General features: G+C 43.5%; 58 protein-coding genes and 1 pseudogene (2 of these 59 cut by a window edge). 28 read left to right on the plus strand and 31 right to left on the minus strand.

What is annotated here, in order from left to right:
• From phnD to ACYVGZ_RS10530, 4 genes are all read right to left on the minus strand, one after another.
• Positions 1–325 carry the start of a phosphate/phosphite/phosphonate ABC transporter substrate-binding protein gene (phnD, locus tag ACYVGZ_RS10515; protein ID WP_460755035.1) on the minus strand. Its footprint begins 713 nt before the window's first position, so only the first 325 of its 1,038 coding nucleotides appear in the window; the start codon lies at positions 323–325; the stop codon falls past the left edge of the window.
• 223 nt (positions 326–548) lie between these two features.
• A complete protein-coding gene (locus ACYVGZ_RS10520) occupies positions 549–1,904 on the minus strand; it encodes a sigma-54-dependent transcriptional regulator (protein WP_460755038.1) in 1,356 nt (451 codons plus the stop codon).
• Between the two features lie 15 nt (positions 1,905–1,919).
• Positions 1,920–3,809 (minus strand): ATP-binding protein, encoded by a 1,890-nt coding sequence (locus ACYVGZ_RS10525; RefSeq protein WP_460755041.1) that lies wholly within the window; start codon positions 3,807–3,809, stop codon positions 1,920–1,922.
• Positions 3,810–4,065: 256 nt separating this feature from the next.
• Positions 4,066–5,703, minus strand: coding sequence for an NAD+ synthase (locus ACYVGZ_RS10530; RefSeq protein ID WP_460755044.1), 1,638 nt, complete (start codon positions 5,701–5,703; stop codon positions 4,066–4,068).
• Positions 5,704–5,777: 74 nt separating this feature from the next.
• Between ACYVGZ_RS10530 and ACYVGZ_RS10535 the strand changes: the two genes are divergently transcribed.
• Complete coding sequence (locus ACYVGZ_RS10535; protein WP_460755047.1) at positions 5,778–6,023, plus strand: PP0621 family protein; 246 nt, start codon at positions 5,778–5,780, stop codon at positions 6,021–6,023.
• Between the two features lie 4 nt (positions 6,024–6,027).
• Here the strand turns inward: ACYVGZ_RS10535 and ACYVGZ_RS10540 are convergent, their stop codons facing one another.
• The 5 genes from ACYVGZ_RS10540 to ACYVGZ_RS10560 all read right to left on the minus strand — a co-directional run bounded on the left by ACYVGZ_RS10540 (position 6,028) and on the right by ACYVGZ_RS10560 (position 9,208).
• Positions 6,028–6,462, minus strand: coding sequence for a hypothetical protein (locus ACYVGZ_RS10540; RefSeq protein ID WP_460755050.1), 435 nt, complete (start codon positions 6,460–6,462; stop codon positions 6,028–6,030).
• Entirely contained in the window at positions 6,452–7,375 is a 924-nt protein-coding gene (locus tag ACYVGZ_RS10545) for a type II secretion system protein (RefSeq protein ID WP_460755053.1), read from the minus strand. Before ACYVGZ_RS10545 ends, ACYVGZ_RS10540 begins: the two co-directional genes overlap by 11 nt.
• Positions 7,372–7,728: a hypothetical protein gene (locus ACYVGZ_RS10550; protein WP_460755056.1), complete on the minus strand. Its 357-nt coding sequence runs from the start codon at positions 7,726–7,728 to the stop codon at positions 7,372–7,374. The genes ACYVGZ_RS10545 and ACYVGZ_RS10550 overlap by 4 nt, the downstream gene beginning before the upstream one ends.
• Positions 7,725–8,255: a GspH/FimT family pseudopilin gene (locus ACYVGZ_RS10555; protein WP_460755058.1), complete on the minus strand. Its 531-nt coding sequence runs from the start codon at positions 8,253–8,255 to the stop codon at positions 7,725–7,727. Before ACYVGZ_RS10555 ends, ACYVGZ_RS10550 begins: the two co-directional genes overlap by 4 nt.
• Positions 8,256–8,344: 89 nt before the next feature.
• Complete coding sequence (locus tag ACYVGZ_RS10560) at positions 8,345–9,208, minus strand: alpha/beta fold hydrolase (RefSeq protein ID WP_460755061.1); 864 nt, start codon at positions 9,206–9,208, stop codon at positions 8,345–8,347.
• An 87-nt stretch (positions 9,209–9,295) separates the two neighbouring features.
• On the opposite strand from ACYVGZ_RS10560, the gene pabB reads away from it, so the two are divergent.
• From pabB to ACYVGZ_RS10575, 3 genes are all read left to right on the plus strand, one after another.
• Positions 9,296–10,708, plus strand: a complete 1,413-nt coding sequence (pabB, locus tag ACYVGZ_RS10565) for an aminodeoxychorismate synthase component I (protein WP_460755064.1) — start codon at positions 9,296–9,298, stop codon at positions 10,706–10,708.
• Between the two features lie 8 nt (positions 10,709–10,716).
• Entirely contained in the window at positions 10,717–11,370 is a 654-nt protein-coding gene (locus tag ACYVGZ_RS10570) for an NUDIX hydrolase (RefSeq protein WP_460755066.1), read from the plus strand.
• Positions 11,371–11,536: 166 nt separating this feature from the next.
• Positions 11,537–12,274: a phosphoadenylyl-sulfate reductase gene (locus tag ACYVGZ_RS10575; RefSeq protein WP_460755069.1), complete on the plus strand. Its 738-nt coding sequence runs from the start codon at positions 11,537–11,539 to the stop codon at positions 12,272–12,274.
• Between the two features lie 43 nt (positions 12,275–12,317).
• On the opposite strand, the gene ACYVGZ_RS10580 is transcribed toward ACYVGZ_RS10575, so the two are convergent.
• Positions 12,318–12,596 (minus strand): LysR family transcriptional regulator, encoded by a 279-nt coding sequence (locus ACYVGZ_RS10580; RefSeq protein ID WP_460755071.1) that lies wholly within the window; start codon positions 12,594–12,596, stop codon positions 12,318–12,320.
• A 114-nt stretch (positions 12,597–12,710) separates the two neighbouring features.
• Between ACYVGZ_RS10580 and ACYVGZ_RS10585 the strand changes: the two genes are divergently transcribed.
• Together ACYVGZ_RS10585 and ACYVGZ_RS10590 are read left to right on the plus strand one after the other, a co-directional pair.
• Positions 12,711–14,060 carry an anti-phage deoxyguanosine triphosphatase gene (locus ACYVGZ_RS10585; RefSeq protein ID WP_460755073.1) on the plus strand — a complete coding sequence of 450 codons (1,350 nt, stop codon included), beginning with the start codon at positions 12,711–12,713 and terminating at the stop codon, positions 14,058–14,060.
• A gap of 1 nt (position 14,061) precedes the next feature.
• Positions 14,062–14,382: pseudogene (locus ACYVGZ_RS10590) on the plus strand (IS110 family transposase); the annotation flags it as partial.
• 397 nt (positions 14,383–14,779) lie between these two features.
• On the opposite strand, the gene ACYVGZ_RS10595 reads toward ACYVGZ_RS10590, so the two are convergent.
• From ACYVGZ_RS10595 to ACYVGZ_RS10620, 6 genes are all read right to left on the minus strand, one after another.
• Positions 14,780–15,301, minus strand: coding sequence for a hypothetical protein (locus ACYVGZ_RS10595; protein WP_460755076.1), 522 nt, complete (start codon positions 15,299–15,301; stop codon positions 14,780–14,782).
• Positions 15,294–16,583 carry an AAA family ATPase gene (locus ACYVGZ_RS10600; protein ID WP_460755079.1) on the minus strand — a complete coding sequence of 430 codons (1,290 nt, stop codon included), beginning with the start codon at positions 16,581–16,583 and terminating at the stop codon, positions 15,294–15,296. The genes ACYVGZ_RS10595 and ACYVGZ_RS10600 overlap by 8 nt, the downstream gene beginning before the upstream one ends.
• 264 nt (positions 16,584–16,847) lie before the next feature.
• Positions 16,848–17,150: a helix-turn-helix domain-containing protein gene (locus ACYVGZ_RS10605; RefSeq protein WP_460755081.1), complete on the minus strand. Its 303-nt coding sequence runs from the start codon at positions 17,148–17,150 to the stop codon at positions 16,848–16,850.
• Positions 17,147–17,515 carry a type II toxin-antitoxin system RelE/ParE family toxin gene (locus tag ACYVGZ_RS10610; protein ID WP_460755084.1) on the minus strand — a complete coding sequence of 123 codons (369 nt, stop codon included), beginning with the start codon at positions 17,513–17,515 and terminating at the stop codon, positions 17,147–17,149. Before ACYVGZ_RS10610 ends, ACYVGZ_RS10605 begins: the two co-directional genes overlap by 4 nt.
• A gap of 112 nt (positions 17,516–17,627) precedes the next feature.
• The gene (locus ACYVGZ_RS10615) at positions 17,628–18,629 is read right to left on the minus strand and encodes a hypothetical protein (protein WP_460755086.1); all 1,002 of its coding nucleotides are present in this window, start codon (positions 18,627–18,629) and stop codon (positions 17,628–17,630) included.
• Positions 18,630–18,852: 223 nt separating this feature from the next.
• The gene (locus ACYVGZ_RS10620; protein ID WP_460755089.1) at positions 18,853–19,524 is read right to left on the minus strand and encodes a hypothetical protein; all 672 of its coding nucleotides are present in this window, start codon (positions 19,522–19,524) and stop codon (positions 18,853–18,855) included.
• Positions 19,525–20,194: 670 nt separating this feature from the next.
• Between ACYVGZ_RS10620 and ACYVGZ_RS10625 the strand changes: the two genes are divergently transcribed.
• Positions 20,195–20,479 (plus strand): type II toxin-antitoxin system TacA family antitoxin, encoded by a 285-nt coding sequence (locus ACYVGZ_RS10625; protein ID WP_460755092.1) that lies wholly within the window; start codon positions 20,195–20,197, stop codon positions 20,477–20,479.
• Positions 20,476–20,757: a type II toxin-antitoxin system RelE/ParE family toxin gene (locus tag ACYVGZ_RS10630; RefSeq protein WP_460755094.1), complete on the plus strand. Its 282-nt coding sequence runs from the start codon at positions 20,476–20,478 to the stop codon at positions 20,755–20,757. The genes ACYVGZ_RS10625 and ACYVGZ_RS10630 overlap by 4 nt, the downstream gene beginning before the upstream one ends.
• Positions 20,758–21,115: 358 nt before the next feature.
• Here the strand turns inward: ACYVGZ_RS10630 and ACYVGZ_RS10635 are convergent, their stop codons facing one another.
• The 7 genes from ACYVGZ_RS10635 to ACYVGZ_RS10665 all read right to left on the minus strand — a co-directional run bounded on the left by ACYVGZ_RS10635 (position 21,116) and on the right by ACYVGZ_RS10665 (position 26,654).
• Complete coding sequence (locus ACYVGZ_RS10635) at positions 21,116–21,325, minus strand: hypothetical protein (RefSeq protein ID WP_460755097.1); 210 nt, start codon at positions 21,323–21,325, stop codon at positions 21,116–21,118.
• A 116-nt stretch (positions 21,326–21,441) separates the two neighbouring features.
• Positions 21,442–22,368 (minus strand): SDR family NAD(P)-dependent oxidoreductase, encoded by a 927-nt coding sequence (locus ACYVGZ_RS10640; RefSeq protein WP_460755100.1) that lies wholly within the window; start codon positions 22,366–22,368, stop codon positions 21,442–21,444.
• A gap of 298 nt (positions 22,369–22,666) precedes the next feature.
• Entirely contained in the window at positions 22,667–22,936 is a 270-nt protein-coding gene (locus tag ACYVGZ_RS10645; protein WP_460755103.1) for a TfoX/Sxy family DNA transformation protein, read from the minus strand.
• A gap of 4 nt (positions 22,937–22,940) precedes the next feature.
• A complete protein-coding gene (locus tag ACYVGZ_RS10650) occupies positions 22,941–23,336 on the minus strand; it encodes a hypothetical protein (protein ID WP_460755106.1) in 396 nt (131 codons plus the stop codon).
• 917 nt (positions 23,337–24,253) lie between these two features.
• The gene (locus ACYVGZ_RS10655) at positions 24,254–24,763 is read right to left on the minus strand and encodes a GNAT family N-acetyltransferase (RefSeq protein ID WP_460755109.1); all 510 of its coding nucleotides are present in this window, start codon (positions 24,761–24,763) and stop codon (positions 24,254–24,256) included.
• Between the two features lie 30 nt (positions 24,764–24,793).
• The gene (locus ACYVGZ_RS10660) at positions 24,794–25,843 is read right to left on the minus strand and encodes a DUF2333 family protein (protein ID WP_460755111.1); all 1,050 of its coding nucleotides are present in this window, start codon (positions 25,841–25,843) and stop codon (positions 24,794–24,796) included.
• 10 nt (positions 25,844–25,853) lie between these two features.
• Positions 25,854–26,654, minus strand: coding sequence for a hypothetical protein (locus tag ACYVGZ_RS10665; RefSeq protein ID WP_460755113.1), 801 nt, complete (start codon positions 26,652–26,654; stop codon positions 25,854–25,856).
• Between the two features lie 121 nt (positions 26,655–26,775).
• Between ACYVGZ_RS10665 and dsbD the strand changes: the two genes are divergently transcribed.
• The 10 genes from dsbD to ACYVGZ_RS10715 all read left to right on the plus strand — a co-directional run bounded on the left by dsbD (position 26,776) and on the right by ACYVGZ_RS10715 (position 39,154).
• Positions 26,776–28,605 carry a protein-disulfide reductase DsbD gene (gene dsbD, locus ACYVGZ_RS10670; RefSeq protein WP_460755116.1) on the plus strand — a complete coding sequence of 610 codons (1,830 nt, stop codon included), beginning with the start codon at positions 26,776–26,778 and terminating at the stop codon, positions 28,603–28,605.
• Between the two features lie 280 nt (positions 28,606–28,885).
• Positions 28,886–29,335 carry an acetyl-CoA carboxylase biotin carboxyl carrier protein gene (accB, locus tag ACYVGZ_RS10675; RefSeq protein ID WP_460755118.1) on the plus strand — a complete coding sequence of 150 codons (450 nt, stop codon included), beginning with the start codon at positions 28,886–28,888 and terminating at the stop codon, positions 29,333–29,335.
• A gap of 20 nt (positions 29,336–29,355) precedes the next feature.
• Positions 29,356–30,696 (plus strand): acetyl-CoA carboxylase biotin carboxylase subunit, encoded by a 1,341-nt coding sequence (gene accC / locus ACYVGZ_RS10680; RefSeq protein ID WP_460755121.1) that lies wholly within the window; start codon positions 29,356–29,358, stop codon positions 30,694–30,696.
• A 114-nt stretch (positions 30,697–30,810) separates the two neighbouring features.
• Positions 30,811–31,701 (plus strand): 50S ribosomal protein L11 methyltransferase, encoded by an 891-nt coding sequence (gene prmA, locus ACYVGZ_RS10685; protein ID WP_460755124.1) that lies wholly within the window; start codon positions 30,811–30,813, stop codon positions 31,699–31,701.
• A 32-nt stretch (positions 31,702–31,733) separates the two neighbouring features.
• Positions 31,734–32,975, plus strand: coding sequence for a zinc-ribbon and DUF3426 domain-containing protein (locus tag ACYVGZ_RS10690; RefSeq protein ID WP_460755127.1), 1,242 nt, complete (start codon positions 31,734–31,736; stop codon positions 32,973–32,975).
• Between the two features lie 151 nt (positions 32,976–33,126).
• A complete protein-coding gene (gene dusB, locus ACYVGZ_RS10695; RefSeq protein ID WP_460755129.1) occupies positions 33,127–34,116 on the plus strand; it encodes a tRNA dihydrouridine synthase DusB in 990 nt (329 codons plus the stop codon).
• Between the two features lie 24 nt (positions 34,117–34,140).
• A complete protein-coding gene (gene fis, locus ACYVGZ_RS10700; RefSeq protein ID WP_460755132.1) occupies positions 34,141–34,449 on the plus strand; it encodes a DNA-binding transcriptional regulator Fis in 309 nt (102 codons plus the stop codon).
• A 76-nt stretch (positions 34,450–34,525) separates the two neighbouring features.
• Positions 34,526–36,103: a bifunctional phosphoribosylaminoimidazolecarboxamide formyltransferase/IMP cyclohydrolase gene (gene purH / locus ACYVGZ_RS10705; RefSeq protein ID WP_460755135.1), complete on the plus strand. Its 1,578-nt coding sequence runs from the start codon at positions 34,526–34,528 to the stop codon at positions 36,101–36,103.
• A 33-nt stretch (positions 36,104–36,136) separates the two neighbouring features.
• Positions 36,137–37,426: a phosphoribosylamine--glycine ligase gene (gene purD, locus ACYVGZ_RS10710; protein ID WP_460755138.1), complete on the plus strand. Its 1,290-nt coding sequence runs from the start codon at positions 36,137–36,139 to the stop codon at positions 37,424–37,426.
• Positions 37,427–37,660: 234 nt separating this feature from the next.
• On the plus strand, positions 37,661–39,154 hold the full coding sequence (locus tag ACYVGZ_RS10715; protein ID WP_460755140.1) for a methyl-accepting chemotaxis protein: 1,494 nt from the start codon (positions 37,661–37,663) through the stop codon (positions 39,152–39,154).
• A gap of 47 nt (positions 39,155–39,201) precedes the next feature.
• Here ACYVGZ_RS10715 and ACYVGZ_RS10720 read toward each other — a convergent pair whose 3' ends face one another.
• Entirely contained in the window at positions 39,202–39,453 is a 252-nt protein-coding gene (locus ACYVGZ_RS10720) for a hypothetical protein (protein ID WP_460755143.1), read from the minus strand.
• Positions 39,454–39,475: 22 nt separating this feature from the next.
• On the opposite strand from ACYVGZ_RS10720, the gene ACYVGZ_RS10725 reads away from it, so the two are divergent.
• The 4 genes from ACYVGZ_RS10725 to pdxH are packed head-to-tail and all read left to right on the plus strand — an operon-like array spanning position 39,476 to position 43,485.
• Positions 39,476–41,812 (plus strand): 7TMR-DISM family protein, encoded by a 2,337-nt coding sequence (locus ACYVGZ_RS10725; RefSeq protein WP_460755146.1) that lies wholly within the window; start codon positions 39,476–39,478, stop codon positions 41,810–41,812.
• 44 nt (positions 41,813–41,856) lie between these two features.
• Positions 41,857–42,198 (plus strand): histidine triad nucleotide-binding protein, encoded by a 342-nt coding sequence (locus tag ACYVGZ_RS10730; protein WP_460755149.1) that lies wholly within the window; start codon positions 41,857–41,859, stop codon positions 42,196–42,198.
• Between the two features lie 10 nt (positions 42,199–42,208).
• Positions 42,209–42,841, plus strand: coding sequence for a 2-polyprenyl-3-methyl-6-methoxy-1,4-benzoquinone monooxygenase (gene coq7 / locus ACYVGZ_RS10735; RefSeq protein WP_460755152.1), 633 nt, complete (start codon positions 42,209–42,211; stop codon positions 42,839–42,841).
• Between the two features lie 2 nt (positions 42,842–42,843).
• Positions 42,844–43,485 carry a pyridoxamine 5'-phosphate oxidase gene (gene pdxH / locus ACYVGZ_RS10740; RefSeq protein ID WP_460755155.1) on the plus strand — a complete coding sequence of 214 codons (642 nt, stop codon included), beginning with the start codon at positions 42,844–42,846 and terminating at the stop codon, positions 43,483–43,485.
• A 3-nt stretch (positions 43,486–43,488) separates the two neighbouring features.
• Here the strand turns inward: pdxH and ACYVGZ_RS10745 are convergent, their stop codons facing one another.
• Positions 43,489–44,052 carry an alpha-ketoglutarate-dependent dioxygenase AlkB family protein gene (locus ACYVGZ_RS10745; protein ID WP_460755158.1) on the minus strand — a complete coding sequence of 188 codons (564 nt, stop codon included), beginning with the start codon at positions 44,050–44,052 and terminating at the stop codon, positions 43,489–43,491.
• Between the two features lie 15 nt (positions 44,053–44,067).
• Here ACYVGZ_RS10745 and ACYVGZ_RS10750 point away from each other — a divergent pair, with 15 nt between their 5' ends.
• The 4 genes from ACYVGZ_RS10750 to yfaE all read left to right on the plus strand — a co-directional run bounded on the left by ACYVGZ_RS10750 (position 44,068) and on the right by yfaE (position 48,885).
• Positions 44,068–44,793: a heparan-alpha-glucosaminide N-acetyltransferase gene (locus tag ACYVGZ_RS10750; protein WP_460755161.1), complete on the plus strand. Its 726-nt coding sequence runs from the start codon at positions 44,068–44,070 to the stop codon at positions 44,791–44,793.
• Between the two features lie 299 nt (positions 44,794–45,092).
• Positions 45,093–47,357: a class 1a ribonucleoside-diphosphate reductase subunit alpha gene (gene nrdA / locus ACYVGZ_RS10755; protein ID WP_460755163.1), complete on the plus strand. Its 2,265-nt coding sequence runs from the start codon at positions 45,093–45,095 to the stop codon at positions 47,355–47,357.
• A gap of 116 nt (positions 47,358–47,473) precedes the next feature.
• Complete coding sequence (nrdB, locus tag ACYVGZ_RS10760) at positions 47,474–48,607, plus strand: class Ia ribonucleoside-diphosphate reductase subunit beta (protein ID WP_460755166.1); 1,134 nt, start codon at positions 47,474–47,476, stop codon at positions 48,605–48,607.
• A 2-nt stretch (positions 48,608–48,609) separates the two neighbouring features.
• Positions 48,610–48,885, plus strand: coding sequence for a class I ribonucleotide reductase maintenance protein YfaE (gene yfaE / locus ACYVGZ_RS10765; protein WP_460755168.1), 276 nt, complete (start codon positions 48,610–48,612; stop codon positions 48,883–48,885).
• A gap of 30 nt (positions 48,886–48,915) precedes the next feature.
• Here yfaE and ACYVGZ_RS10770 read toward each other — a convergent pair whose 3' ends face one another.
• A complete protein-coding gene (locus ACYVGZ_RS10770; protein ID WP_460755171.1) occupies positions 48,916–49,521 on the minus strand; it encodes a CDP-alcohol phosphatidyltransferase family protein in 606 nt (201 codons plus the stop codon).
• An 83-nt stretch (positions 49,522–49,604) separates the two neighbouring features.
• Here ACYVGZ_RS10770 and ACYVGZ_RS10775 point away from each other — a divergent pair, with 83 nt between their 5' ends.
• Positions 49,605–50,366 (plus strand): alpha/beta fold hydrolase, encoded by a 762-nt coding sequence (locus ACYVGZ_RS10775; protein WP_460755173.1) that lies wholly within the window; start codon positions 49,605–49,607, stop codon positions 50,364–50,366.
• A 23-nt stretch (positions 50,367–50,389) separates the two neighbouring features.
• Here ACYVGZ_RS10775 and ACYVGZ_RS10780 read toward each other — a convergent pair whose 3' ends face one another.
• The 3 genes from ACYVGZ_RS10780 to ACYVGZ_RS10790 are packed head-to-tail and all read right to left on the minus strand — an operon-like array spanning position 50,390 to position 54,196.
• Positions 50,390–51,262: a hypothetical protein gene (locus ACYVGZ_RS10780; RefSeq protein ID WP_460755175.1), complete on the minus strand. Its 873-nt coding sequence runs from the start codon at positions 51,260–51,262 to the stop codon at positions 50,390–50,392.
• Positions 51,263–51,312: 50 nt separating this feature from the next.
• Positions 51,313–53,325 carry a TonB-dependent receptor plug domain-containing protein gene (locus ACYVGZ_RS10785; protein ID WP_460755178.1) on the minus strand — a complete coding sequence of 671 codons (2,013 nt, stop codon included), beginning with the start codon at positions 53,323–53,325 and terminating at the stop codon, positions 51,313–51,315.
• A gap of 4 nt (positions 53,326–53,329) precedes the next feature.
• A complete protein-coding gene (locus tag ACYVGZ_RS10790; protein WP_460755181.1) occupies positions 53,330–54,196 on the minus strand; it encodes a prephenate dehydratase in 867 nt (288 codons plus the stop codon).
• Positions 54,197–54,302: 106 nt separating this feature from the next.
• Between ACYVGZ_RS10790 and yidD the strand changes: the two genes are divergently transcribed.
• Complete coding sequence (gene yidD / locus ACYVGZ_RS10795; protein WP_460755184.1) at positions 54,303–54,554, plus strand: membrane protein insertion efficiency factor YidD; 252 nt, start codon at positions 54,303–54,305, stop codon at positions 54,552–54,554.
• A 33-nt stretch (positions 54,555–54,587) separates the two neighbouring features.
• Here the strand turns inward: yidD and ACYVGZ_RS10800 are convergent, their stop codons facing one another.
• Positions 54,588–55,235 carry a LuxR C-terminal-related transcriptional regulator gene (locus ACYVGZ_RS10800; protein WP_460755187.1) on the minus strand — a complete coding sequence of 216 codons (648 nt, stop codon included), beginning with the start codon at positions 55,233–55,235 and terminating at the stop codon, positions 54,588–54,590.
• A gap of 26 nt (positions 55,236–55,261) precedes the next feature.
• Positions 55,262–56,774, minus strand: the 3' portion of a protein-coding gene (gene acs / locus ACYVGZ_RS10805; protein ID WP_460755190.1) for an acetate--CoA ligase. Its footprint extends 446 nt past the window's final position; only the last 1,513 of its 1,959 coding nucleotides appear in the window; the start codon falls outside the window, past its right edge; its stop codon occupies positions 55,262–55,264.

Here is a 56,774-nt window from a genome sequence, read left to right on the forward strand (position 1 = left end):
ATCGGATAGCTTCAACTTCAGCTGCATTAGAATGGACTGTGTAGTAGATAACCTTCTTACCTGTTTTTTCGGTGAGGTATTCTTGGAATTCATGGAAAGCATCTTTATAAACGGCAGGGTCTTCCACTGGCGTGTACGTAAACACAAGAGTGCTTGGGTCACGCCACTGGCCTGGGTCTTTCGGTGTATCTGCAACGAGATCCATGTTTTCATCACAGAACTTTTCATCAAGCACACCGCGATGATTACAATCTGCAGCTTGCGCCATACTAGTTAGCAACAAAGATCCTGAAACTAATAGTCCTGTTAGTATTTTTTTAGACATTATTCTTTCCTCAACACATTTTTTTATTTTTATCACCGGTCGGGAGGTTCCGTAGACGGAGATGCGTTAGCCCAACTATTGTGGGTAAATAGGCTAGAGCAAAGCAGATGCCAGAAATATAAAATATATATTTATCAATACCTTATGGTTTTTAGATGTTAACGGGGCTTTTCTTTGGGTCATCTTTGTCTTCATGAAATTGGCAAATGGGTCAAAGTTGTCCTTAGTCGTCGGAGAATTTAAAATTTTGCTTATCCAGCTGGTGTTTTCTCATTTTTCGATAGAGGGTTTTTCGGGATAAATTCAGAAGCTCTGCCGCATCATTAAGCTGACCTTGGGTAGCTCTTAAGCCATCAATAAGTAATTGCTTTTCAAATTGCTCCATGCGCTCTTCATAGCAGCCAACACTTTCATCTTGAGCCTTGATCGAGTCGATAGAAGCCTCACTAATACCTAGCACAAAACGATCAGCGGCATTTTTAAGCTCCCGGACGTTTCCAGGCCAATCATGCTGTAATAGTCGATTGAGAATGTTTGCATCCGCTTCTGGAACTGGCTTTTGATAGCGTTTGGCCCCTTGTGAGACATAAAAGTGGAACAAGGGTAATACGTCTTCAGGGCGTTCTTTTAAGGGCGGAATCGTCAAACTGGCGACATTTAAACGGTAAAATAGATCTTTTCTAAATAGGCCTGCATCTCCCAATTGTGCGAGATTTTCTTTGCTGGCAGCAATAACTGTTAAGGTCAAAGGAATAGTTTTTGTGCTACCAACGCGCTCAATTGCTCGTTCTTGTAGCACTCTTAGTAGTTTTATTTGTACTGAAATAGGCATGGTTTCTATTTCATCAAGAAATAAGGTTCCGCCATTGGCCGCTTCAATTTTACCTATATGGCGTTTGCTAGCGCCGGTAAAAGAGCCTGCTTCATGGCCGAATAATTCGCTTTCGATGAGGCTTTCACTCATTCCACCACAGTTGATGGCAATAAAACGCTGCTCTTTTCTTTCACTGTATTCGTGTAAAGCCCTTGCTACCACGTCTTTACCACAACCTGTGTCACCATAAATGATGGTATCTACATTTGCTTGAGCTAAAGAAAGTATTTGTTGGCGAATGGCTTGTATAGCGCTTGAGTCGCCAATGATTGTGCTTTCTATACCTTGATGCTGTTGTAATCCCTGGCGAAGTTTGCGATTTTCTAATATTAATTGACGCTTTTCGATTGCTCTATGTAACTGTTGAATTAACACATCTGGTATTAAGGGCTTTTCCAAGAAGTCATAAGCCCCTTCTCTCATGGCCTCAATCGCCATAGGAATATCCCCATGACCACTCATCAGAATGACAGGGATGTCTTTATCAAGAGAGTGTATTTGAGCTAATAGGCTTAAACCGCCCATTTTGGGCATTTTAACGTCGCTTAGTACAACCACAGGGCTATTTTCTCTTAGTGATTGCAACGCTCTGTCAGGTTGTTTGAAAACTTCAACATGGAAATCTTCAAGTTCTAACATTTCTGTTAATGCCTCAAGAATGGATTGTTCATCATCAACTATCATGATGCAGATATCACTTAGCATATAAACCTCAAGCTTTTAATTATTGTATTTTTTTAACTCTAGGGAAAAACAACTACCTTCACCTTCTTTAGAGGTAACTAACATTCGGCCACCAAAATCTTGGATGATGTTGTAGCTAATGGACAGGCCTAAACCTAAGCCTTCACCAACCTCTTTTTGGGTATAAAAGGGGTCGAAAATCTCGTTCAAATGCTCTTTTTGGATTCCACAACCTGTGTCTATGACATGGATGAGCACTTTAGTCTCTAAAACTTCTTCTTTAATTGTGATTGTTTTACTCGTGCTGTCTGTTAGAGAATCCACAGCGTTGCTGAGTAGATTAACCAAAACCTGCTCTAATCGTATTGGCTCTGCAAGCACCCATAAATCATCGTGCTGCTGATACTTCAATTCACAGTTATTCTCATTGATTGGCGGGCGCATTAACTCGATCGCTTCTTCAATTACCTTGTTTAAATCAACCGCATAACATTCTGTTCCTGCTTCACGAGCAAAGGCTTTTAAATGACGAGTAATCCCAGCGGTTTTACTCAGTAGATGATTGATCTTATCTAAGCTTGCTGTCACTTTATCGAATTGATGCCTTTCTAAATAGCGTTTAGCGGTATGGATATGACTTGATATGGCAGTAAGAGGCTGATTAATTTCATGGGTAATACCCACACTTAACTGCCCTAAAGCGGCGAGCTTACCGGCCTGAACCAGTTCTGATTGAGTGGTCTTTAGTTGTTTTTCTGCCGCAATACGTTCTTCAACCTCTGCCGCCAATTGTTGGTTGGTACGCTCTACTTTAATAGCGGTATCTTGGAAGAACTTTAAGTCTCTGGCCATTGAAGATATTTCATCCAGACCAATAATTTGTACCTCTGTTTCCAGTTGCGAGCTGGCAATTGCCCGCATATTTTTCTGTAGAGCTAAGATGCGTTGTAAGACATTTTTGCGAACGTAAAACCATGAAATAGCGCAAGCGGCGGTTAAACTTATTAAGGAAAGCAGTAACACATTACGTACACTAATATTCATTAATTGTAGGGCGCTATCAAGGGAGCTACGGATACTTGCATTGGTTTGATTCGTGTATTGGTTAACTTGCGCTGCTAATTGCTGTATATGATTTTGGCTATTACTGAGAAAATAGCTTTGCTGGTAGCGTAGTTCCAGCTCTTCATTTTTTAATTTAAACAGCTCACCTTGGCGTGAACCAAGAGCGACAAACTGAGTGATTTTTGTCTCTAATGAGATAGGAATGCTTGTTTGTTCTTGTAGAGCTTGTTGTATTTCACCACCCAACTTTTCTAATCGCAAGAATGTGTAATCAAGCTCATTAAAGGTGGCGTCATTACTGACTTTTTCAATTAATCCAGAGAGGTAATACAAGCGTTCAGTGATAGATGACAACTGCTCTGCATTTGTAAGAGACATGATCTGCGCCCTTAGAACTTCAAAAGATGGGTAGATATGTAAACTTTGCTGATACATCTGCGCTCGTACCTGCTCACCTTGTTCAACGCTTCGATTCAGCAGAGTAAGGCTGTTGTGAATTTGCGTAATTAATTCAACAAAATAGCGATTATAGTCAGGTAAATTACGCATCAGAGTGTCCATTTCTAGGATGGCAACTTGCAGTTCTTGCATGGCATTTTTACGAATGGCATTGGCTTCTGCTGTTACCAATAATGGAGCTGTCGCTACAATTAAGCGGCTTTTGTCATTAAGGCGTGCGGCCGCATCGAGGCCAGGAATATCTTGTTGTTTAAGAGAGGTAAGTCGATTACTTAAATCTAAATAGGTGTGGGTAACCAGCACACTGGCCAGTAATGTGATTGAAGATATCAACACAAAAGCGAGGAATAAGCGCCCACCAATACCAATTTGCTTGATCCATAAAGGGATAAAAGCCTTCATATGAGTTGTACCTGATTGTTATTATTGTTTATGGGCTAATGAAAAATTAATGCCAACTTTAGGCCTTGAATTTCCTCAGCCGAAAATCGAATTTTGGACAAAAATGTCCCATCCTTCTGTTATAACAGCTGACCTACAAAAAGGTAAGTGGAGGCAAGCGCCAAAGGTAAAAATTACTTTTGGCGCTTAGTTCTAATAAATACTTAGAACTAGGAGGGTAGCTAGACTTTAGCAAAAACTCGGCATTCTGAGGCTATTATTCGCCGATATGCCAACCATTGGTAATAGGATAACGGCGGTCTCGGCCAAAACCACGCGCCGTAATACGCACACCGGTTGGCGCTTGGCGGCGTTTGTATTCGTTCACATCAACCAGTCTTAATACTCGATAAACTGTCTCTCGGTCGAACTTTTGAGTTGCTAAAATGGCTTCCGCACTCATGTCTTGTTCAATGTACTTATGCAGTATGTCGTCCAATACATCGTAGCTTGGTAAAGAATCTTCATCGACTTGATCGGGTGCTAATTCGGCAGATGGTGGTCGTACAATCACTCGTTCTGGGATCACATAGCCCAAGGTATTACGATAACGGCAGAGTTTGAAAACCAAGGTTTTAAACACGTCTTTTAGGACAGAATAGCCCCCTACCATATCCCCATAAAGTGTGGCATAACCCACCGCCATTTCACTCTTATTGCCTGTGGTTAACACCATGTAGCCTTTCTTGTTTGAAATCGCCATTAATGTCACACCACGAGTTCGAGCTTGCAAGTTCTCTTCCGTCGTATCTTTGCCGTAACCTTCAAACTCTGGGGCCAATACGTTACTAAAAGCACTCACCATAGACTCAATGGGCAATACGCTGTAGTTAACCCCTAATAAATTCGCCTCTTCTTCTGCATCTTCTAAACTCATGGTCGATGTATAGGTATAAGGCATCATCACGGCTTGAACCCGCTCAGCACCAATAGCGTCTACCGCAACGGCCAAAGACAAAGCCGAATCAATACCACCACTTAAACCAAGCACAATGCCTTTAAAGCGGTTTTTCTCTATGTAGTCTCTAAGCCCTAGAACCATGGCTTGATAAACACTGGCTTCGACTCCCAAGCTAGGCGCAATGCTTGCCGCGACAGGTTCAACTTTGGCAGTTTGAGACTCGTCTACAATCATATCAACACAATACAAGCCAGCTTCAAACCATGGGGCTTGTTGCACTTTTTGCCCCTTGCTGTTCACCACAAAAGAGCCACCTTCATACACGAGCTCATCTTGCGCGCCCATATAGTTCACATACACAATGGGCAGGGAAACTTCTGTTGCTCTTTGGTGTAATAAGGCTTCGCGTTCGCCCATTTTCTCAATGTGAAATGGCGAGGCATTCAAGTTCAGAATTAGCTCAGCGCCCGCTGCTTTAGCTTGTGCGCTGGGCTGCGGGTGCCAAATGTCTTCACAGATACTCAGCCCCACTTGCACACCTTTAATGTTCACAACACAAGCTTGCTCACCTGCACTGAAATAACGCTTATCATCAAACACTAAAAAATTAGGCAATTTTTGCTTCGAATATTCACCTAAAAGCTTGCCTTGATAAAACACACCCGCACAATTAAACAACTCACCATCGATACGGCGTGGATACCCCACGACCACATAAATGTCTTGAATGTCTTTTTGGATGGTTTCTAGGGCCGTTTCAATTCGCTGATCCAAACTCGGACGCAACAATAGATCTTCTGGCGGATATCCTGTTAAGGTCAATTCAGGAAACAAGATGACATCTGCGCCCTCTTCGTCTCGTGCTTTGTGAGCGGCCGCTATAACCGCTTGTGTGTTCTTAGAAATGTCGCCCACCAGCATATCTAGCTGAGCCATTGCTATTCTGAGTGTCATAGGATTGCTATCTCATAAACTTTGTTAGACTATACCCTTTATTGTCGTGGAATTACCCAACCTAGGTAAAGAGTATGATCGTCCGTTTGATCGTTTTTATTGCAATTTTCTTCATTGGCTGGTGGTTATATCGCCAATTTACGCTTTTCAAACAAGCGAAGATCGACAAACAAGCCAAACAAACTCAAAATACACAAGAAAACATGGTGCGTTGTTATGTTTGCCAGGCCTATACACCAAGCTCACATGCCATAAAAGACGACGAAGGGCGCACTTTTTGCAGCCAAGCCCATCTCGACCAACACCAATCTAATTCATAAACTCTTAACGGGGCAACCAGCCATGACTCTGTAAATGACTGTTCTGCCACCACCAGCAATAATATTGGCTTTGATTTTTGCTCACGCACAGTCGGTAGAAAACCGTCGAGCTCATCTCTTCCTGATACGAGTGCCACTGATAAAAATAGGTCTGGGTATTTGTTTGCCACTGTCGTTGGCTTGATAGACCTTTGGCTAAAGTGCAAAACCCTTCACATTGGCTTGGGGAGGCCTGAGCAAAGTTTGGTGTGTTAACAAACTCCTGCCAAAAGGCTTGTGCAAAGCGCCCTGTTTGTTGGCTTTGCTGAAACAACAAGCGCCACTCATAAGATGCCAGAAACTGACGTTGAAAATAAGCACTGGCACTCGCCATAGCTAACAACAGCAAAACAATGGGCAATGAAACCCAACCGGCTTGGCGACCTAATTTAGCCAGCATATTGACCGCCACTTAGATCAATCAAATGTTGCCCCAATTGAGTACATGGCGGTTGAAACTGCCATTGCTCGCCACGCAACGTTTGATAAGAATATGTCGTCGCCTTATTTGTTTGCGTATCGTCGTCCGAGCAAGAAGGCAAGCGATATACATATTCTACCCATAACGCCTTCACCTGAGTTAAAGGGTATTGGCCATAAGCGGTTGCAATGCCATCAACCTTGCCGTTAGCACTGGTATCTAAGAAAGGGTAAATGGCCAGCTTTTCCAAGCCATTCCAAATTTCCAACGCATTGCCCTTTATTTGTGGTCTGCGCCACAAAGCGGGTGTGCCTTCTTTACCTTTACCCACGTACCAATAATAGGCCAAATCTCTCTCAAAAATCCCTGCTTGATTTAGGGCATCAGATTGCACTACCTGTAAGGTTACCTTTTGACTGGTCGCAGTGTTTAATGTTGCAGAATAGCTCCCTATGCAACTTCTAAAAACGATGGTTTGACGGCTTTTCCAACCACATTTGTTCGTTAAGCTCACCTCATGTGTTAGCAAGCTATTAAGGGATAACCGGCAAAAGCCAAAATCACTGGCTGCAAGCCAATCAGAGCCTGACACCAAATTTCGCCCTTTTAGACGATCAGGCACATCCCTATTATTGGCAATGTGTATTCCCAAATGGCTTGGATAAGAACAGGCGGCTGGCTTCAAACGCCCCCATTGTGCGCTGAACTGATCATTCAAAGCCGCTTTTAGTTGTTCAGTCTGTAGGTAATATTTTGCCTTAGTTTGCTGCTGCAAAAGGCTCTGGGTGAGCTGAATAAGTGTGGGTAAAATAATGCTAATTAAGGCACAAACCACCAGCATTTCAATGAGTAACATGCCTGACTGTCGGTAAGCTAATTTGCGCGGGCTCATTGGCTAGGCCCTTTATCGCTCTGTAACTGGGAGGTGCGAAGGGTTTTGCTACGCTGATACCAAAGGGTAAAATCTTGGCCTTGGCAGAAATGACATTTAGGATACTCACTAACAGGGCTTTGAGCGCCTCTCAGTAGTGCTGAACCACCTAGCAGCCTTGCTAGAGTGGCGTCTACCTTCGCTTGTTCTTGCTGATTGCGGCTGTCTTTATCTCTTTTTAAGCTCTGCCACTGTTGACTGTGCATGCTAGCCATTTGTGTTAGCACCAAGGCTAATAAGGCTAGGCAAAACAACATTTCTAACAACAAAAAACCTGCAATGTTAGAGCGAGTGCTTGGTCTGAACCGGCTCATGCACAACCAACCTTAGCTTTAATAATATCACTAAGGTAAAAACGGCCACTTTGGTTTAAGACGATTTCCCCCTGCCATTCGCCCACACACAGAATAAAGCGGCCATTTTGATAGGCCGATAAACCATTTGCTAAAAATTCAATATAACGCCGCTGACTAGGAAAACCTTGCCAGCGCAGGCGCAATGTCGGGGAGAAATACCCTACTTGTAAAGACGAGCCTTCAGATTGGGAATCATCGGCCAAAGTGTCGGCAGCCACTGTATGCTGAATACGATAGCCAGAAGACCAATCACCCGTGCACAATACACCACCACATAGGTAGGTCGTTTGCCCAGAGCGAATGGCATATTGGCGGGCGGCCATCAAAGCAACAGACAGCGCTTGTAAATCCTCTAACAAAGATTGCTTATCTTGCTCAGATTGGCGAAAGCCGAATACAACATGGCTTGTTCCATAAGCCAATGCACTGAGCATGGCAATCACCACCATGCATTCTAACAAGGTAAAACCATTTTGCTTTGCCATAAAAACCTCCCTGTTTTTAAGCACAAAGTCTGGTAAACAATCCCGTCTAATTTGTTAGTAGATCGTACCTTTCTTAAGCATAGAAGCTATCAGGCAGAAAACCAGCCGTTAATGTGTTTGGCGATTTGCCTTGGCTTTTGGAAAGGTAACGAGTGATCGCAAGCACTTAAACTCACATGCTGCCAAGCAGTATTGGCTTTACTGAGCACTTCGTAATGATCTTTTAATCCGGTATGGCTTAGAGCCCCCGATAACAGCAGCACCTTGGGCGCTTGTGCAACCAAGTAAGCTCTTTGATCTCCTTCATTTAGCATCTGCTCAACAAAATCCGTTACGGCATCTAAAGCATAAGCAAAGCCAAACGCACGATGTGCCAAGCGGGACTGGGTGGTACTTTCTGCTACAGGGTGCTTACGCCGGTTTGGTGATACCCCATCCATAAACTGGGCAACCCCTAACTCTACATCGCCTGTTTCACGTATGAGCCGTGAAGCTTCTCGGTACTTTAAACGCACCGACATCAGCTCTGTTATGTCTTCGCGCTCCAAAGAGGCAGGCTCCATCAACGCCATGTTTATGGCTCCAAGCCCCTGGGCAACTCGTTTGGCATTAAGATCTAAGGCCACTAGCCCGCCGAGCGAATAGGCAATCATATCGAAATCTTGCCATTCTAAATGGGCTAACAGTTCGGCCACTTCATCGCTCAGCTCGGAAATGGATACAGGGGCTTCTTGAGCATCGGGGAAAAAAGATTCCCCCATGCCTTTTAAGTCCGGTACTAATAGCCAACGCCATGTTTCTAAATAAGGCAACATAGGGGAATAGGTAATTTCCCCAGCGACGCCAGCACCATGTAATAAGAGTGCACAACGGTCTGTGGTGGCCTTGGGGTTTTCATAGAGGCGGTAAGCCATGCGAACTTGCGGTAAAGAAAGAAAAAAAACGTCAGACACTTGTAAATACCCTGTGACAATCCCCATTAAGGGAATACAATCAATGATTTATACTACTCGTATTATGTTACTAGGTATTTACTAACAATGTCAGAAATCAAACTGATAAATTTGCCTTATCAGACTTCTTTAGTGCCTTTTTTCCAATCCATGCGAGATTTAGCGTACCCCGCTTTATTCGATAGCAACCATGAGCACTTTGCTGACACACGCTATGACATATTGGTGGCTTCCCCTATCGCCCGTATTCGTGCTCATTACAAAATGGCAAAAGCCGTGAGCCAGATAGAATGGCGTGATCAACCTTTATATTCCCTTAACACCGACCAAAGCCCTTTCGCCTTATTAGATGACTTAATGAAACTGGTGTGCCGCGAAGAGTGGGCCCAAAACGCCCCTAAAAGCTTGCCTTTTTGTGGCGGATTAATGGGATACTATGGTTACGAAAGCGGCCATTTTTTAGAAAAATTGCCCGATACCGTAGAACACGACATTCGCTTAGACACTCTAAACCTAGGACTATACGGCTGGGCCGTGATCAGTGACCATCAAGAAGCCACTACGCAACTCATGGTTACCCCTTGGTGCCCAGAACACGAAGAGCAAGATATTTTACAGCGCCTACAAACACCCAGCACAGAGCCTGCGCCCTCTTTTCAATTACGAACGGCCTTTCAATCCAACATGACCGCCGATCAGTACCTAGAAAAGTTCAATAAGGTACAAGACTACATTCGCGCGGGCGACTGCTACCAAGTGAATCTTGCTCAACGTTTTAGCAGCCAATATGTTGGCGACCCTTTAGAAGCTTACCTCAGTCTACGAACGGTTTGCCCTACACCTTTTGCAGCCTACATGGAGCTAGAAAAAGGCCAGAGCATACTAAGCCACTCCCCTGAGCGTTTTTTATTGTGCGATAAAGGCACAGTGCAATCCAAGCCAATTAAAGGAACCATTGCCAGAGGCGAGACCCCAGAGCAAGACCAAGCCAATGCCGACTGGCTTTGCAACTCAAGTAAAGACAAAGCAGAAAACCTGATGATAGTGGACCTATTGCGCAATGACCTGGGCCGCACCTGTTTAACCGGCAGTATTAAGGTACCCAAATTATTCGACCTTGAAAGTTACGCCAATGTTCACCATTTGGTATCTACTGTTGAAGGCAAGCTTGAGCGCCCAGAACAAGGCATTCACTGCTTCCACCAAAGCTTTCCCGGTGGCTCTATAACGGGGGCTCCGAAAATACGAGCCATGGAAATTATTGACGAATTAGAGCCACACCAAAGGTCTGCTTATTGTGGCTCTATCGCCTACTTTAGTGCCAATGGCCAAATGGACTCTAGCATTACCATTCGTACCCTAGTGGCAGACCAAGGTCAGTTACATTGCTGGGCTGGTGGCGGCTTAGTTGCCGACTCTTCAGGAGAAAGTGAATACCAAGAAACCTTTACCAAAGTGGGCAAATTAACCCATACTTTAGAACAACGTTTTCTGCAATAGGTGTTTGTATGTCAGAAATAGAGCATTTTTTAAAGGCTTCGCCCATTCAACCAAACTTGGATGATATTCGCTCGGCTCTGGATAATGCTCCGCAACAAATACCGATTCATAACCCTGACCAAGCAATGTTCCCTAAGGGCTACGATCATGATTTTACCTCTGCGGCGGTATTGATCCCTATTTGGCAGGACCCAAAAGACGACCAGCTCTACGTATTACTCACTCAACGAGCGCTGCACATGCGCAACCACCCAGGGCAAATCGCCTTTCCCGGTGGCAAATACGACGACACAGACACCAGCATTCAATACACCGCCCTAAGAGAAACCTTAGAAGAAGTTGGCCTGGCACCCGATTGCTTTGATCTGTTAGGAGAGTTAGGAGAATACTGCACAACCTCTGGCTACTGTATCAAACCCATAGTGGCAGAAATGACCCGCCGTAGTGAATTAAGCCTCTGCGAAGAAGAAGTAAAATGCGTGCACTGGGTACCACTTGACCACTTGTTAGACCCTAGTAACTACCAATTTAAAACCAAACAGGTTGACACTCGCTCCAGAGGTTTCTTTGAAGTGCATTATCAAGGCATTCGTATTTGGGGGGTAACAGCGGGTATTTTATACGGCCTGTATGAGCAAATCGCCAACCATAAAAAAACGTAAATAACAATCACTTTCAAATAGCTAAGCTTTCCAAGACAATCGCCACTTACTTGAGCGTTTTCGCTACCACTTTTCAATTATAAGGTTAGCGTAGTTTCGTATTTTCCTTCCCTGTCACAACTTGATAAGGTACAGCTAAAGCAACTTCAACAGGATACATTTTATTATGTCCTCATTTGATTTAGATGCCTTTATTGCTGGCCAAAGTGCCGATGAAGCGCAAAAGATCATTCATAACGCCTTAAAGCACTTCGACAATATTGCCATTTCCTTCAGTGGCGCAGAAGACGTAGTGCTGATTGACATGGCAATCAAAGCCAAAAAAGACATTCAGGTATTTTCTCTTGATACCGGTAGGCTGCACCCTGAAACCTACCAGTTTATCGACAAGGTTCGTAAACACTATGGCATTCAGATCGATATTTTATCGCCTGACAAAGAAGCCCTAGAAGCCTTCACCAAAGAAAAAGGCCTATTTAGCTTTTTTGAAGATGGCCACAAAGAATGCTGTGGCATACGCAAAGTTCAGCCATTAAAACGCAAGCTTGCCACCCTAGACGCTTGGATAACAGGCCAGCGCAAAGACCAAAGCCCAGGCACTCGTAATGTACTGGCTTTCGCGGAACAAGACAGTGCATTTAGCTCTGATGAGAACCCCTTGTATAAGTTTAACCCTTTAGCGGACTGGTCATCAGAAGACGTTTGGAATTACATTAAAATGTTTGATGTGCCCTACAACGCATTGCATGCTAAAGGTTTTACCAGCATAGGCTGTGAACCTTGCACTCGCGCCGTGCTACCAAACCAGCATGAACGTGAAGGCCGTTGGTGGTGGGAAGAGTCTGAGCATAAAGAATGTGGTTTACACGTTGGCAATTTAATTCCAACCGTACAACAAAGCTAAACCATCGCCGTATTAAGCCTGCCTCTTCCCCTTTGAGGTAGGCTTAAGCGGACTCTTTACTCTCCATTGTTTGCCAGCGCCCGATAAATTCCGAATGACAACTCTCTAGCGTTAACACATGTTCCAGTAACAACTGACCATGTTGTGTTAACGACACCTTACGACCATGGCGCATAAACAGAGTTTGCCCTAATGCGTCTTCCAACTTTTTAATATGCTGGCTTACGGCGGGTTGAGTAATGCTTAATTGCTTAGCCGTTTCGGTAAAACTGGCTGTTTCCACTAATTTTTTAAAGGTATTTAAATATTGAACGTTTAGCATAAATCCATCACTTACTCATCGACACTTCAGTATAGACAAACTTTATGAGGAAACATTGACCTAGGTCTATTTTTCGTGAAAACTAGAAATTCATTTCTAGCAGAGCAGATGCGAATGAGCAGTACAAACGAAGCGATGCAACCTTGGTATGACAGGCAATCCGCGCAAGACGCCCCTCGGGACAACGATTACCGCACCCCTTTTCAAAGAGACAGAGCCCGCATTATTCATAGTGCAGCTTTTCGGCGTTTGCAGTCTAAAACCCAAATTTTAGCCATTCGACAAAATGACTACAGCCGAACACGCCTTACTCACTCTCTAGAAGTGGCCCAAATTGGCAGTGGTATTGTGCACCAGCTCAAGCACAGCCACCCACAAGAAGCCGAGTTTCAAGCTTGGTTAGCCAGCGACACCCTCATTGAAACCATTTGCTTAAGCCACGACATTGGCCACCCTCCGTTTGGTCATGGGGGAGAAATTGCCCTAAACTACATGATGCACAAACATGGCGGTTTTGAGGGCAATGCCCAGTCATTACGTATTCTAGGTAAGCGCGGTTCCTATTCCCCAACATTTGGTATGGATGTCACCCGCCGGACGCTATTGGGCATTCTGAAATACCCTGTACAACACGATGACGTGGTCGGCCAGTACCCTGCCCCTCATGACAATTTTCGCCAGTTTAAAGCTTTCCAATGGGAACCACCCAAATGCGTCTATCAAGAAGAAAGCGAACTTTTAGACTGGATTACCGACCCTCTTAGCGAGTCAGATAAAACACTACTTAAGGCAACCAAGCAACGGCCAGAAGGAAAACACGCCAAAGCCGTACATTGTGGTTTTGATACCAGCATTATGGATTTAGCAGACGACATTGCCTACGGCGTGCATGATTTAGAAGATGCCATTGTACTTGGCATGGTCACTCAAGACATGTGGCAAGAGCACCTAGCCCCAAAGCTTGCCCAAGTTGACTGCGATTATCTTTCACAAAATCTAACCAGCCTTGGCACTCAGCTGTTCAGTAAACAGAGCCACCTTCGCAAAGAAGCCATAGGCAGCCTAGTAAGCTGGTTTATTACCGCTTGCAGCGTAACCGAAAAAACACAGTTTGAGCACCCTCTGCTACGCTTTCAAGTGTGCTTACCAGAGCCGCAAAAACAAGCCTTAGAGTGTTTAAAGCAGTTTGAAATGGAACACATAATCAAGCGCCCAGAAGTACAAATGCTGGTGTACAAAGGCCAGCAAATGCTACTAGAAATGTTTGAGGCTTACGCCAGCGACCCTAGCCGTTTATTACCCAGTGAGATTGCGAAAGAATGGCACCAGGCTTCTCAACACAGCGAACAAGCAGGCCTGCGAATTATTTGTGATTACATGGCATCCATGACCGACGACTACGCCAGCCGCATGTACAACCAACTCTTCGTACCCAGCTCTGGCTCTGTGTTTGAGCCTATGTAGTGGTGCATTTACAAAATGCGGAAACAGCCGAGCAAGACGTTTACTCATTGAAGGGGCACATACCTATCGCTACCTAGCCAATACTTCAACCGATTTACAGACCCGGCAAAAGGGGTTACCCAAAAAAATTGTTGATATTGCATGGCAGGCTCAGTTACGCCTATGTAAGCGATATCAGAGGTTAATTAAAAAAGGAAAGCATTATAATTTAGTCGTGACCGCAATTGCTCGCGAAATGATTGCGTATATCTGGGCTATCTCAAGAGAGGTGATCATACCTAGAGTGAATCCGGCCTTACGCTTAGCGAGAGTGCCAGCGTGACAATCCAGTTTGAGTGGGAACGTTGGAACAAGCAACGGGGGTGGTACAAGCTCCGACGGCGTTAGGATGGCAATAGGTAAAACGACCTATTGAACCACGAACATAGACTGAAGAACCGGTGCCACGATGTATCAAGTAAGGTCAGCTCTGAATAGCCATAACCATTTAACCTACGAATACCAGCATGATAACCGACGACATTACTGGCTTCTTCCGACGTGCTCACTCATCTATTTTACGAAGTGACATTAGTCTATTTATTTAGACCTGACACCGTACGCCCTACTTGACATGGGGAGTCATATCAACGCCTCATTCAGAGGCAATAAAATAGTTGGTTAAAATTAGCGAGGCACGAGCGAAAACCAGCTGTTTTTTGTCCAGCTGAAATGACTTGTTAGGCCGTAGCCTCAACTACATAGTATTTTTCAGGAACAAAGCAATCTGATAATAAAAAGTGTGAGACAAACTCTCTATCTGTTATTGCGTTGAACCATTTTATAGTTCTTATGTTGCCACAGTTTGCTGATAGTTCACAAAAGACCCCCCTCGCAATATCATCATTCGAGACAATAATTTTATCAGCCTCTATTGCTGCATCAATTAAATGCGCATCCTTTTCTGCGATAGCAATACTTTTATCTTTCTCTAAATGATCATTTATAAGGCCTGTAATTGAACTTTCTGGCTTTATGAAGTGTACTTTTTTCTTTGCAATCATAGACGCAAACCATTTTCGAGCAAACAATGAACGATGCTTGTTCCACTCAGCCATTAAGGTTGGGCACATTGCCGCTTTATGTCCATTTTTAGATACTGAATCTAATAATGCTCTTGAGCCGCTGGATACGGGGTGCTCAGCTGTACCTGAAGACCTTGCAATATCGGCATCTATAATTACTGAATATTTATTAGCCACAGGCAACCTCTTCAACCGCATCAAGGTATAACTGCTCAACATTTAGACTTGTGTCATCAAAATCCTCTGGCCACTCACCAAATGCTCCGAATTCATCGAGAGTTGCTTGCGAAACCTCAGTTTCACCAGAATCATAGTTTTGAGTAAACCAATTTAAAGCCACCTTTTCTTTATCAAGTTGCTTCTTCACTACGGCGATTTGTATACCACGGATTAAGATAGAACTATGTGTTTCAATAATAACTTTTACTCCACGATTAATCGCTTTTGCTATTATTGATGCTAGTTTAAACTGGGCTTTAGGATGAAGGTGGAGCTCTGGCTGTTCGATGTAAACGAACTGCCCTTTTTTTGCTCCAATAAGAGCTACTAATACAGGTAGTGTTTGAGAAACACCAAATCCTACATCAGCAATATTTACACAGTCTTGTTCACCTGCGCTATTAGAACGGGATATCTGTATTTCAACACTGGTGTCATCAATTTTGACTGTTTTAATATTACTCGCTAAACCTAACTCAAGTAGCTGCTCTTTTAATTGAGAATATTTAGATTCAAACTTTTTCAATTTACTCCAATTACTTAATATACTAGCTACATATTTTTCAAAAGAACCAGGGTAAACGTCATCAGACGATGCTATTTTGTATGTACGTTCAGGATTTCCACGCAAACCTGGAACATGTATTAAACGTGTAACAAACTTTTGAAGCCTATTAGTTGGTTCTATGCCTGCTTTTAAACGAGAAAATTTTTCTCCTTCGAAAGATAACTCTGCACTTATAAAGCATTTTTCTCTGATTGCCTTCCATTTTGGTGTAAGATTTTCATTTTCATAGAATTTTCTTATAAAACCAAAGTCTTCTTCAGGCACAGAAGCTTCAATTTCGTCTGACTTCATTCCTAATTTTAGCGTTAATCCTTGAGGGATTTTTTCATTTAACAGCCTTACAGAATCGACTTGTAAGCCATAACCTCTCTTGTACTTATATACTACAACACATGAATTTGAATCAGTGTTCATCTCTACACTAAAAGATTTTTTTAAATACTTGGGTACTTTAGAAATGACTTGAGAAGAATCCGTAAGTTTTGCATTCTCTCCATAAAGCTCCAACGATCCAGAATCGTAATGGTTCTCAATTGTTTGCTTCAATATAAGGAAAGGTTGCATAAAACTAGACTTTCCAGAACTATTTGCACCAGATAATACTGTCAATCCGTCAAATTTTAGTGTTTGTTTAGAGGCTATTGATTTATATCCCTCTACTGATAACTCCATGTTTATTCCTTTTAATGTTCAATTCATACTACTTGGCAAGTGAATTTAGCGATAACGGCCTAACATCTATGGACACTCCGATTTTTGCAAGCAAAATCCAAGATAATAGATAATTGGGGTCAGAGTAAATTTAAGCTTACGCCAACCCATTTTAACTCTCGTTTAACTTAATTTTACTCTGACCCCATTTATTCCATTTATTCTGCTGAAGAATGAGGCGAGCCAAGCTTTTTAAATCCTGATGATTTACTTGTTAGCTTTTGATTACGCAATTACCTCAAGCCCTTTTTTTTCAGCTAGAGATAGCATTTTCAATGCTGCACCTCTAGGTTTACTCTCACCTTGTTCCCACTTTTTGACTAATTTATCACTAACATTAAAATAGCGAGCGAATACTGGCTGAGACAGATTATTTTTTTGTCGAAGAGTACGCACTTGCTCTGGTGTAAACTCATGAACGGTTGTTAAACACAGAGCATCAAACTTTCGCATCGTGGTTTTGTTAATGGCACCTGACTTTTGCAAACCTTTTGCTGTTTTGTGTACTGCTTTTAAAATGTCACTCATAATTCACCTACCTTAATGAGCTCGCCATCTTCAATTAATTGGTTAAGCTCATCCTGACTAAATTCTAAAAACTCTTTTGCTAACTCTTTTAGGGCTAGTTTCTCTTTTGAGTTGATATTAGCCCTATCACTTTTAGCAAATGCATATAGGAAAAAATACTTATCCCCTATAACTGCACCGACAATAGTACGGAATCCTCCACTTTTTCCTTTATTACCTGATGCAATACGCTTTTTGTAAACATTGCCACCTAAATCAGCATCAAAAAGCCCGTTACTCATTTCCTTACAAGCATTAACAAGATCATTGTCTGATAAAGCTTCTTTTTTCGTTAAAGAAGCAAAAACTTTGGTCTTATAGATCAAAGTATACTCCATTAGGGTATATTTTCAATATGAGGGAAGATTGACATAAAAGACAATAAAAAGAAAGCTAACGCCTACTATAAGCGGATTGTTATGTATGTGCCGAAAGGAATCACGTCCCAATCTCAGGAAAGGAAACCTTTTCTAAGCCAGGAAGTTCTAGTTGAGTACTAAACGTTTGAGCTATGTCCTCGTAAACTGAAACGGAGATAATTAATGGTGAGGCACGTCGAGTAACTTTCAACCACCGTCGAATAGTTTCATCGACATTTCGAGAATAATCTAAGTCCCTTCCAGAAAGAATCCTTTCTACAAAATGAGAACCAAAACATTCACCCACATTAGATAGAGCAGAGTTAACGTCCCGGTATTGCTTGAGAAAGTTAGCATCAACTGTAATAGCATTCGCTTGCGGACCAGTATAAATGTTTCTTTCTCTATCTTCAGGTGCTCCGGGCCAACGGGTACTATTGTATTGTCTACTCTGTTTGTTGTAGAACAGGTAGGTTAACTTTGGCGTATTTGAAACTAAGCGCCGTAGTTGTTGTACGCAAAAAGCAGGAAATGACCATCTCTCATAATAATCCGATCCTGACGCCTTAGCTTCATAAAATGCAACACCAGAAATTGGCTTAGTCTTGCCTGGAAACAGACGCGTTATAATAACTGCAATGTCTCCATGTGTTTGCTCTGCTTTTCCAGTTAATTTGTAAGCTTCAAAGTCAAACTTTGCACCTTCGAAGGGACTTTCAACATTAGGCAATTTATACTCTGCCATAACATTTCGGAGTGCTTCAATTACCTTGAACGTAAGTAAGTCTTCTTGCCAATCACAATCGGCGCACTGCGACAAAATTTGATCAACCACTTTTTGTATGTTCAACGATAGTTCTGAAGGGGTTTGAATAGGATCAAACTTCTTCCTAAAATCAGCCACTTCATATTCTTCTCGTTCAAAACCAAACTTAGAATAATCAAACTTCGTCACTTTAACTAAAACTCCATAAGTACCAACGCCGCAATAAGCGGCATAAAAGGCTTGGCTAAAATTTTTCGAGGAACGAGCACAAGCCAAGCTTTTTATGTCCGCCTTGATTGCTTTGTTATACCCCAACTAACTCGAAGCGTGGGCTACTTTATCTGGGTTTAAAACAAAGCCTGACTCCTTTAACCTAGCAGCAAGCCTGGGCACTGTTTCTTTAACGGATAATTGGGGTCAGGATAATTGGGGTCAGAGTAAATTTAAGCTTACGCCAACCCATTTTAACTCTCGTTTAACTTAATTTTACTCTGACCCCATTTATTTTAAACACTTCATTTAAATTAGACCGAAAATGCTAAGCGTTGAGAATCCCTCTTGAACGCTTTGTTAACTGTAATTTTAAAAACGCTTTAGCTTCCCTTATCTTTCCCTGCTGTTTTAAAAAATACACACCAAGCATCAATAGGATTATGGCAAACAAGCAAAGAACAAATACTTTCAGCGCCAAGATTGACTGTTGTTCTATACCTTCTGGTGAATTTAGCAACAGTTTTATCGAGTAGCCAAATATGAGTACTGATGTAGAACTACTCATAACATAATAAAAGAACTCTCTGATGGAAACCCAATAACCTAAACGGAAACCGAGCAAGTTGACAGTCGCGTATTTCTTTTTCATATGAAACGGAAGCTTTCTGTCAGTTAATACCACATAAGGTGCAACATGACGATACAGTTCAAAGCTTCGTTTAGGTGATGTGCTTTTAAACAAAGCATCTATAGTTGGGTAGGTAAACGAACGCTTATAAAAACCTGATATTAAGTTCTCTACTACGAACTTTTCACATGGATTAACCTTTCCATTATTGTAAGCGGAAAGGAGCAGTTCGAGATTCTTTTGACTAATAGTATGTTTGCTTGTCAAATGACTGACAAATATCCTTAGCAATGGAGCTAATGCAATGATTAGAAAAAACCATTTGAACAATGGGCTAAGCTCCGCTATTTGTTCGAATAAATTTGTCACCGAACCTCCTATTACAGTTAACGCCCAATTAATGGGCAAATAACGTTGGCTATAATTGGAGCGCAGCGAACAAAGCCAACGAATATTTGTCCCTGTTTAATTGCTTGTTATATGAAAAATCGATAAAACACCAAACCCTAAAAACAAACAATACCTGAAAGTTTAACTCGCCACCACAGCGAGCCTTTACATTTTGGAGCCACATGCCATTAGTAAGATAATTGGGGTCAGAGTAAATTTAAGCTTACGCCAACCCATTTTAACTCTCGTTTAGACAGCCATGCTTACAAGAGCCTATTGGCGGGAGCTGGCGTGTTCGTACACTTTATGGGAACTGCGTTCCCAGCGGTGCATTACGGCCTTCGGCCTAACGGCCCCCTACGGTTTGTATATTTGAAACAACAGGCGTGTTTAGGTATTTGAAATATGGCATTTCAACGAGGTAGGCGGGAGTTTCGAGGAGGAATGCCATTTTTAAATAGTGGCAATTCTAACAAGACAGCCATGTTTAGGAAGGACAATCGGCGGGAGCTGACGTGTTCGTATACGTTATGGGAACTGCGTTCCCAACGGTGCATTACGGCCCCCTACGAGGGTTAACCAGTTTGTTAGTTGTCGTAAATTCAATATGCGTGCTAACATTTGTGAGCACACATATAAGGAGCTTCCCATGGATACACGCATTCAATTTAGAGTGGATGAAGAAACTAAACGCTTGGCTCAGTTAATGGCTGAAAGCCAAGGTCGCACTTTAAGTGACGCTTGTAGAGAGCTCACTGAAGAGCTTGCTGAACAGCAACGTAAAATATTTACGCATGATCAATGGCTTTCCGAAGAGGTTAACGCCGCGTTTAGCAAATTAGAAAATGATCAGGGAGAGTTTGTCAGCCATGAGGATGCCAAATTGGATATGGAAGCTCGAAAAATGAAAATCAGAAATAAAGCACAAAGATGATCGTTTGGGAAAAAAGTTCGCTGGACGACCGTGAGGCGATATTCGAGTTTTTATACGAGTTTAATCCATTAGCGGCAGAAAAAACGGACAAAATAATTGAGAAAAAAGTCGAAAACTTAACTCAGCAACCTCTAATGGGGGTCGAGAGAGAAGGCATTCCGGGCAGGTTGTTAATAATCCCAGAGATTTCAATGGTCGTTTCATATGCCATAAGTCACGAAATAATTTACATTCTTCGAGTTTTACACCAAAAGCAAAAATTTCCTGAAGGCAATTAACAAGCATTCAACTTAACAAGCATTCAAAAAGACAGCCATGCTTATAAAGGCCAATTGGCGGGAGCTGGCACGTTCGTACACTTTATGGGAACTGCGTTCCCAACGGTGCATTACGGCCTTCGGCCTAACGCCCCCTACGGTTTGTATATTTGAAACTACAGGAGTGTTTAGGTATTTGAAATATGGCAGTTTTAACAAGACAGCCATGTTTACAAAGGCCTATTGGCGGGAGCTGGCGTGTTCGTATACTTTATGGGAACTGCGTTCCCAGCGGTGCATTACGGCCTTCGGCCTAACGCCGCCTACAGAAGTGAGGCATTTAAAATACCTCACGGAGGATGCTATGAGGTTCTAATCGCTATAGGTTGATTTGGTTAATCGTGAGAGCTTGCTTCTCTACCTTCACCATGTTGGCTAGTACTTCTTGCAATTCGTCCATACTGCTGAACTGTGTTGTTGGGTCGTATTCACCTTGAAAGTAGTTACCGGTTTCATCAAACACTTGGCCAAGCTGGAATTTGTCGCCCTTTTCACCGCGCCCGCAAATTAAATAGACATTAAGCTCCATGTACCCTCCAACAAGCATCATAATTAATAAGAATGATTATTATACATGGTATGAAGCTTTGATAAACCTATTCATTTCACCACAGTATTGGCTTAAGAAGTCACTTAGCCAATCCCCTAAAGAAAGTGATGAATGGCAAGGTTGGCGTTATCTTGAACTTTTTTGTCGCCAATAATTTCAGGCCAATGTGTAGCCTGATCTGCCAACTCTCCTGTAAGCCCTTTTTTGCTGCCCCACCAAATACCTGTTTTGAATGTTTTAGCATCCAGCAAAACATCGACATACCGCTTAGCCCCCACATCCACAGAATGCGCTTTTCCTAGGGTTTGCATAATCCACATCACGGTTTCCACAAGCAGCCTCTGACCAAAAGGCAAAGAAGATGAACCAGAGGTACCTCGTGCCATACCAGGGTCAATGGTGATGAACCGCATCGCTGGGTGCTTCCTCGCCATGCTCATGGTCCAAAGCGCTCCCATCAGTTTTGTTGCTCCGTATGTGTCGGTGTAAGGGGTCTTTGCAGTAAACTTAGAGCCGTTAGCTACAGACATCCATTCATCAACTGAACCCTCAGTAATAGGTGGCTTGGGGGCTCGAAGCTCAGGAGCGCCACGGGCTGCAAAGCTAGCGACATACATAACTGAGCCTGTTTGAGATAACTTGCCATTATCTATAAGAAGATCGGTGAAAAGAACGTGACCTAAGACATTAATTCCAAACACTGTCATAACGCCATCTTTAGTGACTTTAATAGGCTCATCACCACCGCCACCACCCGCATTTAGAACAATGCCATCTACCTTAGTATTAAGCTCTGTAGCCGCTTTTCTGCAAGAACTTAAATCACTTACATCTATTAGCAAAGTGTCAAAAATGTCTTTGCCGGTTAGCTTTTTAAGCTGTTGAAGCGCCGCTTGAGCTTTCGCCTCATCACGACATGCAAGAATGATTTTAGAAACACCCTCACGAAGGGCAAGCTGTCGCGCTGACTCGAACCCAAGCCCAGAATTAGCGCCAGTAATAAGAATTGTAGAAAGAGACATAACCAGAGACACCCTTGGTATAAATTAAAAAAACTTGGCAATCCAGAGTAACACTACTCTGAATCACCACTCTTTAAATGCTACCAAGCATAGTAAGCTCATAATGAAAAATAAGAAGGCGATATCATCTCGCTTTATTGCCTATTTGTATCAGGTTGGTCATTGATCTTGATAAATGAGAATTTAAAGATACCTATTTCACAGTGAGGTGTAATTCAACTGCCCTTGCCTGCATCTTTCAAGGAAAAAGCAAATACATACATTTGTAGACAAAATGCATGTATTTGTTAGCCGTTTTTTATTTCGGTGCTAAGCCCATATCATCAAGCCGAAGTAATATTTCCGTCTTTCTGGTTCTAGCTATTTCTTGCCAGTGAGCCCCTTCTTGCGCACCGATAATGGCATAAATAGAATTCAGCCCCGTTCCTTTAACTTTATTCTTTAGCTCTTGATATAAACGATAGGGGTCAGAAGCCATGAACTCTTCAACTGAATGTATATCAACCTGAGCCAGTATTTCCTCACTTTTAGGCCCAAAGCCTTTTAAGTCTCGTAACCTCATCCCCATACCTTTAACGATTCCAGCTCTTGATTATAATATAATACGCAAAGCCTTCGCCCGTAACTTTTTGCATATCCATTAACTTAAAATAATCACTGCACTTAGCACAGGTATTCACTTTTTCTCCTGCAGCAGCGGCATCAGACTGTGTTTTCCAATAAATCACATCCGCGTACTCATCATCATTTTTCTTGATGAGCTCACGTTTTATAAAGCCTTTTTGATTAATAAGAAAACCATCATTAACCGCATTTGCACTTGTGACTAACTGGTCATCCGTTACACCAGAGACTTTTACAAAAGGCGCCCATTCTATTGCTACTCCCTCTGCATTTACATTCATGTTTATAGTCGCAAGTGATAGAAAAATACTGGTTAAAATAAGTGTGCGTTTTTTAAAGTTCATAGCGTCTCCGGACATGTTGTGGGTTTAAATTGAGATGAGTAAGCAATTATATTTACTGCCTCCTGACAGCGTACTGTCAGGAATGTTTAGGAGGGCACAACGGAGGGTATTGATGTATTCGTATATTTGAAACAACAGGCGTGTTTAGGTATTTAAAATATGGCATTCCAACGAGGTAGGCGGGAGTTTCGAGGAGGAATGCCATTTTCAAATGGTGGCGATTTTAACAAGACAGCCATGTTTACAAGGGCCTATTGGCGGGAGCTGACGAGTTTGTTTACTCTATGGGAACTGCGTTCCCAGCGGTGCATTACGGCCTTCGGCCTAACGCCCCCTACGGTTTGTATATTTGAATCAACAGGTGTGTTTAGGTATTTGAAACAACAGGCGTGTTTAGGTATTTGAAACAACAGACGTATTTAGGTATTTGAAACAACAGACATATTTAGGTATTTGAAATATGGCATTCCAACGAGGTAGGCGGGGGTTTCGAGGTGGAATGCCATTTTCAAATGGTGGCAATTTTAACAAGACATCCATGTTTACAAGGGCCTATTGGCGGGAGCTGACGAGTTTGTTTACTCTATGGGAACTGCGTTCCCAGCGGTGCATTACGGCCTTCGGCCTAACGCCCCCTACGGTTTGTATATTTGAATCAACAGGTGTGTTTAGGTATTTGAAACAACAGACGTATTTAGGTATTTGAAACAACAGACATATTTAGGTATTTGAAATATGGCATTCCAACGAGGTAGGCGGGAGTTTCGAGGAGGAATGCCATTTTCAAATGGTGGCGATTTTAACAAGACAGCCATGTGTATATAGGCCAAACGGCGGGTGCTTACGTATTCGTATACTTTATGGGAACTGCGTTCCCAGCGGTGCATTACGGCCTTCGGCCTAACGCCCCCTACTTGTTATTGATGGTTATATTCTTTTCCGAGGATATATAGGTCTTGTTTGGTTTGCTGTGGGTTAGGTTGGGCGATGTTGGGTAGTTTGCCCCATTGGCTAAATTGGTGTTTTTCAAAGAAGTTTCTGCTGTTTTGGTTGCCGCTGTAAATATGGGCAATCAGGTGGGTAAAGCTAATGTGTTTGGCTCGTATTTCAATGTGCCTAAGTAAGGCGCCTCCCAGACCGAGGCCTTGGTGTTGGTTTTCAACGTATAGGCTTATTTCTAGTGCTTGGTCAAAGGCAGGTAAGCCATAAAACGCTTGCAGGCTGCACCACGCAATGACTTCTTGGCGGTTTTCAACCACGAGGAAAGGCTGCTGTTGCGAGGTACTTTCTAGCCATTCACAAACGTCGAGCAAGCCAAAACAAGGCGCTTGGCCTTGCTTACTAAAGGCTTGGTTTAAAATGGCTAGAATGGCTGGCGCATCTTCTAGCTCTGCATCACGTATTTGCCATTCTTTGCGTTTTTGCATGTAACCTGCTTACACGTTTTCGTGTCAAGGTTAGCCTTGTTCTAACAGGCGACGTAAATCAATAATGGCAGCGTTAGCACGAGAAACATAAGACGCCATCACCAATGAATGGTTAGCCAGTACACCAAAGCCGCTGCCATTAAGAATCATAGGCGACCACACGGTAGTCTGGGTAGCTTCTAGTTCTCGGATAATTTGGCGCAAGCTCACTAGAGCGTTCTTGTCCTGCAAGGTAAACACAAAGTCTACTTCAATGGCTCTAAGAATGTGAATCAATGCCCAGCTGGTGCCTCGCGCTTCGTAAAATACGTCATCGATCTTAGACCAAGGTGTTTTCACATATTGAAATGAGCCGGCGTCGCTCGATTGACGAGCACTGCTGTCTCCAGCTAGATCAGTGTTTTCACGAACATTGGCGACACTGGCCGATAAACGTTGTGACAGGCTACCAAGGCGAGTATTCACATCCGATAACCAGTCCGATAAGTTATCCGCTCGGGCATAAAACTGAGCTTTGTTTGAACCGCTTTCGGTTAAACGGTCTAGATAAGCTAATAGCTCCTTGTTACCACGACGGTATTCGCTTTCACTAGAAGGAAGCGCCCAACTGGTGGCATCAAAGTTAAATTGCGGTTCTGCCACTTTTAGATTCACATCTTCTGTGGACTGTGATTGAGAGCGGCTAAATTCCTTACGCAAGGCGCGAGCTAGGTCACGTGTTTGTACTAGCACTCCAAACTCCCAAGCTGGCATGTTGTCCATAAATATCCCAGGCGGCATAAGATCATTGCTTATAAAGCCACCGGGTTTATCAAGCAAGGTTTCCACTAACGTATGTAACGTGCTGGCTGTGGTGTACCCCACCACGAGCTTTTTGCTGTTATTAAGGTAACCTTGCTCAGCCGCTTTCTCTTTGGCTTTGTCTACCACGTCAAACTGATCTGGAGTGTTACTCCAATACATGCCTAGCAGACTCAAAAGCAGGACTAACACTAAAAACACACCCAAGATGACTTTCCAAGCGCCAGAAAGGTCCACACTATCTCGTAAACCGTTAAATTTATTTGTTAACCAAGACATTTGTTACACCTCAATCCTGTTGTAATTCAACCATGTGTTTTGTGCTGGAATAGGTCATGCCACGGACCCGAAATTCACTGACACGACTATTAATAATCTGATAAAGCAAACGCGCTTCTTTATCCTTTGGCCAATAAATTTCTACACCGCTTTGTGTGGCGGCCACTTTATCAATAATAGGCTGCATTTTCGCAATTATTTCCTCATCACTCAAACTAAACAGGTTTTTAGGCAGTAAATACTGTCCTTCTTTGGGTTTAGCGACAGGTTTAGGCTTAGCCACTTGTTGGCGCTTCTTCTTTAAATCATTGATACGAGTGGTCATTTCCGCAATTACTGGGTCTTCTGGGTTCGCCAGTTTGGCTTGCTCTAAGTATTGCTGTGCCTGTCCATAGCGACGCCCTTGGGCCGCTAGCCATGCCCATTGGGTGTAGCGATCAACAATTGCTGAAATACCTTGAATCGCATCAAAATTACCTGGGTCACGCCCTAAAGCAGCCTGAAAATATAGGTTAGCGTTATCTTCTTCCGGAGTGAGCAATCGGTCGCTGGCCAAGGCAAACTTGCCCTGCTCTATCAATCGCTGAGTGATTTTTTGTGCTGGTGTTAGCGTAACTTGAAGGGGCTCAGGCTTTGCCGCGCTTTGAGGTTTGGTAATGGCAGGAGCTTCATTAGCCACTTCTACTGCTTCATTGGATGCAACCTGTTCCGTTTCCTTGGTGTTTTGTCCTTGAGCATTTTGCTGCACGTTTGATTGACATGCCGACAGCAAAAATGCCGAAACAAGTAAAAAGATTGTTTTTTTCGTCAATTTCTTTCTCCGCCATAGCAACTTTTTTCTAAATTGCTAGTCTATACGCCTTGTTCATCTGAAGATACCTTTATACCAATGAACAGAGTCTACCTACTATTTAACTGATATGAAGAACAACATGCGCGTATTTGCTTTAATTATTATTTTATCCTCTTTTATCAGCCAAGTTCAGGCATTTACGTTTGGCTCCAGCTTTGACCAACAACCAGACTTCCTAAGAGTTGATCAAGCCTTTCAACTATCCATGTCTGCCCCAGAGCGAGGGCAAATTCAGGCAAACTTTCACATTGCCGATGGTTACTATTTATATAAAAGACAATTTTTACTTTCTGGAGAAGGAGCGAAACACCTGTACTTTGCTCCTTTTCCAGATGGTGAAAGCCACACAGACGCCTATTTTGGCGATGTCACTATTTTTAGAAATGAACTAAGCCTGCCTATTTATTACGACATCAATTTAGCCGCAGGCACTCACATAGAAGCCACTTTAATGTTTCAAGGCTGCGCCGACCGTGGCCTATGCTACCCTCCTGAGCCGGCTGTCATTAGTTTTCAAGTACCAGCGTTAGATTCAGCAACCCAAGCTTTGTTGCAGAACCAGAGCCACAGTTTGGCTGACAATTCGAACACTAACCAGACTGCTCAAATAGAAATTGCGCCTTCACAAGCCAATTTGGTGTTCGACACCTTAACAAACTCCAGTTTGTGGGTTGGCCTAGCGAGTGTTTTTGGCTTAGGGCTTTTGCTGTCCCTTACTCCTTGTGTGCTGCCTATGGTACCGATTGTTAGCGCTATTGTAGTCGGAGCCAAAGCTTCTAAGCTCAGGGCCTTGTTTTATACCCTACTTTACATTCTTGGCATGGCGTTAACCTATGCTGGTATTGGTTTTTTAGTGGCGGCATTTGGAGCCTCATTCAATTTACAAGCCCAGTTACAAAACCCCATCGTACTTGGCACAAGCGCGGTTATGTTTGTCATTCTGGCGCTGTTTATGTTCGGAGTATTCACCCTGAACATGCCAAGCTTTTTACAGCCTAACGTCTCTTATGAGCAAAATGAAAAATCTTGGTGGAAAAGCGGTTTCGGCAGTTTTGTTGCCGGTATTTTTTCCACCCTTGTGGTATCGCCATGTGTTTCCGCTCCCCTAGCCGGCATTTTGCTCTTCGTTAGCACGCAAAACGAGCCTTTCTATGGTGCTCTAATGTTATTTATATTGGCACTCGGTATGAGCATCCCCTTACTACTGGTTGGCTTATTTGGGCCGCGTATTCTGCCTAAAAATGGCGAATGGCTGAATGATATAAAACAATTGATGGGGTTTGGCTTGCTGGCGGTTTCGGCTTGGCTGGTGAGCAGTTGGCTACCTATCTTCTATGGCAATCTAATTTGGGCTCTACTGGCTTTACTGGTCAGCAGTTATTTCTTCCACCGAATTTTTAGTAGCCAATCACACCCTGTTCGCTGGTTCATTGCACTAACCGGCCTTTTATTCGCGATATTACAAACTCAAAGTAGTTGGCCTCAATCAGGTTCAGGGCAACCACAACAGGTTGGCAGTGTGAATCAAGAGACAGAAACGAATGGGCTTTTTGAAGCAAAAATCAATTCGTTAGGTGAATTGAACCAACTCATTGCTCAGGACAACAGCGCACCTATTATGTTGGATTTTTATGCAGACTGGTGCATAAGCTGCAAGATCCTCGAAAAAGAGGTATTTAGTCAACAAGATGTTAGCCAAGCATTACAACAGGTTCGACTTATTAAAGTAGACGTTACCGCAAACTCGCAAGCAAACCGTGACTTCCTTACCAAGTTTAACATCTACGGCCCACCGTCCATCATTTTCTTAGACAATGAAGGCCAAGAACTACCAGATTTATCCCTGATTGGTGAGCCAACCAAGGAACAAATTATGAGTAGATTAACGTATTTATCTCAAGTGTTATAACCATTGCGTATCACCAAGCCAAAGAGATGTTTACTTCTGTTTATTTTTTAATCTATTTTTTTAGATTAAGGATATTTTACGACAGAACTGGACAATATCCTGCTTTTTACCGATAATTTCCCGATACATAGCGACAGTTACTTTTTAAAATTGCATGCTTTTCACCTTCACAACGACATTGTTCGTTAATTAGCCAACGAAAAGCAATTGCCGCTAGTAAGGATTTTCACTGACCTGAACAGAGATTCAGGGCTCATTACACTGACAGAAGAGAGACATCATGGATATTCGTAAAATTAAAAAACTGATCGAGCTTTTAGAAGAATCAAACGTCTACGAAATCGAAATTAAAGAAGGTGAAGAAGCAGTTCGTATTAGCCGTGGTGGCGCAGTAGCCGTTGCTCCTGTTGCAGCCGCACCAGCACCTGTTGCAGCCCCTGCTCCAGTTGCAGCCGCACCAGCAGCCGCTCAAGAAGAAGCACCAGCCGCTGTTTCTGGTCACTCTGTAAATTCTCCAATGGTTGGTACTTTCTACCAATCTTCTGCTCCAGGCGCGAAACCATTTGTTGAAGTGGGCCAAAAAGTTAACGTTGGTGACACTATCTGTATTGTTGAAGCAATGAAGATGATGAACCAGATCGAAGCTGACAAAGCCGGTACCATAGGTGCTATTTTGGTTGGCGACGGCGAGCCAGTTGAGTTTGATCAACCTCTTGTTACCATCGTTTAATTCAACACAAAGGTTTCACCATGCTAGATAAGGTATTGATTGCAAACCGAGGCGAAATTGCATTGCGTATTTTGCGCGCTTGTAAAGAACTCGGTATCAAAACCGTTGCGGTTCATTCTAAAATTGACCGCGACTTACTTCATGTTCGTTTAGCCGATGAATCTATTTGTATCGGACCTAACCCTTCATCTGAAAGTTATCTTAATATTCCTGCGATCATCAGTGCCGCAGAATTAACAGATACTTCTGCGATCCACCCAGGTTACGGTTTCCTAGCAGAAAACGCAGATTTTGCTGAACAAGTAGAAAACTCAGGCTTTGCTTTCATTGGCCCGCGTGCCGAAACAATTCGCCTAATGGGTGACAAAGTTTCTGCCATTCACGCCATGAAAGAAGCCGGCGTACCAACCGTTCCTGGTTCCAATGGCCCAGTGCCAGAAGACCCAGAAGAGTGTTTGCGCGTGGCTCGCGAAATCGGCTTCCCTGTGATCGTTAAAGCTGCCGCTGGTGGTGGTGGTCGTGGTATGCGCGTTGTTCACAACGAAGGCAGCCTATTAAAATCGATCAGTGTGACTCAATCTGAAGCAGGTTCTTACTTTGGTGACAGCACGGTTTATATGGAAAAATTCCTACAAAACCCTCGTCACGTTGAAGTACAAGTACTTGCTGATGGTCAAGGTAATGCCGTTCACCTATACGACCGTGACTGTTCATTACAGCGCCGTCATCAGAAGGTGTTGGAAGAAGCTCCAGCCCCAATGCTTGACGAAGAGTCTCGCCAAGCTTGTCTACAAGCTTGTGTGGACGCTTGTATTAAAATCAATTACCGCGGTGCAGGGACTTTCGAATTCTTATACGAAGACGGCCGTTTCTACTTCATTGAAATGAACACCCGTGTTCAAGTAGAGCACCCTGTAACAGAGATGGTAACGGGCGTTGACATTGTTAAAGAGCAATTACGCATTGCGAGTGGCTTACCACTGTCTTTAAAACAAGAAGACATCAAGCTTAACGGCCATGCGGTTGAAGCGCGCATTAACGCTGAAGACCCTAAAACCTTCATGCCAAGCCCAGGTAAGGTTGATTACTTCCATGCCCCTGGCGGCATGGGCGTACGAGTAGATTCACACCTATACAGTGGCTACTCTGTTCCACCTACATATGACTCCATGATTGCCAAAATCATTTGTCATGCCCCTGACCGTACAATGGCTCTTAAGCGCCTTTCTGTCGCTCTAGACGAAACTTTCATTGACGGCATCAAGAGTAATATCCCACTGCAGAAAGATTTGGCAGAAGACGCCAACTTTATTGCAGGTGGTGTCAACATTCATTACCTTGAGAAAAAACTTGGTCTATAAGCACTAAGTAACAGTCCCTAGTGAAGTTTTTCACTAGGGACTGTTAATTTCTACTCGCGTCTACTCGCAAGCTTCGCTATCCTATTCTTGTTTTCACCTGCTGGATTTCATTTTATGCCTTGGCTTCAAATACGCATTCACACCTCACCCGACCATGTTCCCTCATTTGAGGATACCCTGTTGGAATGCGGTGCTTTAGTCGTTACCTTCGAAGATGTTTATGACGACCCAGTTTATGAACCAGACCTGAATACGACACCACTTTGGCAACACACCAAGGTGACTGGCCTATTTGAGGCAGATGCCGACATCGAAAAAATTCGTCCGGTTGTCATGCACCGTGCGGAAACCTTAGGCGACCATGACATCAATCTGAAGATTGAAATTTTAGAAGACAAAGATTGGGAAAGAGAGTGGATGGACTCATACCATCCTATCCAGTTTGGCGAACGACTTTGGGTTTGCCCAAGCTGGCGTGAAGTACCTGAACCGAATGCCGTTACCCTAATGCTCGACCCAGGCCTTGCCTTTGGCACGGGAACACACCCGACCACGGCTTTATGTTTAAAGTGGCTTGATAGCATAGATTGCCAAGACAAAACTATTATCGATTACGGTTGTGGCTCTGGTATTCTTGGCATTGCAGGCTTATTGCTGGGAGCAAAGCAAATGGTGGGGATCGACATTGACCCGCAAGCAGTCGAGGCGACGCAAGCCAATGCTGATCGCAACCAAATTGACCCAAGCCGCTTAGAAGTCAAACTGCCTCCTTATGAAAGTGACCTTCAGGCAGACATAGTGGTAGCCAATATTTTAGCCGGCCCACTGGCTCAATTAGCACCTACCATTTCGGCACTGGTTAAACCAGGTGGACAGTTAGCCCTTTCAGGCATTCTGGCTAGCCAAGCAAACGAAGTAGCCGATGTATACAAACAATGGTTTTCTTTAGAGTCCATCGCTGAATCCGAAGAGTGGGTTCGCATTGTTGGCACCAAAAACTTTTAATCTGTTAATAAACCAAGGAAGTATTTGTCTCCATGAGCACCAGCTTAATTACCCGTTGCCCAAAATGTTCCACCGCATTTAGAGTGAGCGACGACATGCTAAGCATGGCCAAGGGGAAGGTACGCTGCGGACAATGCTTCCATATTTTTACTGCTCAAGATCATCAGCTACCTGAAGTAAAGAGTAGCCCACAGAACCCTAAACCCACTCCTGCTAAAAAGGCCACGCATACTGCAACCTCCCCAAAGGCTGCAACCGCTAAAGCCACGTTCCTCCAGCAGGATGACTTAGAAGACCTTGACTTACCCGTCAATCCAGAGTGGCTTGACACCTTGTTTGACGATGAAGAACCAAAACTGGCGGATAACAAAAAACCTGCGAGCAACACCAAGCCTGCTAAGAAGAGCCTCTCAACTTCTCCATCCCAGCAAGAAACACCCAAGAAACAAAAAAATAGCTCGGCGTCCAAAACCACCAGTCCGTCAGCACATGACGAACCTGCCCCATGGGAGTTAGAACTAGCAGAGGTGGAAGCCGCCCTCAGTAGCCAACCTATTAGTTCAACGGCCCCAGCCAAACCTAAGGTTCAGCCTAAAGCTAAACCAGCTGAAACACCAACAGAGCAAGAGCAGCCTGATTACATGGTGGCCTTGCAATCTCTTGCCCAAACCGCTTCAGAGCAACAACCTAAACCTGCGGGTCAACATTCAGCCCTTGAACAGTTGTCGGCCCAGCAAAACCTTGCCCCTTTATTAGAGGAAGAGCCTAAAAAAGTTAAGAAAAAGGGCCTCACTTGGCTTTGGCTAACCGGAAGCTTAGCGGGCCTACTTTTACTAGCAGGCCAGGTCACCATGCATTTCTTTGAGCAAGGTAGTAACTCCGCAACTTTTCGCGGTCTGTATCGGACCATTTGTACGTACACTGGCTGCATTTTGCCCGCCTACGAAGATGTCAACGCCATCAGTATTCAACATGTTCGCATTCAAAGCCACCCCTCTCAAGCCAATGTACTGTTAGTTAACGCTATCATCACTAACAACAGCCCTTTTTCTCAGGCGATGCCAAACATGGCGTTAGAGTTTTTCGATCTTAATGGGGCACCGGTAGCGGCCCGTTTATTTGCTCCAAACAACTACCTACATAAAGATTTCTTAGACATTACTTATATGCCACCGAATACCCCCATCCATGTGGTAATCAGCATTAAAGACCCTGGTGCTAATGCGGTGACTCATCAATTGAAGGCATTGCCGGCTAACACTCAAGCCTACTGAGTGTTATTTTGCAGATAAAGTGAAAAAGAACAAAAAATAGTCAGTTTTTTACCCTGTCAAGACTTCAAAAACAACAAACGCCTAGGTATCATTCACGCCCGCTCGACAGTGTCGCAGATCTTTAATATTAGATTCAGTTTTCAGGAACATCATGGCTTTTGCTATCGGACCGTACCAAATCGATAATCCTGTAATTCTTGCCCCTATGGCAGGTGTTACCGATTTGCCGTTTCGTCGTCTCTGCCGTGAGCATGGCGCAGGTTTAGTGGTATCCGAAATGGTGACCTCTGACGTTCGCTTATGGAACTCAAGCAAAAGTCGTCATCGCTTAGTGCATGACAGTGAAGTCTCACCTCGCTCAGTACAAATTGCAGGTGGTGACCCTGAAATGATGGCTCAAGCAGCCCAACAGAATGCGGAGTTAGGGGCACAAATTATTGATATCAATATGGGCTGCCCTGCTAAGAAAGTCTGCAATAAAGCCGCAGGCTCTGCGCTGTTGAAAGACGAAGCCTTGGTTCGCGAAATATTAGAGTCCGTTGTTAACAGCGTTAATGTGCCAGTGACTCTAAAAATACGCACTGGCTGGAGTCACGACCAAAAAAACGGTCTTAATGTGGCTAAAATGGCTGAAGACATTGGTATACAGGCTTTAGCTGTACATGGCCGTACTCGTGAGTGCAAATTCAAAGGGGATGTAGAATACGATACCATTGCCGAAATCAAACAAAACTTGAGTATCCCGGTGTTTGCTAACGGTGATATTAAAGACGCTCAAACGGCAAAATTTGTTAAGGACTACACAAAGGCAGACGGTTTAATGATTGGCCGTGCCGCCCAAGGTCGCCCTTGGATTTTTAACGAAATCAATCATTACCTACAAACCAATGAAATCCTTCCTACTCCTTCTTTTGAACAGATTAAAGAGATGGTGTTAGGCCACGTTAATAAGCTACACAGCTTTTATGGGGATTATCTTGGTGTGCGCATTGCACGTAAACATGTAGGTTGGTATTTACAGACATTAGCAGACAAAACGTCATTTCGTAGCCGTTTTAATCGCATTGAAGATGCGCAACAACAGCTCGAAGAAATAGATTCTTTTTTTATCCGCTTAAGTGCGGGTGAATTGATAACATAGTGCGTATTTATTACGTACCAATAAATGATTAGCTTTAAACTAGAAGGTCAATCTGTGGTAGAACAAACTCTTACTCAAACGCTTCAAGCGGCTTCTTCAGAACAATCACAAACATTGCGTGATAATGTAGAAAAAGCGTTGCAAAATTATTTCTCTCATCTCGATGGGCAACCAGTCACCGACTTGTATCAATTGGTCTTGGCTGAAGTGGAAGCGCCATTACTTGAATCCGTTATGAGCTATACCAAGGACAATCAAACCAAGGCCTCAACCTTGTTAGGTTTGAACCGAGGCACGCTGCGTAAAAAACTGAAGCAGTACGGCATGTTGTAAATAAAAAAGGGCTTTTGTGCCCTTTTTTCGTTTTATCCCTTTGTTAATTTAGTGTTAATCAATTGCGAGAACCAAAATGGCAGACTCAAATACAGTAACTCCTATCAAAAGAGCCCTAATCAGTGTTTCGGACAAAACCGGCATCGTTGACTTCGCCCGAGGCCTTGTCGACCTTGGCGTAGAAATTCTTTCTACTGGCGGTACCTATAAATTACTAGTAGACAATCAAGTAGCTGCCACAGAAGTTTCGGATTACACAGGTTTTCCTGAAATGATGGATGGGCGTGTCAAAACACTTCACCCTAAAGTACATGGTGGTATTCTTGGGCGCCGTGACATTGATGGCGAAATCATGTCACAACATGGCATCAATGAAATTGACATGGTGGTCGTGAACCTTTACCCGTTTGAAGCTACCATTGCTCGCCCTGATTGCGACTTACCTATGGCCATTGAAAACATCGACATCGGTGGCCCGACCATGGTTCGTTCAGCAGCAAAAAACCACAAAGACGTGGCGATTGTTGTCGACCCAAGCCATTACGAGAACATTTTAAGCGCCATGCAAGCACAAGGCGGTCTTACTTTTGATGCTCGCTTTGACCTAGCTGTACAAGCGTTTGAGCACACTTCTCACTATGACGGCGCCATCGCTAACTTCTTGGGTAAAAAAGTTCCTGGCGGTAGTGAAGACTTCGCTCGCACTTTCAACTTGCAATTCAACAAGCAAGAAGAAATGCGCTACGGTGAGAACCCTCATCAAAAAGCCGCTTTCTATGTTGAAGCAAACCCACAAGAAGCCTCTATTAGCACTGCAAAACAGTTACAAGGTAAAGCTTTATCTTATAACAACATCGCCGATACTGACGCCGCACTTGAGTGTGTTAAGTCTTTTGAGCAAGCCGCTTGTGTCATTGTAAAACACGCTAACCCTTGTGGTGTTGCTACTGCAAGCAGTCAGCTAGAAGCCTATGACCTTGCCTTCCAAACTGACCCTACTTCTGCATTTGGTGGCATAATCGCTTTTAACCAAGAGCTGAGCGCAGACACGGCGCAAGCCATTATTGATCGCCAATTTGTTGAAGTTATTATCGCTCCTAGCGTTAGCCCTGAAGCAGCAAAAATTGTCGCTGCCAAACAAAACGTGCGCCTATTAGAATGTGGCCAATGGTCTGCAGACAAGCCTGCCGCTCTTGATTACAAACGTGTTAATGGCGGCCTATTGGTACAAGACCGCGACGACGGCAGCATCACACTGGATGACCTTAAAGTTGTTTCTAAGCGCCAGCCTACAGAAAAAGAGCTGAACGATTTATTATTCGCTTGGAAAGTCGCAAAATTTGTTAAATCCAATGCCATTGTGTATGCCAAAGATGGCCAGTCTATCGGTATTGGCGCAGGCCAAATGAGCCGTGTTTACAGTGCTAAAATTGCTGGTATCAAGGCGGCTGATGAAAATTTAGAAGTAGCAGGTTCGGTAATGGCATCGGATGCCTTCTTCCCATTCCGTGATGGTATTGATGCAGCGGCTCAGGCAGGCATTTCTGCTGTTATTCAGCCTGGCGGCTCAATGCGCGACGAAGAAGTTATTGCGGCGGCTGACGAAGCTGGCATGGCGATGGTCTTCACTGGCATGCGCCACTTCCGCCACTAAGTTAGATATTCAACCATAAAGGATGAGCAGATCATGAAAGTTCTTATTATTGGTAACGGCGGGCGTGAACACGCCCTTGCTTGGAAAACAGCAGAATCTGCTGATGTAGAAATCGTTTATGTTGCACCCGGTAATGCGGGCACGCAAATGGAAAATAAGGTCGAAAACGTAGATATCGGTGTTACTGATATTGCAGACCTAGTTGCTTTCGCCAAAGAAAAACAAATCGATCTAACGATTGTTGGCCCAGAAGCTCCGCTAGTGATCGGTGTAGTGGATGCATTTGAAGAAGCAGGTCTGGCTATTTTTGGCCCTAGCCAAGCAGCCGCGCAGCTTGAAGGCTCTAAGGCCTTCACCAAAGACTTCTTAGCTCGACACAATATTCCGACGGCATTTTATGGCAATTTCACCGAAATCCCACCCGCCGTAGAATACATTAAGCAACATGGCGCACCAATTGTGGTAAAAGCTGATGGTCTAGCGGCTGGTAAAGGCGTGATTCTGGCCCAAACGGAAGAAGAAGCCATTGCTGCTGTGGAAGACATGCTAGAAGGCAATAGCTTTGGCGATGCTGGTAGCCGAGTAGTGATTGAGGAGTTTTTGTTTGGTGAAGAAGCCAGCTTTATCTGTATGGTCGACGGCGAAACCGTCTTACCTATGGCAACCAGCCAAGACCATAAGGCTCGCGACAATGGCGACAAAGGCCCAAACACTGGCGGCATGGGTGCTTACTCCCCTGCCCCTGTGGTAACACCAGAAATACATGATCGCATTATGAATGAAGTAATTATGCCAACTGTGAAAGGCATGAATGCGGAAGGTAACCGTTACCGCGGTTTCTTATACGCTGGAGTGATGGTGGCTCAAGACGGTACACCTAAGGTTCTAGAATATAACTGCCGCTTCGGCGATCCTGAAACTCAACCTATTATGATGCGCCTACGCTCTGATCTTGCCAAGATGTGCCTAGCTGCCGTGAATGGTGAGCTAGACAAGGTTTCGGCTGATTGGGACCCTCGTGCAAGCTTAGGTGTTGTATTAGCGGCTGGCGGTTATCCTGCAAGCTATGCCAAAGGTGATGAGATCACAGGCTACGATGTTGACTTACCAAGTCACCAGAAAGTTTTCCAAGCTGGCACCAGCATCAAAGAAGGCAAATTGGTCACCAATGGTGGTCGCGTGCTATGTGCCGTTTCTCTTGGGGACACTGTCGCCGAAGCTCAAGCTGGCGCTTATGATGTTGTAAAGCAAGTGACTTGGGACAAAGTCTACTTCCGTACGGACATTGGCCATCGCGCTATTTCCCGCGAACTCGCTAAGTAATATAATGCCCTCGTAGCTTCTGCTACGAGGGCATTTTTTTCCTTCAGCTCTTCCAATATCATCCTCAAACACTTTTACAAGCTTAAATAATCATTGCCGCATCTGGTTCTAAATTCTCCTAATCTAAAGCCTCACAAGCCTCACTCATTTGATTACAAAAATTATACAGTTCTACAACAATCAGTCGTGTTACTCTTCGCCCTTATCAGCTTCCCCGCTTTATAAGGATATCTAATGTCAAGTTCTACTCATTCCCTTAAGACCGACCTTTTCGTCTATCGAGCTTTACTGATTCAAGCTCCTATCCTTTTGCTTAGTGGTTCTGTCGGTGAAGCTCTTTTTCAATTCACCCTAGTAAGCTCACTGATTTTCATTACGTGTGTGCAAGCCTGCTACAGCCTATTTAAAGGTACTCGCACTTTTTCTATCCTTGCTGGTATTTTAATGATGATAGCTTCCAGCCTATTGATTCAAAGTCAGCTAGGGCTTGTGGAAATGCACTTTCATATTTTTGCTTCAATGGTGCTTTTTTTGATTTATCAAACATGGCAGCCTATTTTAGCGGCCTTGTTGACTACAGCGGCTTACCATATCGGCTTTATGTACGTGCAAATGGCAGGTGTGCATTTAGGGGACATGCCGATCAAAGTCTTTTCAGGCCACCACAGCATGAACATAATGATCGTACATTGCGTTTTCGCTGCTTCAGAAGCCGTTTTGCTGTGTTTCATGGCCAACTTGATGACCGCTCAATCTAAAGCCAATACCAATATTGCTAACGCCATTGAAGAGATATCTGACAACAACAATTTATCTATTCGCATTGAAAAACCAACTTCCCATGCTGAGCAATCGTTAAATAACCTATTAGAACGCTTATCTGAGTTATTTACTGATTTCCAACTAATCGCTCAACAATTAGGCCAATCCAGCGACGAAATTAAAGCAGTCAGCCATGAGACAGGCCTAAATGTTCAATCAAGTAAAAGCTTCTCCTTAGAAACTGCAGCAGCGACTGAAGAAATGTCTCAATCTATGAAGTCCGTGAGCGATAGCAGTGAGCAATCTGCTCTGATTGCCGAGCACTTACATGACAACACAGTGAAAGACAAAGGTGTTTCTTTAAGCATCATGCAAGACATGGAACTACTCACTCAAGACACAGCTCAGGCCGCGGACTCATTGCAAACTCTAAGGGGAGATGTTGACTCAATTAATCAACTTTTACAGGCCATCCGCAGTATTTCCGAGCAAACAAACTTATTAGCCTTAAATGCTGCGATAGAAGCAGCCAGGGCTGGTGAAACAGGCCGAGGCTTTGCTGTGGTGGCCGATGAAGTACGCGCGCTTGCCCAACGGTCTGGAGATACAACAGATGAGATTGAACGGGTACTGGAAAAACTTAATATCAGTGTTGGAACTACCGTTAAATCCATGGAAGCAAGTAAGAACCGCACCAACGCAAACGTGCAATCTGTGCTGAGTATTTCTCAGAGCTTAGAAGAGCGCTCCAATGACGTAGACAGTCTTTCTCAGCACAGTAAAGTCGTTGCTGAAAATACCGCTGAGCAAAACATCGTTATGCAATCCATCAGCGAACAAGTGAGCAAAAATGCAGAGGAAATTGAAGGCATTGCGAATCAGATGCAGGTACTAATAAAAAACACCCATAAAATAGATAATGTGACCAAGGAATATCAAGAAAAAGCCAGTATTTTTACTGTATAGCGGTAGCTTAAAAGAAGTGCGCCAGCCACATTAAGCTGGCGTGCTTGTTATGATTTAAGTTGCTTTTCTTTCTTATCGAGCCATGCCTTGAATACCCGACCAGCTTCCAGCACTAATAAACCAAAAATGACACCTCCCATCCAATCTAAGGACAATAAAAAGCCTATTGCGATGAGCATGCCATAGCCATATAGCAGGTTTAAGCGTAATTCAGGTTTCCTTTTACGTGCCAACCAAGTAATCGCCAATAATAAGATTCCAAAGTAAAGATAATACTCTACTAAAATTGGATATAGCATTCTGTCCCCTATCTAGTTAATAATGATAACCTTGTCTTACCATGATCGGACTAGCACTTTGTTATCACGTTTAATTTTACTCTTTTTACTCTGCCTCTCCAACTTAAGCTTTGCTGCAAATAAGATTGCGATTATTGACGATGAGCACAACGCTTTTAACATTGGTCAGAGTGGCGACTACTTTCTTGATAACAGCGGCCAATTATCCCTAGAAGACATCCAGTCAGATAAATACAACCATCAATTTCGTCCTCTAAGCCATGATTTTTTACAGTTCGGCATACCACAGGGGAACATATGGCTACGCTCTGACTTGGCCATTCGAACAACCTATGATGTTCCCGTTTTGCTAGAAATAAACGCCTTACGTTTAAGGCATTTAGAGGTGTATTTACCAGCGGTATATGGCAACCAAAAGATACGGGAGTTACGCCAGTCCCCCTATTTAACTGCCCAGTTTACACAACAGCCTTACTATCAATTCTTGATGCCGAATGCTACTCCGGTAATACATACCGTATATATTAAAATGGCGTCTCAATTACCCATAAATACCAGCATTTCTTTTAAAACCCTACCTTTAGCAGATAAAGATCAACACAATAACTATATTGTCTCTGGCCTCTTGATTGGTGTGTTGTTTATTTTACTACTCACTAATGTGTTTCTCTTCATCAAAAGCAAGCACCCCATGTATTTTGCTTATGGCACACTGATTCTCGCGGTAGCACTACTTCACCTGTCATTTCATGGACTACTAGCACAGTTTTTACCTATTTTTGCAGGCATACAAGAATCCATTTACAACTTTTCTTGCTTAGCTGCTGCGAGTTCTATTGTATTTTTTGCTCGCTACTTCATTAATACCAGAGACTCCTTCCCCTTGTTAGATAAACTCTTTCATTGGTGGGGAATTATGTTAATGATGCTGGCCTTTGGCTTTGCCTTAACGCCTGAATCACTGAACATCAAAATTCTATCGATTACGACTTTCAGTACTATGCTGTTTTTAGCCGTTCATGCTGTGGTTGCTGTCCTAAAGAATTTACCCTACTGCCATTATTACTTAATCACCCGACTCATTATCTTAATTGGCCACTTTAGTTGGCTAACTACTGCCTACGGGGTTTTACCGAATCACTTTATTTACTATTGGGGACTAACAGCCACCTGCATTATTGAAGCACTGATTTATTTTATTGCTGTATTAGCACGACAAAGCTCAAACCAGCCAAACCTATTACACAGTCAGGATTACTTAAAAACCCGAACTCATGGAGTACTTACAGACTTAGCGAGTCGCGTACGGCGTCATATTTTGGTTCTTGAAAACAGCCTTTCTGGATTAAAAGAAAAAAAGGCCGAAAGTGAAAAAAAGCATATGATTGCAATGGGTCAGGTTGCTACTGAGAATATTAAAAGCCTAATTTCCCGTGTCGACCAAATTAATGCTTTTCAACACGGCAGCTTAGATGAACTTGAGCAAACAGCCCAACTTGACCAGATCATTGAACGGGCACAGACGAATTTTCAAAAATTAGACCAAGATAACACTCAAGTAGAAATCCATTCCCATGATATTGAAAACGTGGAAATCCTTAGCCATGCAAAAGTCATTGAGCACTTCCTAAAAGTGGCCATACTAGAATTGAGGCTACTCACAGAACAAACTCTTACCATAAATATACAGCTCGTCGTCGCTGACAATACGGGCAAGGTGACCTTATCTATGATTTTTTCACCTGTACACAGCAAAGCCTTTGACGACAAAGGTAAGAATGACCTAGGCATGAGTTATTTACGCTTAATCACTCACTTTTTAAGGGGAAAAATTGAACCCCGCATGTCTAATGGAAAGCGTATCATTCAAGCTCAACTACCCGTTAACATCCATAGACATAAACCAGCCCCTCTTAATCGTCCACAAACCCCCTTCAATCTGCTTCTCTTAGGGCAAGAGGATGAGGATCTTCAAAAGGCGTTAACTCTCTTACAAAAACAACAAAGGGACATTATTCAATATACAAGTTTAGCTGAGCTAATCGGTTATTTGAGCCAAACCGACCAACGCTCTCACGGCACTATTGTGATTATCTTTGATAACGGCGGGCAAATACCTCATATTACGCAACAAAGAGTGCGCCCCCATATGCAACTGGGCGACCAATGTATTTTAATTACTGATAACATTAAAATTTCACACGATTATGCCAAACTACTTGGTTATGATGCCTTAATTAAGTATAGCGAGCTTGACAGCAAACTTAACCCACGAATTGAGAAACTGATTGATCGTGGCGACAAGTTAAAACGTGTTTATTTGTCTAGGGTCAAATCTTTACAACAAATCATCCCTTGATACTCAATGGAATGCACTGAATAATATAATCAAAAGGAGGCCTTATGGACTGTATATTTTGCAAACTCGTGCAGGGTGAAATCCCAGCCACTGTACTTTATGAAGACGATGATGTCATTGCATTTGAAGACATCATGCCGCAAGCACCGACACATTTTTTGGTGATCCCTAAACGTCATATCAGCACCCTAAACGATTTAACTGAAGAAGACGCGCCAGTGGTAGGCAAACTGCCAATTGTGGCTGCTAAAGTAGCGAAACAAAAAGGCATCAGCGATGCGGGTTACCGTGTCACCATGAACTGCAACGAAGACGGCGGTCAAACCGTTTATCACATTCATATGCACGTATTAGGTGGCCGTTCCATGACCTGGCCCCCAGGCTAAAGGAGCAAACATGCTATCTTTTATCGACAAAGGCATACTTCAACTCGATCGCGCTCTACAAACCCTAGTACCTAAAGCGGCTCAAGCACATCGAATCTCGCCTGCTGAATCTGTTACTAACGAAGCCATGACAGCCCAGCAAGAGCGCCATGCGGCTGGACTTATGCGTATCAATCATACTGGCGAAGTGTGCGCCCAAGCCTTATACGCTGGCCAAGCAACCACAGCCAAGCTCGAAACAGTACGCGAAGAAATGGAACATGCAGCTGAAGAGGAAATTGACCACCTAGTATGGTGCGAACAAAGGCTCTACGACCTCGGCAGTAAAACCAGTATTCTCAATCCGTTTTTCTATGGTGCTTCTTTTGTTATTGGTGCAGGAGCCGGCTTAATAAGTGATAAATTAAGCCTAGGTTTTGTAGCAGCAACGGAAGATCAAGTGTGTTTACACCTAGAAAAACATTTGGTCGCTTTACCTTCCCAGGACTTAAAAAGCAAAGCAGTGCTAACCCAAATGAATATTGACGAGGCAGAACACAAAGCCGCCGCCTTACAATCAGGAGGGCTGGTTTTCCCACAATCTGTCATGACATTAATGACCCATATTTCTAAAGCGATGACGCTGACTACTTATCGGATTTGATTATGAACCGTGACCTTCACTCTATTCGACGTGATTACCAATTTGAAGACTTACTAGAAGAGCAAGTGGGTTCAGACCCATTGGCATTATTTGATCAATGGTTAGAAAAAGCCATTGAGCTGTGTCCCGATGACCCTACCGCCATGATGCTCAGTACCGTTGATGAGTCCCTGCAGCCCCATGCTCGTATTGTACTTCTAAAACAAAGAGATCACAGCGGCTTTTCTTTCTTTACTAATTATAACAGTGACAAAGGCCAACAATTATCACTCAACAATAAAGCCTGCTTAACGTTTTTTTGGCCTGCACTATCACGCCAGGTAAGGATTGAAGGACAGATTGAAAAAACGACTAAGGAAGTTTCTGAAACCTACTTTGCTAGCCGCCCAAGAGGGAGCCAGCTTGCCGCCAGAGCGTCTAAACAGAGCCAGCAAGTGGACAATAGAGAAGCCCTTCAGAGCGCCTTCCAGGCAGAGGAAACACGCTTTGCAGACACTGCCGTGCCCTGCCCCGACAACTGGGGTGGCTATGTTCTAAAACCTAACTACATAGAATTTTGGCAAGGTCGTCCAAGTCGTTTACATGACCGTTTGTGTTTTGAGCAGCAAGCAGGCAGTTGGCAGCGAAGCCGTAAAGCGCCCTAAGGCTCAATCCGTTAGCAGGAGGCGAAAGGTTAGGCTTATTCGCTCCTGCATAACGCGTTTACGAACCGGCAAGCTGTGTTCCCAAAGCACTTGGGTTGAGGCTTCCATCACTAACCAAGAGCCCCCTTCTAACAATAGGCTATGTTTTATCTTGGGGTTCTTTTTCAAGCGAAACACAAAATCCCGACTTACTCCCAAACTCAACATAGCAACTTGTGGCGCTGGACCTAACACTCTTTCGTTATCGGCGTGCCAGCCCATGTAGTCTTCCCCATTTTGATACCAATTGAGCAATACACTATTAAACTCTTGACCAGCTAAAGCCTCTGCTTGATCTTTAAGCACCCGTAATTCATCAGGCCATCCGACGCCCCAGTGATCCTTACCACTGTAACGGTATCCTAAGCCTTTTTGGGCCACAAAAGCGACTTTCCTAGGAACAGCTACTTTCTTGCCAAACATGAGCAATTCTTCTTGCTGCCAGGACAATGTGCGTTTTAGGTAAGTAAGCCAGTCTTGCTCACTTGAGTGAAATTTTGAGTATCGGTATGATGGCTGTAACTTCATTAATTGACCTAATTCATGTCTGTTTCCACTCATAAACGCAGCCAGCTTTTAGACGCCTACCGAGGGCTTGCTGTATTGCTCATGATTGCTTTTCATTTGTGCTGGGATTTGCGCAATTTTGGCTTTGTTGAATATAACTTGTATGACCCTTTTTGGGTAAATTTTCGACGCCTTATTTTACTGATCTTCATTACAGCAATTGGCTGGTCCGCTTTTCTCGCTACCCAAAGCACTAAAAATCTTGCCTCTAATAAGCGACATTGGTTGAGAGAGGGTAAGCTTTTGGTTTGCGCTGCCGCCATTTCTTTGGTGACTTATTTTGCCTTCCCTGATCAATGGATTTATTTCGGTATCCTCCACTTTATTTTACTGGCTTCTATTCTGGTGAAGCCATTCTGTCGTTTCCCTATTGGTGCGAGTTTTATTGGCGCAGGGGTCGTTATGCTCTACCAACATACAGAGCTTCTGCACTTTCCTAATGCCTTTAATCTGATTAGCGAATACCTCCCCCTGCCTAGACGCACTCTTGATATTGTTTTTCCATTCCCCTGGCTTGGGGTAGCATTAATTGGTCCACTTTTAGGTTACCTAGGCTTACACCGGATCGCCCTCCCCCAACATCTGCTTAGTGATTTTTTGGCTCTTTTAGGTCGCCACGCTTTACCCATTTACCTGACTCATCAGGTCTTCTTATTTACGCTCGTTGCTGGGGCAAAAATGCTTCTTAACTGGCTTAGCTGATTGCTTTTTGTGCACTCGTTTTTACTCTAAATAAATATAAAAAAAATCCCAAAATAATTATTTTTAATATTGCCAAGCACCAAGTTTAAGAGTCATAAGGCAAGAAAGGTAAGTAACCACTTAGGCCTCTATCTAATTCGCAAAATAGACATAATTTCAAGTCTTGATTTTCCTTTTAATGAGAACTATTGTTCGTCACATCTTACGAATTATTACTACATCTAGTATGTAGATTGAGACCTACACACTAGATACAGTAGCTACCTCTTTTACACATTGCACTGATGGGAAGTTAATGCATGAGCACTATTACAGTGACCAAACGAAATGGGAAGACCGAAAAAATCAACCTAGAAAAAATCCATAAAGTCGTGACATGGGCCGCAGAAGGCTTAGAAAATGTTTCGGTTTCTCAGGTTGAATTAAAAGCGCAAATTCAGTTCTTCGAAGGCATTCGAACCACAGACATTCATGAGACTCTGATTAAGTCTGCTGCGGATTTGATTTCTGAGCAAACACCAGATTACCAATATCTAGCTGCACGCTTAGCCATTTTCCATCTACGCAAAAAAGCCTTTGGCGATTTTGAGCCTCCGCATTTGCAAAAGCATGTTGAGAATCTAGTGGCTCAAGGACGTTACGATGAGCACCTATTAAAAGATTACAGTGCCCAAGATTTCGACACTATGAATGGTTTCCTTGACCACTCTCGTGATATGAATTTCTCTTATGCTGCGGTTAAACAACTTGAAGGCAAGTACCTAGTTCAGAACCGTGTGACTGGTGATATCTATGAAAGCCCTCAGTTTATCTACATTTTGGTAGCAGCATGCTTGTTTGCAAATTATGATAAAGCAACTCGCCTTGACCTGATTAAACGCTTTTATGATGCCGTTTCACAATTTAAGCTGTCTCTACCAACACCTATTATGTCTGGCATCCGTACCCCAACTCGCCAGTTCAGTAGTTGTGTACTGATTGAATGTGGTGACTCACTGGATTCTATCAATGCAACCTCCAGCGCTATCGTTAAGTATGTTAGCCAACGAGCTGGTATCGGTGTCAATGCAGGAGCTATTCGTGCACTCGGCAGCCCTATTCGTGGTGGTGAAGCTTTCCATACCGGTTGTATCCCGTTCTATAAACATTTCCAAACCGCTGTAAAAAGCTGTTCTCAGGGCGGTGTTCGAGGTGGTGCAGCGACGGTCTTTTACCCGATTTGGCACTTGGAAGTTGAAAGCCTATTGGTTCTTAAAAACAACCGTGGTGTTGAAGAAAACCGTGTACGCCACCTAGACTATGGGGTGCAATTTAACCGCCTAATGTACCAACGTCTTATTAAAGGCGGTAACATCACACTGTTTAGCCCTTCTGATGTACCCGGTTTATACGATGCTTTCTTTGCTGACCAAGAAGAATTTGATCGTCTCTACACCATGTACGAGCGAGATGAGAGCATTCGCAAACAAAGCATTAAGGCATCAGAGTTGTTTACCTTATTCGCTTCAGAACGCGCTAGCACAGGCCGTATTTACTTGCAGAACGTGGACCATTGTAATACTCACAGTCCATTTAACCCGTCCCTAGCACCGGTTAAACAAAGTAATCTGTGTTTAGAGATTGCACTGCCGACCAAACCACTTAATCGTATTGACGATCCTGAAGGTGAGATTGCTCTTTGTACCTTGTCGGCATTCAACTTGGGGGCCATTGAAGACCTCAGTGAGTTAGAAGAGCTTTCTGAACTAATCGTTCGTGCTCTTGATGCACTGTTAGATTATCAAAACTACCCAATCCCTGCAGCACAACGCTCTACTGAGTTGCGCCGTACTCTGGGTGTAGGTGTGATCAACTATGCTTACTACCTTGCCAAGAATGGCGTACGTTACTCCGATGGCAGTGCGAATGAATTGACGCATAAAACATTCGAAGCCATTCAATACTTCCTATTGAAAGCGTCCAACAAACTGTCTAAAGAGTTTGGTCCTTGTTTAGCGTTTAATGAAACAACTTACGCTCAAGGCATTTTACCAATCGATAGCTACAAAAAAGAGGTCGATGCCGTTTGTTCTCCTGAACTCTTCTACGACTGGGAAAGCCTGCGTAGCGAGATTAAAGAACATGGATTACGTAACTCAACACTGACAGCATTGATGCCATCTGAAACCTCTTCACAGATCAGTAATGCAACGAACGGCATTGAGCCACCACGTGGTTTTGTATCAGTAAAAGCCAGTAAAGACGGCATTTTAAAACAGGTTGTTCCAGAGTTTGAACGCCTGAAAGAACAATACGAATTACTATGGAGCATTCCATCTAACGATGGTTACCTACAATTGGTAGGTATTATGCAAAAGTTTGTTGACCAAGCTATCTCTGCTAATACAAACTACGATCCACAAAAATTCGAATCACAAAAAGTGCCTATGAAGGTGATTTTGAAAGACCTTCTTACTGCTTACAAACTGGGTGTTAAAACTCTGTATTACCACAACACTCGTGATGGGGCAGAAGACAAACAAGAAGATATGGACGACTGTGCAGGCGGCGCTTGTAAGATCTAAAGTCGGATAAGCAATAACAAAGCCTCACTATGTGGGGCTTTAGTCTGTTTAACCTATCAGCTACAACATTTTAACCTTAGGCTAATTTGCCTAAATAGAAAGGAAAACACTACCTAATGAGTTACTCGACTTTCAATCGAAAACATTTTGATAGTACGAAAGAACCTATGTTCTTCGGGGAAAACGTAAACGTTGCTCGCTATGATCAACAAAAACACCCGATCTTCGAGAAACTTATTGAAAAACAGTTGTCTTTCTTCTGGCGCCCAGAAGAAGTGGACCTTTCAACCGACCGTAAAGACTTCTTACGTCTTGAAGCCCATGAACAGCACATTTTTTTGTCTAACCTTAAATACCAAACCCTGTTAGACAGTGTACAAGGCCGTTCACCAAACGTGGCTCTTTTACCCATTGTTTCTTTGCCAGAGCTAGAAACTTGGATTGAGACTTGGTCTTTTAGTGAAACCATTCATAGTCGTTCTTACACCCACATTATTCGTAATATTGTGAACGATCCAACTAAAATCTTTGATGACATAGTCACCAATGAAGAGATCACCAAACGTGCTGACAGTGTATCCGTTTACTATGACCGCTTAATTGAAATGGTAAACCTTTATAACACCATGGGAATGGGTACTTTTAATATACCAGGCAAAGGCGATGTGGAAATTTCCATGCCTGCGTTAAAAAAGGCACTGTATTTAACCGTGGCCTCAGTAAACGTACTGGAAGCCATTCGTTTCTATGTGAGTTTTGCATGCAGCTTTGGTTTTGCAGAACGTACTCTAATGGAAGGCAATGCCAAGATCATTAAGCTAATAGCTCGTGATGAAGCGTTACACCTTACAGGCACGCAACACATGCTTAACCTAATGGCATCTGGTAAAGACGACCCTGAAATGGCTCAAATTGCTGCTGAGTGTAAAGAGGAAATGTGTAACATCTTTATTGAAGCAGCAGAACAAGAGAAAGAATGGGCGGATTACCTCTTTAAAGACGGCTCCATGATCGGTTTAAATGCCCAGATTCTGGGCCAGTATGTTGAATACATTACCAATGTTCGTATGCAAGCCGTTGGCTTAGAGCCTCATTTCGAAACCAAACATAACCCTATTCCTTGGATTAACGCTTGGCTTGTCAGTGATAACGTTCAAGTAGCCCCTCAAGAAGCTGAAATCAGCTCTTATCTTGTTGGCCAGATTGATAACGACCTTGACGAGTCAGATTTTGACGATTTCGATATCTAATCATGACACCACCAGAAGATAAAATCTTACACAGGGTAAAACTGGGTAAAAAAGAAATTCTGGTCACAGAAGATGAACCCTTGCTCGTACAATTGGAACGAGCAGGGATTCATGTTGAATACCAATGCCGTGAAGGCTACTGCTCATCATGCTCTATTAAGCTCTTGTGGGGACAGGTAAGCTACCCTTTTGAGCCCCTTGCTTGGGTTCAAAGCGGCTATTTATTGGCCTGTTGTGCCATCGTCAAAAGTGACATTGAAATCGCCTTTTTCGATTAGTTTTCGATTAGCACTGCAAGAGCTCACAGGTTAACTTAGTGTTCTATAGGCTGCGTAAATACGTGTAATGGTGGTAATCCAGCAAATTACACCAAATCCATAGGCCAGTGCGACAAAATGCTCAGGCATCACACAAATCAACAGCAAAAAGACAATGGTTTCCGTACCTTCTGCTAGCCCACCAATAAAGTATAACGATTTTTTGCCATAATCGAGGCGTTCGATATTACGTTTTTCAGCCATAATCGCAAAGGCGAGAAAGCTACTTCCTGTCCCCATGAAAGAGAGAATCAAAAAGCTCGCAGCCAGAGCATTGTGCTCAGGGTCAGCTAGAGCAAAGCCAAAAATCACCCCAGAATAAAAAATAAAATCCAGTGTAATGTCCAAATAACCGCCCAAATCAGTTGGCCCTTGAACCCGAGCAACAGCTCCATCCAAGCCATCCATTAAGCGGTTTGCTAAAATCAGTACAAAGGCTAACTCATACCAGTTAACACTTAGGGCTGGGATTGATAAACTACCCAACAAGAAACCGACAAGCGTAATCTGATTCGCTTTAATTCCCTGATGATCAATCTTTTGCGCCAACTGCGCTAAGGGCGATTTCAGATGTTTAATAAAAAATCTATCCAGCATGGTTTGGACTTCTCTTAATCTTGACTGCGGATTAACGCTCGTCTTGTTACAATTAGGGCTCAACGCCAGTTCATAAGGTATATATGATACACGCAAAGCAATATGGTTCCCTAGAACCGCAATTAATTGTAATTCACGGATTATTTGGTAATGCGAATAATTGGCATTCCATCGCGCAAAAGCTCGCGGAGCAATTTACTGTCCACTGTATAGACCTTCCGAATCATGGTCGCTCCGCAGCCATGGAAGACGCTGACTATCCTAAAATGGCCCAATCGGTATTAAATTGGAGCGCACAACAAGGTATTAAGGAGTTTTACTTACTCGGCCACTCTATGGGCGGCAAAGTCTCCATGCAAATGGCCTATTTAGCCCCTGAACGCATAAAAAAACTGATTGTGGCGGACATCGCCCCCGTTGATTACCCTGCCAGCCATACGAGTATTTTTGCTGGCCTAAAAGCCTTGGAAGACACTCAGCTGACGTCACGTAAACAAGCAGACGATGTGTTAAGCCAATACGTAGACATTAAAGGTGTAAGGCAGTTTTTGCTCACCAATTTAGAAAGGTCTGAACAGGGTCTACAGTTGACTATGTCGAGAGCCAATATCGCCGACAGCTACCAAACCATACTGAAGCGACCTCCTATCGATGGCATTATTGATACCCCAACCCTGTTTATAAAGGGCGAACTCTCAGACTACATCATCGCTGACTACCAAACTGCTATTAATGCCATTTTCAAAAAAGTCAGTTTTAAGATGATTCCTGATACAGGCCACTGGCTACATGCAGAGAAGCCATTACCCTTTACCAGCTTAGTAAAACGCTTTCTGCAGTCATAAAAAGTAGGATAACAAGCCTAAACTTACTCAAAGCAGCTGTCTTCTGAACACAGGCCAAAGTTATCTTTTATGTAATTTTGAGTGGGTAGCACAATGCCATAAGCTTTAATCAGATAAGGGTTAAAGTTGACTCGCATTGGCGATGGGTAAGCAGGACTCGCTAAGCTTTTCTCGGCGAGCCAGCGATCAGTCATTTGTGCTAATAGACTTAATTTAGAGTCCATATTCGTATAAATCGAAAACAAAGCGCCAGCTTTCACAAAAGGCAGTGAAGGTCCTACCATTAAATGGCGCTTATTAAATAGTAGCCTCAACACATCTTGTGCTACGCCACCTTGGTACAACTTGGTATCGATAAATGACAGTAGTAGTTTAGAATTTTCTGTCGCCTGATTCACTGCTTTAAGCACCGCCACACGTCCAGTACCACTTCGCATAAACTGAAACTGTAAGCCAAATTCACTGGCCTGCTTTTCCATGACCTCAGGGTCAATGGCAAGGCCGTCACTATATAACAGTGTAATTGGCCTTTGGTCTAGCCAGATCTGCTTCAATAGAGGTAAATACTGTTTAAAAGGAGCACCTGAGAAAACCGCTGAGCTGAGCCACAGACACTCAGACTGAATAGCCTGATACTCATACTCCCCTACCAAAAAACCAATCACCGCGGCTCTAGGTTGCAACCGGCACAAAGTATGAAGACTTTCCTGCCCTAATGTAATAATGAGATCATCAGAATTGACCCGATGAAGGTTTGAAAACATTAGGGATTGGCGTACAGAGGTGACTTTTTCGCGCAGTGTCAATCGCTTTGATATCTCTAATGCCAAGACACGGGCAGAACTTTCTTCTGTGTCATGCACCAGATATATCTCAGCCCTTACCAATAAAGGCATGAGAAAACATAAAATGCAAAAAATCCTTTTCACTGCTCTCTTCAATCCACTTAGAAGGTTATATTTGCAAAGACATATCCATAGCTGTCGTCTGTTAGTGTGTTGCGAGCAGATAGTAAGGGGTTATTATCCAAACGTTTCTCTATGCCACCACCTAATTGAGCTTTATAAAGCCCAGACAAAGGCAGTTTATACGACAACCAAGAATTCACTAACTCATAGTCTCTTCCTGATAACTCTTTTGCATAAAGATAATAGCCCTGCACTGACCAGTTGTCATTGATAGGTACACTACTTAACAAAGAAACAATAATCGGTGTGGTGTATTCTTGAATAGAGCGGTTATCTGAGTCTGTTCTTTGGTAGGCATAGCTAAAACGCGTCAGGGCTCCAGACCTAGATCGCCAATCCAGCTCAAGCTCTGCCCCTCGAATACGAATATCTTCAGTTTCTCCTTCGGTAACTGCGTGATCTGCTAAGCTCAGATCAGTAGGCACGACAAATTGTTTGCGGCTTACCATAAGACCCTCTACATCATCATGGTAGAGTCGTAAATCCATAGACGCACCTGCCCTAGGCCAGCGTTTGTAATAGCCCACCTCGTATGAGGTAATCCGTTCCTCTTGCTCCCCATTGACTGCATGAGTGGTCACCGAAGTAGAGCCATCTTCAAGCACATAATGCCATTTGAAGTTTTGATCCACTATATCAGGGGTTCGTACCGCTTTAGAGACATTAAAGCGCAAGGAATCGTGCTCGCTGGCTTTAAAAGTCACACCGAATTTAGGGGAGAAAAAAGTATCCGTCATTTTACTGTCTTCTACCATCGCCCCTGTGTTGATCACCCACTTGGGCGATAGTCGGTACTCTACATTACTAGACAGGTGCGACACAGAGTCTTGCGCCTCCCCAGATAAATAGGTTTCTGATTGGGCTTTATCGACTCGATAACCTGTGCTGGTAATGACTCGTAACTGATCTGTTGCTGACCAGATACTTTGCATTGAGAAGTCACTGCGCTCTTCCAATATATCGACTGTGTAAGCAGAGTGTATATCTACAGCAGACACTTCCCCGAACACGCCACGATAAAATAAAGGCGTCAAATTGACAGCATGGCGCTCATCGGAGTCGGAACGGTCATAATAATATTGCACTTTTAGCTCATGATCCGCAGAAACCTTTTTACTGTAACTTAGCTTAATATGCTCACGGTCAACGATCTCAACAGGCTTATTGGTATCATAGTTTCCACTACCGTAATCTTGCGGGTCTTTGTCACTTTCTAAATGGCTAGCACCAAGATCTAGATTAAACAAACTGTCCGACGTTTCCCGCAATACATAGAGATTCCCCATACGGTTGCGGTAGCCATCATGTCGTTCTTCAAAATCTTGGTTAACATCGTAACCATCGATTTTGCCACGAGATGCAGAAGCCCGATAACTCCATTTTCCATTTAGGCCGCTATATTGGCCATAAACTCGTGAATCTCCATTAGCAGCAGAGTAAGCCGTTAGCTGCCCTCCCAAGGACTCCAGTGGGGACTTGGTAATAATATTAATGACCGCGAAAAAGGAGTTAATGCCATAACTGGCGGCATTTGGCCCTCTGTTAACTTCCACTCGAGCCACATCTTCAATACTGATTGGCAAGGCAGCCCATTGCACCCTCGCCAACCCTGCACTGTACACAGAACGACCGTTTATCAAGACCTGAATGCGTCGGTACTGATCTACTTGAGTACCATGATAAGACACGATTTTAGTACTTGAACTGTGATACGGAGCCACGGTGAAACCAGGCACAAACTGCATTAGGTCTTCCACATAACGCATATTTGAACGCTGTATAAACTCGCCATCTAAGACGGATAAACTGGAGGATACATCCGACCTGGGTTGTGGTAGCTGAGAAGGCGTAACGACCATATCCATATCCAATGACAAGCCACTTGCTTCCAACTCCAACAGTGAAGGTGTATCGAATAGTGGAATGTTATCTTGTGCAAAAGCCCCCATACTTAATAAGGAGCAAGACAAGCTTATGAACTTCTTATACATAGGGTTATTTTACTCTGTGATCGTTAGCAATATAGGTACCCAGAATCCGTACATCTTCCGAGAAAAAACCTAACTCCTCTAACGCAGCTTGCATTTTAGGGGATTGAAAATGGGCTTCAACGTCAACATAGAACTGGCTTGCAGTAAAGTTGCCATCTAGCATGTAACTTTCCAGCTTCAACATGTTAATTCCCTGGGTAGCGAAGCCTCCCATGGCTTTGTAAAGTGCCGATGGAATATTACGAACGCGAAACATAAAAGAAGTAATGTAAGTTTGATTCTTTTCATAAACTGGCATTTTTTGCTGCTTAGAGAAAACTAAGAAGCGAGTGGTATTGCCCTGATGGTCATTAAAATTACTTTGTAAAATCTCTAACCCATAAAGTTGAGCAGCGAGTTCAGATGAAATAACCCCTAAGCCCTCTTCACCTTGTTCGGCTAAAAGCTTGGCTGCACCAGCCGTGTCATACATGGCAACGTTTTTTGCTCCCAACGCTTTTATATTAGCATCACATTGGGCCAAGGCTTGGGGATGGCTGCCAACCCGTGTAATCTGCTCAATAGAAACACCACTGTGAGCCATTAAACAATGATTAACAGGCTCAAAGTGCTCTTTTACTACGTATAGAGGTGTACGCTTTAATTCTCGGTAAATTTCTTCAACTCGTCCGGCTGTTGAGTTTTCTACCGGAATCATGGCGTAAACCGCCTCTCCTTTCTCAACCATTTGCAGAGCCTCTACAAACGTGGCACAGTTGACGCTCTTAAGATTGGGAAAGCTATGTTTACAAGCGAGATGAGAGTATGCTCCGGGCTCACCTTGATAAGCGACCAAGTGAGAAGCTTCTAAATTTAAATGGGTATCTGGCATAATATTTACATCTAAATAGGAATTTCCTTACGATATCAAATTCCTTTTTATTTATACATTTTATATTCGCCTTTTATTAAACACAATTCCTACCACTGCAAGCAATATGATCAAAGCGTGTGTTATTAAACTTGTAAAAGCCTACCAGTTTCTGATCAGCCCCTTGCTTGGAAACAACTGCCGCTTCTACCCAACTTGCTCATCTTACATGATTCAAGCCATAGAGCGATTTGGCATTTTAAAAGGCACCTACTTAGGGCTAAAGCGTCTATCAAAGTGTCATCCGTGGCATGAAGGAGGAGTCGATCCAGTACCGAGTTGTGGTTGTAAGAAAGACTGTACTGAGACGCCAGACTGACATCAGGCTCCCACTACATGAGACATAAACAGATTAAACTTGGGATATTTGCAGTTTTAAATCACTGGCGATCAAAACTGCTTGAGTACGATTATTGATTTCTAATTTACGGAAAATAGCGGTCACATGAGCCTTTACTGTCGCTTCTGAAATCTCCAACTGATAAGCAATTTGCTTATTCAACAAGCCTTCATGCATGTAACACAAAACCTTGAATTGCTGAGGGGTAAGCTCAGAGACCCTTTTTTGCATTGACAGGTCGGCTTCAGCCTGTCGATTAACTTGCTCGGAAAGAGCCTCAGGTAACCAAATATCACCTGCTAGAATGGCATGAATGGCCGCCCCATAAGTAGCGGGTTCACTGGTTTTGGGAATAAAACCTAATGCCCCCGCTTGAATGACTCGCGCCACCAGCTGCACATCGTCACTACCAGAAATTACCGCTACAGGCACATCAGGGTAATGACCACGAATGTGAATCAGGCCGTATAGATCACCACTGCCTGGCATGTTTAAATCCAACAGCAATAGATCTAGGTCGGACTGCTGCTCTAAACATTCAATTGTCGAATCTAAATCCGACGTTTGCAGGATATTTAGACCGTCAATTTCGGTACCAAGCGCACCAACCAGTGCGCTGCGAAACAAAGGGTGATCATCTGCTACAACCAATGAAATCACGAGTCTTCCTTAATCAGACATATTGGTCATACATTTAATCGATTCTCGATCAAATCGTCAACCACACTTGGGTCTGATAAGGTACTGGTATCCCCTAAAGAGTCATGCTCATTGGCGGCAATTTTGCGCAAAATTCGACGCATAATTTTACCTGAACGGGTTTTTGGCAAACCTCTATTGGCCCACTGAATGAGGTCAGGGGTGGCAATCGGACCGATTTCTTGACGCACAAACTGCTTTAATTCTTTCGTAAGATCGTCACTTGCTTCAACACCAGAAATGGTACTGACATACACATAAATGCCTTGACCTTTAATATCATGGGGGTAACCCACAATGGCCGCTTCTGCTATTGCAGGGTGAGCAACAAGGGCACTTTCAATTTCTGCAGTCCCCAAACGATGCCCAGAAACGTTTAGAACATCGTCCATTCGGCCTGTGATCCAATAATCTCCGTCAGCATCACGAAGAGCACCATCACCGGTAAAGTACATACCTTCAAAAGTGCTAAAGTAAGTTTGTTCAAAGCGCTCATGATCGCCGTATACCGTACGAGCTTGTCCAGGCCAAGAGTCCGTAATGACTAGACCGCCCTCAACTTGCTCCCCTTGTGCTGTCTGTATTTCCCCTTGCGCATTGACTAAAGCAGGTTGAATGCCAAACAAAGGGCCAGTACAAGCACCAGGTTTAGGGGCTGTATTAACAACACGCGGCGACATCATTAAACCGCCAGTCTCTGTTTGCCACCAAGTATCAACAATCGGGCAACGACCTTTACCAAGGCTGCTGTGATACCATGACCAAGCTTCTGGGTTAATTGGCTCTCCGACACTCCCCAACACTCGAAGAGACTCGCGGTCACTGTCTCCAGTTGCTTCATCACTTTTTGACATTAGGGCACGAATCGCAGTCGGCGCCGTGTATAAAATAGACACCTGATGTTTATCGACAATACGGCCAATGCGGCCATAGTTAGGATAGGTTGGCACCCCTTCAAACAATACGCTGGTAGCACCATTAGCGAGTGGTCCATAAACCATGTAGCTGTGTCCAGTAATCCAGCCCACATCCGCTGCACACCAATAGATATCATCATCTTTAAGGTCAAACACCAACTCGTGGGTCAGAGCTGCATACACCAAATAACCACCTGTGCTGTGTACAACACCTTTGGGTTTACCAGTGGAACCAGACGTGTACAAAATAAACAATGGATCTTCTGCTTGCATGGGCTCAGCTGGGCAAACTGTGCTTTGCTCACTGACCAACACCGACCAGTCAAGGTCACGTCCTTCTACCCAATTAACCTCTTTTTGCGTGTATCGATAAACCAAAACTGCCTCAACAGAAGGGCAAGCGTTGTTTTCTAAGGCTTTATCAACATTGTTTTTCAAAGGCACTTTATTACCGGCTCTGCGACCTTCGTCCGCCGTGATGACCAGTTTAACATCACAATTGTTTAGTCGGTCGGCGATGGCGTTAGCAGAAAAACCACCAAAAATAACCGTATGGATAGCACCAATTCGAGCACAGGCCAAC

Source organism: Marinomonas epiphytica, from assembly GCF_054780655.1.

What these genes read in the sequence shown, in the direction of transcription:
- ACYVGZ_RS10520 (WP_460755038.1), bottom strand. Translation starts at nt 1,904, where the DNA reads ATGCTAAGTGATATCTGCATCATGATAGTTGATGATGAACAATCCATT.
- ACYVGZ_RS10525 (WP_460755041.1), bottom strand. Translation starts at nt 3,809, where the DNA reads ATGAAGGCTTTTATCCCTTTATGGATCAAGCAAATTGGTATTGGTGGG.
- ACYVGZ_RS10530 (WP_460755044.1), bottom strand. Translation starts at nt 5,703, where the DNA reads ATGACACTCAGAATAGCAATGGCTCAGCTAGATATGCTGGTGGGCGAC.
- ACYVGZ_RS10535 (WP_460755047.1), top strand. Translation starts at nt 5,778, where the DNA reads ATGATCGTCCGTTTGATCGTTTTTATTGCAATTTTCTTCATTGGCTGG.
- ACYVGZ_RS10540 (WP_460755050.1), bottom strand. Translation starts at nt 6,462, where the DNA reads ATGCTGGCTAAATTAGGTCGCCAAGCCGGTTGGGTTTCATTGCCCATT.
- ACYVGZ_RS10545 (WP_460755053.1), bottom strand. Translation starts at nt 7,375, where the DNA reads ATGAGCCCGCGCAAATTAGCTTACCGACAGTCAGGCATGTTACTCATT.
- ACYVGZ_RS10550 (WP_460755056.1), bottom strand. Translation starts at nt 7,728, where the DNA reads ATGAGCCGGTTCAGACCAAGCACTCGCTCTAACATTGCAGGTTTTTTG.
- ACYVGZ_RS10555 (WP_460755058.1), bottom strand. Translation starts at nt 8,255, where the DNA reads ATGGCAAAGCAAAATGGTTTTACCTTGTTAGAATGCATGGTGGTGATT.
- pabB (WP_460755064.1), top strand. Translation starts at nt 9,296, where the DNA reads ATGTCAGAAATCAAACTGATAAATTTGCCTTATCAGACTTCTTTAGTG.
- ACYVGZ_RS10570 (WP_460755066.1), top strand. Translation starts at nt 10,717, where the DNA reads ATGTCAGAAATAGAGCATTTTTTAAAGGCTTCGCCCATTCAACCAAAC.
- ACYVGZ_RS10575 (WP_460755069.1), top strand. Translation starts at nt 11,537, where the DNA reads ATGTCCTCATTTGATTTAGATGCCTTTATTGCTGGCCAAAGTGCCGAT.
- ACYVGZ_RS10580 (WP_460755071.1), bottom strand. Translation starts at nt 12,596, where the DNA reads ATGCTAAACGTTCAATATTTAAATACCTTTAAAAAATTAGTGGAAACA.
- ACYVGZ_RS10585 (WP_460755073.1), top strand. Translation starts at nt 12,711, where the DNA reads ATGAGCAGTACAAACGAAGCGATGCAACCTTGGTATGACAGGCAATCC.
- ACYVGZ_RS10600 (WP_460755079.1), bottom strand. Translation starts at nt 16,583, where the DNA reads ATGGAGTTATCAGTAGAGGGATATAAATCAATAGCCTCTAAACAAACA.
- ACYVGZ_RS10605 (WP_460755081.1), bottom strand. Translation starts at nt 17,150, where the DNA reads ATGAGTGACATTTTAAAAGCAGTACACAAAACAGCAAAAGGTTTGCAA.
- ACYVGZ_RS10625 (WP_460755092.1), top strand. Translation starts at nt 20,195, where the DNA reads ATGGATACACGCATTCAATTTAGAGTGGATGAAGAAACTAAACGCTTG.
- ACYVGZ_RS10630 (WP_460755094.1), top strand. Translation starts at nt 20,476, where the DNA reads ATGATCGTTTGGGAAAAAAGTTCGCTGGACGACCGTGAGGCGATATTC.
- ACYVGZ_RS10635 (WP_460755097.1), bottom strand. Translation starts at nt 21,325, where the DNA reads ATGGAGCTTAATGTCTATTTAATTTGCGGGCGCGGTGAAAAGGGCGAC.
- ACYVGZ_RS10640 (WP_460755100.1), bottom strand. Translation starts at nt 22,368, where the DNA reads ATGTCTCTTTCTACAATTCTTATTACTGGCGCTAATTCTGGGCTTGGG.
- ACYVGZ_RS10645 (WP_460755103.1), bottom strand. Translation starts at nt 22,936, where the DNA reads ATGGGGATGAGGTTACGAGACTTAAAAGGCTTTGGGCCTAAAAGTGAG.
- ACYVGZ_RS10650 (WP_460755106.1), bottom strand. Translation starts at nt 23,336, where the DNA reads ATGAACTTTAAAAAACGCACACTTATTTTAACCAGTATTTTTCTATCA.
- ACYVGZ_RS10655 (WP_460755109.1), bottom strand. Translation starts at nt 24,763, where the DNA reads ATGCAAAAACGCAAAGAATGGCAAATACGTGATGCAGAGCTAGAAGAT.
- ACYVGZ_RS10660 (WP_460755111.1), bottom strand. Translation starts at nt 25,843, where the DNA reads ATGTCTTGGTTAACAAATAAATTTAACGGTTTACGAGATAGTGTGGAC.
- dsbD (WP_460755116.1), top strand. Translation starts at nt 26,776, where the DNA reads ATGCGCGTATTTGCTTTAATTATTATTTTATCCTCTTTTATCAGCCAA.
- accB (WP_460755118.1), top strand. Translation starts at nt 28,886, where the DNA reads ATGGATATTCGTAAAATTAAAAAACTGATCGAGCTTTTAGAAGAATCA.
- accC (WP_460755121.1), top strand. Translation starts at nt 29,356, where the DNA reads ATGCTAGATAAGGTATTGATTGCAAACCGAGGCGAAATTGCATTGCGT.
- prmA (WP_460755124.1), top strand. Translation starts at nt 30,811, where the DNA reads ATGCCTTGGCTTCAAATACGCATTCACACCTCACCCGACCATGTTCCC.
- ACYVGZ_RS10690 (WP_460755127.1), top strand. Translation starts at nt 31,734, where the DNA reads ATGAGCACCAGCTTAATTACCCGTTGCCCAAAATGTTCCACCGCATTT.
- dusB (WP_460755129.1), top strand. Translation starts at nt 33,127, where the DNA reads ATGGCTTTTGCTATCGGACCGTACCAAATCGATAATCCTGTAATTCTT.
- fis (WP_460755132.1), top strand. Translation starts at nt 34,141, where the DNA reads ATGATTAGCTTTAAACTAGAAGGTCAATCTGTGGTAGAACAAACTCTT.
- purH (WP_460755135.1), top strand. Translation starts at nt 34,526, where the DNA reads ATGGCAGACTCAAATACAGTAACTCCTATCAAAAGAGCCCTAATCAGT.
- purD (WP_460755138.1), top strand. Translation starts at nt 36,137, where the DNA reads ATGAAAGTTCTTATTATTGGTAACGGCGGGCGTGAACACGCCCTTGCT.
- ACYVGZ_RS10715 (WP_460755140.1), top strand. Translation starts at nt 37,661, where the DNA reads ATGTCAAGTTCTACTCATTCCCTTAAGACCGACCTTTTCGTCTATCGA.
- ACYVGZ_RS10720 (WP_460755143.1), bottom strand. Translation starts at nt 39,453, where the DNA reads ATGCTATATCCAATTTTAGTAGAGTATTATCTTTACTTTGGAATCTTA.
- ACYVGZ_RS10725 (WP_460755146.1), top strand. Translation starts at nt 39,476, where the DNA reads ATGATAACCTTGTCTTACCATGATCGGACTAGCACTTTGTTATCACGT.
- ACYVGZ_RS10730 (WP_460755149.1), top strand. Translation starts at nt 41,857, where the DNA reads ATGGACTGTATATTTTGCAAACTCGTGCAGGGTGAAATCCCAGCCACT.
- coq7 (WP_460755152.1), top strand. Translation starts at nt 42,209, where the DNA reads ATGCTATCTTTTATCGACAAAGGCATACTTCAACTCGATCGCGCTCTA.
- pdxH (WP_460755155.1), top strand. Translation starts at nt 42,844, where the DNA reads ATGAACCGTGACCTTCACTCTATTCGACGTGATTACCAATTTGAAGAC.
- ACYVGZ_RS10745 (WP_460755158.1), bottom strand. Translation starts at nt 44,052, where the DNA reads ATGAAGTTACAGCCATCATACCGATACTCAAAATTTCACTCAAGTGAG.
- ACYVGZ_RS10750 (WP_460755161.1), top strand. Translation starts at nt 44,068, where the DNA reads ATGTCTGTTTCCACTCATAAACGCAGCCAGCTTTTAGACGCCTACCGA.
- nrdA (WP_460755163.1), top strand. Translation starts at nt 45,093, where the DNA reads ATGAGCACTATTACAGTGACCAAACGAAATGGGAAGACCGAAAAAATC.
- nrdB (WP_460755166.1), top strand. Translation starts at nt 47,474, where the DNA reads ATGAGTTACTCGACTTTCAATCGAAAACATTTTGATAGTACGAAAGAA.
- yfaE (WP_460755168.1), top strand. Translation starts at nt 48,610, where the DNA reads ATGACACCACCAGAAGATAAAATCTTACACAGGGTAAAACTGGGTAAA.
- ACYVGZ_RS10770 (WP_460755171.1), bottom strand. Translation starts at nt 49,521, where the DNA reads ATGCTGGATAGATTTTTTATTAAACATCTGAAATCGCCCTTAGCGCAG.
- ACYVGZ_RS10775 (WP_460755173.1), top strand. Translation starts at nt 49,605, where the DNA reads ATGATACACGCAAAGCAATATGGTTCCCTAGAACCGCAATTAATTGTA.
- ACYVGZ_RS10780 (WP_460755175.1), bottom strand. Translation starts at nt 51,262, where the DNA reads ATGCCTTTATTGGTAAGGGCTGAGATATATCTGGTGCATGACACAGAA.
- ACYVGZ_RS10785 (WP_460755178.1), bottom strand. Translation starts at nt 53,325, where the DNA reads ATGTATAAGAAGTTCATAAGCTTGTCTTGCTCCTTATTAAGTATGGGG.
- ACYVGZ_RS10790 (WP_460755181.1), bottom strand. Translation starts at nt 54,196, where the DNA reads ATGCCAGATACCCATTTAAATTTAGAAGCTTCTCACTTGGTCGCTTAT.
- yidD (WP_460755184.1), top strand. Translation starts at nt 54,303, where the DNA reads ATGATCAAAGCGTGTGTTATTAAACTTGTAAAAGCCTACCAGTTTCTG.